This window comes from Providencia sp. 2023EL-00965 (assembly GCF_033550225.1).
Classification (GTDB): Bacteria; Pseudomonadota; Gammaproteobacteria; order Enterobacterales; family Enterobacteriaceae; genus Providencia; species Providencia manganoxydans.
In genome coordinates this window covers 57,672-115,342 of the sequence record NZ_JAWUEH010000008.1, presented here as the reverse complement: position 1 = coordinate 115,342, position 57,671 = coordinate 57,672, and the positions used below count along the sequence as shown (strand labels likewise).

Genomic DNA, 57,671 nt, shown 5'->3' with positions numbered 1-57,671 from the left:
GCATAACCCCCCCAATGACCCCGTTGCGAGTGTAAGGTAATACAATGTTCCAAATCACTTCCCATGTGGTACAACCGATACCATATGCGGACTCTTTCATCATGACAGGGGTTTGTTCAAATACGTCACGCATTACTGAGGCAATATAAGGAATGATCATAATGGCAAGGATGATCCCCGCGGCCAAAATACCAATCCCAAATGCAGGACCTGAGAAAAGCTCGCCGACGATCGGGATGCTCGACATCACGTTGCCAACAGGCTCTTGGAAATATTCAGCAAACAGAGGCGCAAAAACAAATAGCCCCCACATACCATAAACAATACTTGGAATTGCGGCGAGAAGCTCAATAGCAATACCCAACGGGCGCTTTAACCAATTGGGAGCAAGTTCAGTTAAGAACAATGCAATACCAAAACTAACAGGTACAGCAATAATCAGAGCGATCAGCGATGTCACTATCGTGCCATAAATTGGCACAAGGGCACCAAACTGCTCTGCGGGAGCATCCCACTCTTTGGTCCATAAAAACGAAAACCCAAATTTCTGCATACTCGGCCACGAGGCAAAAATAAGGGAAATAATGATGCCACCAAGCATTAACAATGTGATTAGCGCAGCAATCTTAACTAATGCGCCAAATATCACATCGCCTGACTTACTCGGTGCTTTAAATGCCGTTGTTTTTTCGGCCATGCGCTTTTTCTCATCCTACACCTACTTTACTAGTAGGATTTAGTTACTACGTTAGAAGGCGGATGGTGTTCCTCATCATCCGCCTACCATTACCAGCCTTTAGGAGGCTCTCGCCTCTCTTGCCTCACATCTTAGAACAAGGGTTTCCCTTGGCTATCTTTAATTTCTGTTTTCCATGCTGCACGAACTGCGGTAACCACTTCTTGAGGCAGAACCGCGTAATCTAGCGCTTCAGCCTGTTTGCCACCTTTTTCATAACCCCAGTTAAAGAAGTCGAGAACCGCTTTACCTTTCTCGGCATTCGCTTGGTCTTTATGGACTAAGATAAATGTGGTTGAAGTGATTGGCCATGCGTTATCGCCATCACGGTTAGTCAAATCTTGAGCGAATGATTTCGACCAATCCACTTTTTTCGCAGCTGCGCTGAAACTCTCACCTGTTGGTGAAACGACCTTACCATCAGCAGAAACTAACTTAGTATAAGCAAGGTTGTTTTGTTTTGCATAGGCGTATTCAACATAACCAATAGAGCCCGGTAAGCGCTGAACAAAGGCGGCTACGCCATCGTTACCTTTACCGCCGACACTGTTTTTCGGCCAATTAACGGTTGAACCCGCGCCGATATCATTTTTCCAATTTGAGCTGACTTTTGACAGGTAGCTTGTGAAGACAAAAGTGGTACCTGAACCATCAGAACGTCTAACCACAGCAATGTTTTGGTCTGGCAGGTTCGCATCTGGGTTTAATTTAGCGATAGCGGGATCATTCCATTTAGTGATTTTACCCAGATAGATATCACCTAACGTTGCACCATCTAAAGTCAGCTGCCCTGACTGAATACCTTTTACGTTAACCGCCAATACCACACCGCCAATCACGGTTGGGAACTGAAACAAACCATCTTCTTTTAGTTTTTCATCAGTCAATGGCGCATCTGACGCACCGAAATCAACTGTTTTTGCATTAATTTGTTTAACACCACCAGAAGAACCGATCCCCTGATAGTTCACTTTATTACCTGTTTCTTTCTGATAAGAGTCCGCCCACTTAGCATAAACGGGTGCTGGAAAGGTTGCTCCTGCACCGGTTAAGCTTGTGGCAGCAAAAGAAGACATTGCAGTCATTGAAAGGGTTGCTGCCATTACGCTAGCTAAGGTTGTACGCATCATTTTCATAATCCCTCCGGGGATGTATAGAAACAATTAAGTGTAAATTGTTGGTGAAATGTCACGGTAGGAAAAATAGGACAATTTGATGACAGCAACATGTCTAATTTATGACAGTTTTATGACAGTTGATTTTTTTGATATGCCGATTGTCAAAAAATATCAACTTAATTAACAAAATAATCAGCAAAATCAAATAGTAATTATTTTGTCATGAAGTCAGTCTGTATTGAAACAAAAGTGATAAGCTGTCATAAAAAGATCTGAATCAACATTAGATATAAATCAATAAACTCGTAAATACGAGTTTATTGATTGAAAAATAATTAATCACTTTCTTTTAATTTAAATATTGGATGCTCTTTAAGTTGGGCAATTACCTGATCCATGCCTGCTTTACCATCCCCATGAGATTGCGATTCTATTCTTTTAGCAATACCGTCAAACTTCGCTATCGGTGGTGGTGATGGCGGTGTATTTATCGAACCCATTTTTTCATCAGCGGTGACTTGATATTTCTCTGCATTCTTCTTAAACACCGAATGTTCTTTTAATTGCGAAATAACCGCATCCATTCCAATTTTACCTTCCCCATGGGGCTGTGATGCAGTTCCTTTAGCAATACCGTCAAACTTCACCATCGGTAGTGGTGATGGAGGTGTATTTATCGATCCCGTTATTTCATCAGTGGTAACTTGATATTTCTCTGCATTCTTCTTAAACACTGAATGTTCTTTTAATTGCGAAATAACCGCATCCATTCCAACTTTACCTTCCCCATGAGGTTGTGATGTCGTTCCTTTAGCAATACCGTCAAATTTCGCCATTGGTGGTGTAATGAGTGAATTTACGGATGGCATCGGAGGAGGAGGGGGCGGTGTAACTACTCTAGAATCGAGTGATGGGACTAAAGATAATGTGGGAGCTGTTTTCACTGATACTGCTTTTAAATTTATCGGAACTTGCTCACGAAGCTGTGTATCTTTAGGCTTCACTGTTTTTTGTAAGCTAAAATGTTCTAATTTATTAATAAATCTTTTTATTTTCTTTAAAAAACTCGTTTCACCACTCTTTTTTGGATAATTTGTTTTTATCTTTGAATCGTGAAAACGTGTCACAGAATTTCCATTACTCGCTATTCCTTTCATATTGTTCATATCATATACCCCAATAATTTTATTCCCGCCAATTATCAAAGTAAAATAACCACTAAGTCTTTTATATAACGATGCTATTATTTATAAATTATGTAGTTTTGCTTTATAGGATGAATAACTAGGAGAGAACATACCTGAAAAGTAAGAAGCAATAAGATGACAAAAGCCGCTAGAGCGTCATCAACGCACCATATAACTCACTCTTCTTTTTCTTTTAACGGTAGGTGTGCACGAATGGCAAAGCCGCCACGTTCGCTTTTATGAATTTCGATATTACCTTCGTGGGCATCGACAATACGGCGGATAATCGCTAACCCTAGACCCGTACCGGTATTACTACGTGCTTTTTCCCCCTGTACAAAAGGTTGGAATAAGCGTTGAATATCTTCTTCTTTGATCCCTGCACCATCATCTTCCACTTGGAACCAAACCGAATCTTCATTTTTACCACTGCTGACTTTAATCCACCCATTCCCATAACGATACGCGTTGACAATCATATTCGTGATAGCACGCTTAATCGCTAATGGGTTACCATTAACAATCAAATGACCCGGCTCAAATGCCGTTTCAATTTCGCCTGTCACGCTACTTTCTGAGGTAACCGCTTCATTTAAAATTGCGTTCAGGTCACAGAACTCCATATTCATTTCTTGACCTGTTTTTAGGTAATCCATAAATTGGCCTATGATTGCATCACACTCTTCAATATCTTTATTGATTGATTCAGCAAGATAGCCATCTTCAGGACTCATCATTTCCGTTGCTAAACGAATACGAGTGAGAGGCGTACGCAGATCATGGCTGACCCCAGCCATCAATATGGTACGGTCATTTTCAAGCGTTTTGATTTCAGCTGACATATGGTTAAACGAGCGGATCGCCGCTTTCACTTCGGTGGCACCTTTCTCTTTCATCGCCGGTAAAATCACACCTTTCCCTACTTGGCTCGCATGATATTCAAGCTCAAGTAAAGGTTTGTTTTGGTAACGAATATATAGCCAAACACCAGCAAAAATAGATAGAAAGATCGCTAAAGTGTAACGGAACACCAAAGAAAATTGGTTCTGCCCGATTTCAGTCAAAGGGACTCGCACCCAGATATCAGGGGCAAGATAGGAAGTTAGCCATAAGATCGGATATTCACGGCCAAGCTCTAAGCGTACCTGAGCTTCACCGCCAATATAATCAGACATGTTTTCACTGAGAAAATCATACTCTTTAGCCCAATTCAAACCTTCTTCCATTGCTGCTGACTGGGCATAAAAGGTAATACCTAATTCATTATAGATTTTTTTTCGTAAAGCAGGTGATACCCGTACTGTGGTTCCGTCTTGCAACACCATTTTTTCCGTCATTAATGTTCGCACTTCATAAGCCAGTACTTTGTTGAATTGCTGCAAACTTGGCATTACAACAAAATTCAACACCACCATATAACTGGTGACTAAGCTGGCAAAAAGTAACGCAACGAACAAAAATAACGAGCGAGAAAATGTACTACGTCGAGAGAACCTCAGTCGCTTCATGCTTTACTGCCGTCCGGTACAAATACATAGCCCAATCCCCAAACAGTTTGGATATAACGTGGGTGAGCTGGATCTTCTTCAACCATACGACGTAAACGTGAAATTTGGACGTCAATCGAACGTTCCATCGCACTGTATTCACGACCTCTTGCTAAACTCATTAGCTTATCACGAGATAATGGTTCCCTTGGGTGTGAAACCAGTACTTTCAGTACCGCAAATTCACCACTCGTTAAAGGCATATTTTCTTCACCTTGGAACATTTCGCGCGTACCAAGATTGAGTTTAAATTTCCCAAAAGTGATCACTGCATCGTCTTGAGATGGCGCGCCTGGTAACTCATTCGCTTGGCGACGTAATACTGCACGAATACGAGCCAATAATTCACGTGGATTGAAAGGCTTAGGTATATAATCATCTGCACCAATTTCTAGACCAACGATACGATCCACTTCTTCGCCTTTTGCGGTCACCATAATAATTGGAATTGGGTTGTTTTGACTGCGTAAGCGGCGACAAATTGACAGACCATCTTCACCTGGCAACATTAAATCTAGCACGATTAAATGAATAGATTCTCTAGTTAAGATCCTATCCATTTGCTCGGCATTCGCAGCACTGCGAACTTGAAAACCTTGCTCTGTCAGGTAGCGTTCTAGCAAGGCACGCAAACGCATATCATCATCGACGACAAGAACTTTATAACTTTCTTGCATTTTGTAGCCCTCAAGATGTGCAATCTATCGAAATTATTTTTAAAAATTAAGAATATACTATCATATTCCAAGCTGCCTGAGTGTCACCGTCATATAACCAATAACAGCCATCAAACCCGAATTATTTTGTGTATAAGCTAAATATAAAATAGTTAATGTTATAATTTACCATCAACTTGAAATTTAATGAATAATTTTACACGTTATCCGGTTAGTGGTTTATAACTAATATCTAAGACGCAATAGTTCACAATTCCACCAGGAGTACGTACTGTAATTTCATCGTCAACCTGCTTACCAACTAGTGCGCGAGCCACTGGAGAGTCAATAGATATCCAATTTTTTGCTGGATCAAATTCATCAGCACCCACTAACCGGAATATTCTGATATTTTCATTATCATCTTCAAGTTTAACCCATGCCCCAAAAAAAACACGTCCTTCTTGCCTTGGGTCAGGTTCAACTATTCTCAGTTGATCCAGTCTTTTAGACAAAAAACGCACACGACGGTCAATCTCTCGTAAACGTTTTTTGCCATAAATATACTCCGCATTTTCTGAACGATCCCCTTGTGCGGCCGCCTCAGAAACAGATTGAGTCACTCTAGGGCGCTCTTCTCTCCAAAGATATTTAAGCTCTTTGTCCAGCGCATCCCAACCTTCACGTGTAATTAAAAGACTCTTATTCATATTTTTAATCAATTAAAAAAGAAGTTAGATAATTATAAATTATACGCAAGACCTTTCTTTGATTTGAATAAACTTCACCCTAGAAATTCTGCGCCTATGCAAGTATAACAGTGCAATGAATTTTTTAACTGTTCTTTGATGATTAGGTATTAAAAAGCGACATGAATGAAACTCTAAGCCAGATAATCGCAGCAGAGCTGCAAGCACAACCTAAACAGGTATTTTCTGCTATCACCTTATTGGATGAAGGTAATACCGTTCCTTTCATTGCTCGATATCGTAAAGAAGTAACGGGTGGGCTAGATGATACGCAGCTTCGTCAACTTGAAAGCCGTTTAGGGTATTTAAGAGAGCTAAATGATCGTAAGCAAACCATTCTTAAATCAATTGAAGAACAACAAAAACTAACCCCCGAACTTGCTGCCGCTATTAACGAAACACTCAATAAAACTGAACTTGAAGACCTCTATCTCCCCTATAAGCCTAAACGTCGTACCCGTGGGCAAATTGCTATTGAAGCAGGCTTAGAGCCTTTAGCTGATGCTTTATGGAGCGATCCAAGCCAATCGCCTGACGAATTAGCACAAAACTACGTTAATGAACAACAAGGAGTGGCAGATACCAAAGCGGCTCTTGATGGTGCACGTTATATTTTAATGGAACGTTTCGCCGAAGATGCCAGCCTGTTAGCTAAAGTTCGTGACTATTTAATGAAAAATGCCCATATTGTTGCCAAAGTAATTGATGGTAAACAAACTGAAGGTGCAAAGTTTAGTGACTATTTTGAACATCAAGAACCTGTCGCATCTGTACCTTCTCATCGCGCGTTGGCTATGTTTCGTGGGCGCAATGAAGGCATTTTACAACTTTCACTTAATTGTGACCCTCAGTTCGAAGAACCACCAAAAGAAAGTTACTGTGAAGAAATTATTACCCGCCACCTTGATGTTCGATTAAATAATCAACCAGCAGACCAATGGCGCAAAGCTGTCATTAGTTGGACATGGCGTGTGAAAGTTCTGTTGCATCTCGAAACAGAAATTATGAGCGCATTGCGTGAAAAAGCCGAAGAAGAAGCAATCAATGTATTTGCTCGTAACCTCAATGACCTACTGATGGCCGCGCCAGCAGGTATGCGCTCAACGATGGGACTCGATCCCGGCCTACGTACCGGTGTTAAAGTTGCGGTTGTTGATGCAACAGGAAAACTGATTGCGACTGATACTATCTACCCACATACCGGCCAAGCGGCAAAAGCAGCAGCCATTGTTGCAGCATTATGTCAAAAACATCAGGTCGAACTGGTGGCAATTGGTAATGGTACCGCATCAAGAGAAACAGAACGTTTCTTTGCTGAAGTGCAAAAACAATATCCAGAAGTGACAGCACAAAAAGTGATCGTCAGTGAGGCGGGAGCATCCGTGTACTCTGCATCCGAGCTAGCAGCACAAGAATTCCCTGATTTAGATGTTTCCCTACGCGGCGCCGTTTCTATCGCACGTCGCCTGCAAGATCCTCTCGCAGAGTTGGTGAAAATTGACCCGAAATCTATCGGTGTAGGCCAATATCAGCACGATGTTAGCCAAACTCAGTTAGCACGTAAACTTGATGCTGTCGTTGAGGACTGCGTAAACTCAGTGGGTGTTGATTTAAATACCGCTTCAGTTGCGCTACTCACTCGAGTCGCAGGTTTGAGCAAGATGATTGCTCAAAACGTCGTCAGTTGGCGTGATGAAAACGGTCGCTTCAATGATAGAAAGCAATTATTAAAAGTAGCTCGCCTTGGCCCTAAAGCTTTTGAACAGTGTGCGGGTTTCCTGCGCATCACTAATGGAGATAATCCACTTGATGCATCGACGGTTCACCCAGAAGCCTATCCAGTGGTTGAAAAAATCCTTGAGGTTGTTCGCCAGCCACTCAAAGAAATCATGGGTAACTCACAGGCCTTGAATAACTTAAGTCCGCGTGATTTCACCACAGAGCAATTTGGTGTGCCGACAGTTACCGATATCATTAAAGAACTAGAAAAACCGGGTCGTGACCCTCGTCCTGAATTCAAAACTGCCACCTTTGCTGAAGGTGTTGAAACCATGAATGATTTAACACCTGGCATGATCTTAGAAGGCTCAGTCACTAACGTCACCAATTTTGGTGCCTTCGTGGATATCGGTGTTCACCAAGACGGCTTAGTACATATTTCATCGCTTTCTAACAGCTATGTTGAAGACCCACATAAGGTGGTTAAGGCTGGTGATATTGTTAAGGTGAAGGTGATTGATGTTGATATCCCTCGTAAACGTATTGCACTCACGATGCGTCTTGATGAACAGCCGGGAGAGTCGAATAGCTCACCTCGTCGAGCCAATAACCAAGCCGATAAGGGCGCACGTAAAGCACCTACACCACAACGTGACATATCACGAAAAAATAACGCCTCAGCCGGCAACAGTGCAATGAGCGATGCTCTTGCTGCTGCATTTGGCAAAAAGCGTTAATCAACCTCAACCTCTACAATCATTTTAATAGATTGATTGTAGAGGTTTTTTATTATCACCAAACCAATTTCATTCAGTTAATAATTAAAAAAGTGAATACATTGAAACTTCTTTATTCACCTCAATCATTTCCTTGAAACGCCGTTTCTTCCTCGTAAACACAATATATCGTTGATCCACATCAATTCAATTTGACGAAAAAAGAGGCTAAATATAGCTAATCATTGATGATTATAATTCTTATTATTAATTAGATTTATTTCTGTTTAACCACGTTTTTTGCTTGTGTATATCTATATTTCTAATAATAATTATCAATATTATTACCCATAATGAATGGAAGGCTTTATGTCATTACTTCCTCAACACAGTTATAAAATATTGGGATTCTCACCAGAGATAAGCCCCGCTTACCGACAAAAACTATTATCATTAGGCCTCTTGCCCGGCTCTATTTTTAAAGTTGTCCGCTTCGCACCTTTAGGCGATCCAATACAAATCGAAACTCATCGAGTCAGCTTAGTACTGCGCAAAAAAGACTTAGCACTACTCAATATTGATGAAGCCACTTCGGCGTAACAAAACGCAGCAATCTGAACGTTACTATTGGTAAAATTTTATGAAACCACTAACTATCGGCCTAATTGGCAATCCAAATGCCGGTAAGACCACCCTATTCAATCAATTAACTGGTTCTCGCCAACGAGTGGGGAACTGGGCGGGTGTGACCGTTGAAAGAAAGGTTGGCCGTTTTAATACACCAGAGCATAATATTGAATTAGTTGACCTTCCCGGCACCTACTCGCTAACCACGATTTCAGAACAAACATCGCTAGATGAGCAAATTGCCTGCTACTTCATCTTAAGTGGTGAAGCCGATATGTTAATCAACGTAGTGGATGCGTCTAATTTAGAGCGCAACCTTTATTTGACGCTGCAATTGATTGAGCTAGGCGTGCCATGCATCGTTGCACTGAATATGTTAGACATTGCGCAAAGCCAACACATAGATATTGATATTGAACAGCTCCAACAGCAGCTTGGTTGCCCTGTGATCCCATTGGTTTCAACGCGTGCAACAGGGATTGATAAACTCAAACAGGCCATTGATAGCCATCCACAAAACAATATGCAAGCGCTGGTTGAATACCCAACCGCATTGCTACAGGAAGTGGATTCCTTATCAGAACAAATATCAGCGCAGCAGTTTAGCCAGCAACAACGCCGCTGGTTAGCATTACAAATTCTTGAAGGTGATATTTATAGCCGCCAGCGCGCGAATATCTCGAATGAACAACTACATGCAACTCAGCAAAATCTCAAAAATAGCTTAAACGAAGAGCCTGAATTACTGATTGCCGATGCGCGCTACCAATCCATTGCTGCAATCTGTGAAAAAGCGATCAATAACAGCGCCGCAGAACCAAATAAACTTACACAAACTCTTGATGGCGTGATCCTCAATCGCTGGCTGGGTGTACCGATTTTCTTATTTGTAATGTATTTGATGTTTGTATTGGCCATCAATATTGGTGGTGCATTACAACCTTTCTTCGAAGGCGCCTCTGAAGCGATCTTTATTCATGGTATACAGTGGGTTGGAGCTTACTTCAGCTTCCCTGATTGGTTAACCATTTTCCTCGCTCAAGGCGTTGGTGGTGGTATTAACACCGTTCTGCCATTAGTACCACAAATCGGCATGATGTATCTGTTCTTATCTATCTTAGAAGACTCAGGTTATATGGCTCGCGCTGCATTTGTGATGGACAGATTGATGCAAGCTTTAGGCCTACCGGGTAAATCATTCGTCCCACTTATCGTCGGATTCGGTTGCAACGTTCCTTCCATTATGGGGGCTCGTACATTAGATGCGCCACGTGAGCGCTTAATTACAGTATTAATGGCCCCTTTCATGTCTTGTGGCGCACGTTTAGCTATTTTCGCGGTGTTCGCTGCGGCTTTTTTTGGTAAAAACGGTGCCAGTATCGTGTTCTCCCTTTATCTACTCGGTATTGTCGTCGCCATTCTGACGGGTTTGTTACTCAAACATACTTTAATGCGCGGCGAAGCATCTCCTTTCGTGATGGAACTACCGGTTTATCACGTGCCACACGCGAAGACTTTGCTGATACAAACTTGGCAGCGTTTGAAAGGCTTCGTGATCCGAGCCGGTAAAGTCATTGTTGTGGCGAGTATGTTTATTGGTGCGCTCAATAGCTTCTCGTTGTCAGGAGAGCCTGTTGATAATATTAATGACTCGGCTTTAGCTTCTGTAAGTAAAGTGATCACCCCGGTGTTACAGCCGATTGGAGTACACACTGATAACTGGCAAGCGACCGTTGGCTTAATTACCGGTGCAATGGCTAAAGAGGTGGTAGTGGGTACATTGAACACGCTTTATACCGCTGAGAGTATCACCACTGAGCCTTTTGATGCGGCTTCCTTTGACTTACTTGCAGAGCTTGAAGATGCCGTCTCTGAAACATGGGATAGCTTAAAGGAAACCTTTACGTTGAGTGCGCTTTCTAACCCGATCGAAGCGAGCAAAGGGGATGGGGAGATGGCAACAGGCTCTATGGGAACCATGGCGGCTAAATTTGGCTCCGATATCGCAGCCTACAGCTACCTGATCTTTGTGTTGCTGTATGTGCCTTGTGTTTCAGTGATGGGGGCGATTGCACGTGAAACAAATAAGAGTTGGATGACCTTCTCTATTTTATGGGGGCTTAACGTTGCTTATAGCTTGTCAGCCCTGTTTTATCAAACAGCAACATTCAGCCAACACCCACAAAGTAGTGTGATCACTATTATTGCGGTCGTGGTATTTAACCTTGCGTTGTTTACGGTATTACGTCGTATGCGTAGCCGAGTCACACTAAACTTAGCCAACAAAACGGCAAAATCCTGTTGTGACTGTTCAGATAAAGTCTGTCATTAAGAGGTAAACATGGTCAGCTTGTTACAAATCAGAGACTTAGTGGCGCTGTATGGGCAAGCTGACCTTGATCTGCTCAGCGAACAACTTAAAGCCCCCAAACCCTTGATACAAGCAATGGTAGACAAGCTCATCGCCATGGGAAAATTGAAAAAAGTAGATTTAAGTGCCTGTTTAACAGGCACTAGCTGTAAAGGTTGCCCCGAAAGCAATGACTGCTCACACTATGTGCTTACCCTTCCAGACGCGCTAAAAAATCCAACACATACTCACAAAACTCATCAGGGTGAGAAATAAAAGGAGCATGAGCACTATGGCGCATCACTACTGAAGGAGAGTTCGGATACATATCATCCAGTATAGTCGCAACTTTACGTGGCACTAAACCATCTAGATAGCCATAAATACGCAAAAATGGCACGGTAAGATCCTTTAACTCTTCACGTAAATCCACAACGCGCAAAATTTCCAAACCTGCATTGAGGATATCCACTTTGGGTATTGGCTGTTCGAGTACTACCGTTCTAAGCAGTTTGGCATCATTACGTGCACTTTCAGTCCCTAACGTTTGTAGCGCTAAAAAACGCTCCACTGTACGTTGGAAATCCATTGCAAGTTGCTGCTCAAAGCCCAATAACACCTCGGACTTGATCCCCGGCCAAGCATGGTCATGAGCTTGAAAACTTGGTGATGATGCCACCGTGATCAAACCTTTCACCTCAGCAAAATGGTCGAGAGCAATACGGCTTGCCACTAAGCCACCGAGTGACCAACCTAACCAAATGGCATGCTTAGGTGCTTGTTGCCATACCGTGTTAGCCATAGATTGCACATCCATAGCGTCAAAACCTTGGCTACGCCCATAACCGGGTAAGTCAATTAAATGCAAACGAAAATGCGAACCCAATCGAGGAACGACTGAACGCCACACTTCCGCATTCAATCCCCACCCGTGGAGGAGCATAAGATCTTGAGCCCCCTCTCCAATTGTCTCCCAATAAAGCTGTGTCATGGTTACACTCTCTTTTTTCACAGGAATATGCTTATGCTAACAATGCAAGGTGCCTGTTGGCTATGCCTACAAGCCTTAAAATTAACTCACCATGGCATTTGTTCTTTTTGTCTTAGAAAGTTACCTTCGATGCCAATCTGTTGTCTTTGTTGTGGATTACCTACAGAGCATAACCATCTGGCTTGTGGCCGTTGCTTACAGCACCCGCCTTCATGGCAAAGGCTAATTAGCGTTAGTCCTTATCAACCACCTTTACGCAAACTGATCCATCACTATAAATTTAACCCACAACCTCAATTAGCATTTGTGTTAGCAAGGGTATTCGTTTTGCATTGGCTTAAGGGGTATCGACAACATTTTTGGTGCAAACCACAACGGTTAATTACTATCCCATCACACCCCAAACGATTATGGATGAGAGGGTTTGACCATATCGCCTCAATTGGTGAATATTTATCCAATTGGTTAAATATCCCATATTCACGAAATTCATTATTGCGTACTCGTGATACACTGGCACAAATAACATTAAAACGTAATTACCGTCATAGTAATCTTAATGGCGCATTTACCTTAACCGGTTCCGTTGTAGGACAACATATCGCGATTATTGATGACGTGTTGACGACAGGAACCACCATGCAAACAGCGGCACAATTGCTGATTTGTGCGGGAGCACAGACTGTACAGGCTTGGACGATATGCCGAACCTTGTAGTATAGGGGCAAATGGGCGTATTATAACCAACTAATGCGGTCAACTATACCCCAAATAATTCGAGTTGCAGTTAGGCGACAAGTGAAGATAGACGGGGAGCATAGATAAACTATGTGACTCGGCTAGCTGAACGTAGTCAACAACACTGCAACTTGAAGGATTTCTGGTAGATTATTAAATTGAGCAAATTATGATTAATATTACTGAAGCAGCACAGGCTCATTTTGCCAAATTGTTGGAAAACCAAGAGCCAGGCACCCAAATTCGCGTGTTCGTTATTAACCCGGGCACACCTTCAGCTGAGTGCGGCGTATCTTATTGCCCACCAGACGCCGTTGAAGCGACTGACCAAGAGCTAAAATTTGAGCGTCTATCCGCTTACGTAGATGAAATCAGTGCACCATTCCTCGATGACGCTGAAATTGATTTCGTCACCGACCAACTTGGTTCACAACTGACACTCAAAGCACCTAACGCTAAAATGCGTAAAGTGTCTGATGACGCTCCGCTAATCGAGCGTGTTGAATACGTCCTACAATCACAAATTAACCCGCAACTGGCAAGCCATGGTGGTCGCGTATCACTGATGGAAATTACCGATGACGGCTTTGCAATTTTACAATTCGGTGGTGGTTGTAACGGCTGTTCAATGGTTGATGTAACATTAAAAGAAGGGATCGAAAAAGAACTTCTGAAAATGTTTGAAGGCGAGCTAAAAGGTGTGAAAGATCTGACTGAGCACCAACGTGGTGAACACTCGTTCTACTAATTGCTGAAAACTTTTTCGCAATTAAATGTTACAGGACAAAGAAGAGGAACTTCTTTTCTTTGTCCTACTCAATGAAAGCCAACGAAATTGGTTTTCATCATTAACTTTAGGACTGCAACTAAACAGCCCTTGTTTGTTACGGTCTGAGTGCCCTTTATTATCTGACTATTCGGTATATTATGGAACAATTTGAGACACTCACCCCTGCACAGGCATACCAACATTGGGTAGATGGCTCCGCAGTTTTGGTTGATGTTCGCGACCCACAAAGCTTCCGAGCTGGGCACGCGAGTGGTGCTTATCATTTAACCAATGAAACTCTCAGTGAATTTCTAGCACAGACAGACTATGAACAAACCATTATGGTCATGTGTTATCACGGCCATAGTAGCCAAGGGGCTGCACAATATCTTATTAATATCGGCTTCGAGTCAGTTTATAGTATAAACGGCGGCTTCGAGGCTTGGTTAAGGGAATATCCACAAGCCGTTACGGCTCTCTAAGTGAGAAGCACCTTTCATGATCCATGTTGTTTCCTTCGAAAATCCCAGAGTTGCTCAGGCATTTGTCGATTATATGGCAAGCCAACATATCCAATTAAAAATTCATACGATCCCAGAGCAACAGCAAGTTGAAATTTGGCTTGATGATGAAACGCAAACTGAGCGAGTGCATCATGAGCTTAAACTGTTTTTACAGAACCCAACCGATCCACGTTATACCGAAGCGAGTTGGCAAACAGGAACAACACAAACTGGCTTTAAATATCGTAACCACCTCACATTAGACTATTTAAAAGCACAATCAGGGCCATTAACCCTTGCTGTCATGCTAATTTGCGCAGGTATCTACCTGTGGTTATCAATGACTCAACATCTTGATGTATTGCGTTACCTTGCATGGCCTAGAGAAGGACAACAATTTGAACTGTGGCGTTGGTTTAGTCCTGCTTTCGTACAATTCTCTCTTTCTCAACTAGGATTTAACCTCGTATTATGGTGGTATTTAGCTAGCCAAGTTGAACGTAGGCTTGGTACGGGCAAGCTGCTAACACTCTTTCTCGTGTCAGCTTTGTTCTGTAATTGGGGCCAATCTATTTATAGTGAATCTAACTTTGGTGGGCTATCTGGTGTCGTTTACGCCTTGATCAGCTATGTTTGGTTAATAGGCGAACGCCAGCCTGAAAAAGAAGTTAGTGCACCACGTGGTTTAATGATTTTTGTGGTTGTCTGGCTCTTTTTAGGCAACTTAGGTATTTTAGGTACTGATATCGCTAATGCCGCACATATATCAGGGTTAATTATCGGCTTATTAATGGGATTATGGGATAATCGCCATACTTTCAAACATCAGAGCTCCAGATGAAGATAATAGACAGAGGCTAACACCGTGAAACAGACCCAGAGACATGATGCAATCATCGAACTCGTTCGCCTTCAAGGCTATGTAAGCACTGAAGAGCTTGTCGAACATTTCGAGGTTAGCCCTCAGACAATCCGTCGTGACCTCAATGATCTCGCTGAACAAAATAAAATTCAGCGCCACCATGGTGGCGCAGCACTCCCTTCCAGCTCTGTAAACGCCGCTTATAACGACCGTAAGATCATGTGGTCAGATGAAAAAGCGCGTATTGCCCAGCGGGTTGCTAGCCAAATTCCAGATGGCGCGACACTGTTTATCGATATAGGTACGACACCGGAAGCCGTCGCCCATGCATTAGTCAATCATAAAAACCTACGTGTAGTGACTAATAACCTAAACGTTGCAACCCTATTAATGGCCAAAGAAGATTTTCGCCTGATCTTAGCGGGTGGTGAAGTGCGCTCACGCGATGGCGGTATTGTTGGTGAAGCAACCTTAGACTTCATCTCACAATTTAGGCTCGATTACGGTATCTTAGGGATCAGCGGCATTGATATGGATGGGTCATTGCTTGAGTTCGATTATCATGAAGTCCGCACTAAACGTGCCATTATTGAAAACTCACGTTGCGTGATGCTCGTCACTGACCATTCAAAATTTGGTCGTAATGCGATGGTTAACCTTGGCAACATGAATCTTATCGACTACTTATTTACCGATCAACAACCGCCAGATAGCATTCAAAAAGTGATTGAACAACATAATGTCCAATTAGAACTTTGCTAATTTTTTGAGATGGTAGACCCTCTACCATCTCATCATTTCTCCTTCATCTCTATCTGTTGCTCCCCTAAAGACGATCGCTCGTTAATGTTCGAACATGTTCATTTCCTCTAAATAAACTTATAACTATTGTGGTTATTGAAAAAAAATTGTTACCTTTATCACGCAGTTGTTGTTTTTTGTCGCTAAATAGTTGGCATATTAATCGGTTTTGATTACAATGAATGAGCGAAAACGAACATTATAGAAAGTGTTTCGAACATCTCAGGGGGATGCATGGAAACTAAAGACTTGATTGTAATCGGCGGCGGTATAAACGGCGCTGGTATTGCGGCAGATGCCGCTGGCCGTGGACTATCTGTATTGCTGCTTGAGGCTCAAGACTTAGCCAGTGCAACTTCATCTGCGAGTTCAAAGCTGATCCATGGTGGATTACGTTATTTGGAACATTATGAGTTCCGCCTCGTTAGCGAAGCACTAGCTGAACGCGAAGTCCTGTTAAAACTGGCACCGCACATTGCATTTCCAATGCGCTTCCGTTTGCCACATCAACCTCACCTGCGCCCAGCGTGGATGATCCGTATTGGTCTGTTCCTATATGATCATTTGGGCAAACGTACCAGTTTACCTGGAAGTAAGGGATTAAAATTCGGTCAAAATTCTGTATTAAAACCAGAACTTAATAAAGGTTTTGAATATTCCGACTGTTGGGTTGATGATGCTCGTTTGGTGGTATTAAACGCTCAAGAAGTTGTTCGTAAGCATGGTGAAGTTCGCACGCGCACTAAAGTGACTCGTGCATACCGAGAAGATGGCCTATGGGTTGTTGAAGCTGAAGATTTACGTACTGGCGAAAAAGCAACGTGGAAAGCGAAAGGCCTAGTCAACGCGACAGGCCCATGGGTGAAAGAGTTCTTTGACGATGGTTTAAAACTCAAATCACCTTATGGTATTCGTCTGATCAAAGGTAGTCATATTGTCGTACCTCGTGCTCATGATGAACCACAAGCTTATATTTTACAAAACGAAGACAACCGCATTGTTTTCGTTATTCCTTGGATGGATGAGTTTTCTATCATTGGTACCACCGATGTTGAATATAAAGGTGATCCAAAAGATGTTCGTATCGATGATAATGAAGTGAACTATCTGTTGAAAGTCTATAACGACCACTTCAAGAAACAATTAACTAAAGATGACATTGTTTGGGATTACTCAGGGGTTCGCCCACTGTGTGATGATGAATCAGATTCACCTCAAGCAATCACTCGTGATTACACATTAGATATTCACGATGAAAATGGCAAAGCACCATTATTATCTGTATTCGGCGGTAAATTAACCACTTATCGTAAACTTGCAGAAGCCGCTGTCGGAAAACTTGCCCATTATTACCCAAATGCGGGAGCAGCATGGACCAAAAATGGTGTACTACCGGGTGGTGATATCGAAGGGTGTGATCGTGACGGCTACGCGCGCTTACTACGCCAACGCTACAACTGGTTGCCTGAAGGGCTAGCACTGCGCTTTGCAAGAACTTACGGTAGTCAAAGTAAGCTGATCCTTGATGGTGCAAATTCCCTCAGCGATCTTGGCGAAGCATTTGGCCATAACGTCTACGAAGCTGAACTACGCTACCTTGTTGAACATGAGTGGGTAACTGAATTAGATGACGCTATTTGGCGTCGTACCAAATTGGGCATGTGGCTGAATGAAAGTGAACAACAGCGCATCGCACAATGGTTGGCTGAGCGTTTGAAAGCAACTCAGCCGGCAGCAATTTAGCAATAAAAATCTCGTTGGCAATGCACTAAAAACCAGTTAGCGTTTAGCTAGCTGGTTTTTACTTTTTAATAAATATGTTACCTAAATAATTCAATGCTCAGCTAGGCGCAAGCAAGTGACTAGGTGTATAAAAAATTATGTGACTGGTGCGAGTGAGCCAAGTCCATCACTTGCAATTTGTAGTGTGACGGGTATAGTTTGCCTAATTAAATAACTAAGTTAATTTCTCACTGTAAGGTATCCCACGACGATGATTTGAGATCTGCCAGAAAATGCTAACAAATACCTCATTCGGTATTTCTTTTTCTATTTTGGCAGACAATGGTCATCCATCGCTTTTATCCCTAAGAGATAACCCAACGTTGTCTGCCCCTGTTCTCAGGAGGTACACATGACTGTTGCATGTCATTTCTCACAACTTAGTATTGAATTTAATCAAACCACTCTATTTTCTCATTTGAGTGGAACCTTGCTATGCCAAAAAAATGCCCTCATTGGCAATAATGGCAAAGGCAAATCGGTTTTAATGCGTCTACTCGCAGAACAAATAACGCCAACATCAGGTAATCTAAAATGGGTGATGCCCTTTATTCATATAGATCAGTTAACCCGTTTACAAGGTAATTCGATTGCCGATGCATTAGGTATCAGTGAACTCACCAATGCGTTTGCAAGGGTTAATTCAGGCAATCCAACACTGAATGATATAAACCTCCTAGAGGATAAATGGCATTTACCTGCCAAATGGCAAAGCCTATTAGATTCAGCCAAATTACCCGTATCATTAGATACCCCCATTAGTCACCTTAGTGGGGGAGAACGCACACGACTTACCTTATGTCGCGCCTTTTTAAATAAAGATCATTTTTTATTATTAGATGAGCCAGATAACTATCTTGATCATGATGGCCGTCAATGGTTAAGCGATAAACTCGCAGAACATAATGCAGGTTCATTGGTGATCACCCATAACCGTGCTTTGTTAGCGCATATGCATACTATTTTTGAGTTAACCGATAAGGGATTACATGAATATGGTGGTGATTATGCACTATATGAAGAGCAAAAAAACTTTGCGACTGCGGCAATTGAAGCCAAAACTGAGCGATTAAGTCACCAAATTCGCCAAGAAAAACGCCAACAACAAGCCACACTGCAAAAAGCAGAACAACGTCGTAAACAAGGTGAAAAAGTTCGCTATAGCGGCTCGCAATCGTTATTGCTGCTTGATATGAAAACCAATCGAGCACAAAAAAGGCAATCAAACGTCGCAGAACGCCATCAAAGAGTCATGAGCGACTTGCAGCAACAACAACAGCAAGCCCAAGATCAGCTAATCCATACTAAACAACAGAAAATGGTGCTGAACTACCAAGCTGATGGGAAGAAAGTCACGGTTTTTGCGTCACAATTACAACTATCTTACGGCTACCTTGAGCCTTTATCATTTACTGCTTATACCGGAGAACATTGGCATATCAAAGGCCATAACGGCAGTGGAAAATCAACATTGTTGAAAACGCTCGCAGGAAAAATCTCTGAGCGAGCAGGTGAGTATCGCATCAGCCCAATGTTCTGCTATCTCGATCAGCACTTAAATTTATTAGATAAAAGTTTACCCGTCGCTGAAGCATTGCAACGTTACCAACCTGCATTGACCGTTGAACAGTGGCGTACTCAGCTGGGTATGCTAAGAATTCGAGGAGATAAATCCCTACAGCCGCTCCATCAACTTAGTGGTGGGGAGCAGCTAAAAGCAACATTATTGGCGCTGATAAATAGTCCAACTCCGCCCGCCGTATTGTTATTGGATGAACCAGACAACCACCTTGATATTGATTCAAAAACATTACTAGAAGCGCTATTACATGACTACCAAGGCACATTATTCCTCGTTTCGCACGACGAGGTATTTGTTGAACAGTGTGGGATAACTCATACCCTTTGTTTAGGTAATTAAACAGCACCGAGCTTTAACCCACTCAATAACCAACTATGAGTCATAGAAACAAGACAAGAAAGGGAATTGCGAGTCCGAAAAAACCACTTAGCCCTCATTTTGAGGGCTTTGTAGCTTTCGGTTTTGATTCAAGACTAGCGAATAAACGTCTGTTTCACTCTGTCTGAAACCAAGAGATATGGGATCCAAATAAAACAATAAAACACACTGTTTACTACTGTCATCATATAGCCATATTTGACTTCAATACCAAAAAAGTTTGGAAATACAAAACGAGAAGCGATGATCATTAAACTGTATAACAGCATAGATATAATAAATAAGACTTTAGCTTTTTTTTGCCATTTTAGTGCGGCAACAAACGTCCATATTAATAACAAAACCAATATGCCATGGCCTGCTTGTAATGAATAAAACGCTGTAGAAAAGCCACTAACATAAAAATCAGAATTAACATTTGTGACTAAATGCCACACTGTTTTGATTTGATTGATATCGAATAGCACCATCATTAAGGTTTGATACAACATATAAAACAAACCAATCACAGGGAAAATAAGCCATCCACCAATCCCCTGTAGTGGTGCTTTTTGTGGAGCCGTTGTAGCAGTCGGCTGGTTTACATCCATTTTTTAATAACCTTATTGCTTAATATACTCTAAACCATTCAAGATACAGCTAGGCGACAAATAAACGAGTCGCTAGGGGTATAGAAAATACTGCGATTGACGCGAATATCTCAACGAGAAATACCGCAACTTAAGGCATAACGGGTATGCCATTTTCTAGATAAGACTTGAGCACATTGGCTTGATTATGCTCCCTATCCTTTGCGCTATACAATAATGTCAGATTACCTTGCTGTGATTGTTGCACCAAAGTTTCCCACGCTTGCGTATTATTATTTAGCTCTTGATAGTAACTCGCTACAAATTTATCAAATTGATCTGGATGTTGATGGAACCATTTACGCAATTCATTTGATGGTGCAACTGCTTTATTCCACTCGTCATACTGTAAATCGATTTTTTTTATTCCACGCGGCCATAATCGGTCAATCAGTACACGGTATCCATCTTCAGGCGAAACTGGGTCATAGACTCTTTTACAGTAAATCATGCGCCCTCCTTTCAACCGCCGTAATGTTTATATCGTTAATTTACAAATGTATTTTTCACTCTAACAGAGGTTAAAAAATAAGGGATCCAAATCGCACAAACCACTGCACCACGAATAATCTCTTTCACATCTTTGTCATCGACAGGAACTGCAAGCAACTCTTTGACTAGAATAACATCAGCAATGATTAATATCAGTGAAAATACGTAGAAAAATATAATTACTTTCACCGCCAATTTCTTTTTTGTGAAAAACAGATAGCAAAGATATAGCAGTGTTCCATAAAGAATGACATTACCCATGACCTCAAAATACGTTAGTTCTTTAAATAACGGCATAAAATAAGAGGATGTTGGGTCTGTTAACAAATTCCAATATTCAAAGACATCTGCGTAGGCTACCCAGAATGAGAATGGCAAATAAAACAAAGACACAATGAGCCCGAGCATTGGCAATATTAGCCATCCCCCTAACCCTGCTGGTTTTAAAGGTGGTTTAGCATCACGGGCAGTAGGTGATTTATTCGGAATATCTTGAAGAAATGCCTTGTTACTACCCTCACGTACAGAGCAATCTTCTGAATCATTCATCATCACATCCTTGCTTTGTTTTATTCAACAGCGTCAAAATATTATGGTTATTATACTCTAAATAATTCACGGCACAGCTTAAGCGACGGATGAACTAGTCACTAGAAAAATAGAAAACGGTGTGACTAGCACAAGTGAGCGCAGTCATTATACCTTCACGAAAAGCGCTGCAACTTGAAGTATGACAAATATAAACTCTAACTCTTTTCAAGTAAGATGACACGCTTGAAATCCAAATTAATCATGCCAAAATGCGTTGTATCACAATATAAAGGCTCACATCATGCCAACTGCAATCTCACCGCTTATTCTACCTGTAAATTTTCGTGCTGATGATTTTTTTGCATTTCATTTAAGAGATAGACAAAACATTGCAGAAATCGTCGAAAACAATGTACTACGTAAAGGCATACTTTGGGATAACTCGCCGGCGTAGCTGATTATTACAATCGACCAACAAATGGCCACTATCAAACTAGAAGTGGATGACTCAAGTAATATCGCCAATGATCAAAAAATGATAGAGATTGGCAAGCACATGCTTGGCTTACAACAAGCGATTGAACAGTTCGAAACGCAGTATTTATCTCATCCAATCATTGGTCAGTTAATCCAACATCAACAAGGCCTACGTATCTATCAATCTGCTAGTGCATTTGAAGCCTTAGTATGGGCAATTATTGGCCAACAAATCAGTGTCACTGCCGCGATTGCAATACGCCGACGCTTTATTCAAGCAACGGGGAGCATGCACTCATCGGGTATTTGGTGCTTTCCTAACGAGCAACAGGTCGCTGCGACTGACGACGATACCTTGCGGCAAACGGGTTTTTCTGCGGGGAAAATTGTCGCGATCCGCACCCTCTGTGCTGCGATTATCGACAAACAGATCGATTTATCGGTCCAACTAAATCAAAACAATCACCAAGAGCTGGCTAACCAACTCCTCAATCTAAAAGGTATTGGCCCATGGACGGTCAGCTATGCACTTTTGCGCGGTTTCAATTACCTTGATGGCTCGTTACATGGTGATGTCGCGGTGAGGCGTAACTTACAATCCTTATTAAAAATGGCAACACAGCCAACAGCCAAAGAAACTGAAAAATGGTTAACGGAGTTTTCTCCTTGGCGTGCTTTGGTTGCGGCACATTTATGGCGAAGTCAGTCTGCGGCAGGATACTAGAACCCACCACGATGAGTCATGGCGGATCTCGAGACTCTGGATCATTCCAGATACAAATGGGTGATGAATAAAGATAGGTGAGGTGGCTTATTCAACGTAGTCACCCACACTATCTTCAAGCATGACCGGTATACTCTAAATAATTCAAGATGCAGGTAGGCGACAAGTGAAGATAGGCGGGGAGCATAGATAGACTCTATGACTCGACTCGCTGAGTGTAGTCAACAACCCTGCAACTTAAAGTATAACGAGTATATACCCCAACCGAAAAACGGATTGGGGTATGATCATTAACGTAACCAGTTAGTTTTTGCTAACTCAACGACTTCATCACCGCGGCCACTGAGGATGGCTTTTAACATATATAAACTAAAGCCTTTCGCCTCTTGTGCATTGATGGTTGGTGGCATAGAGAGTTCCTGTTTAGCCGTAACGACATCCACGACTACAGGGCCATCATGTGCGAAAGCTTCTTTTAACGCTGCATCAATGTCTTCACTTTTCTCAACACGGATCCCTTTGATACCTGCTGCATTTGCTACCGCAGCGAAGTTAGGGTTATGTAGATCCGTTCCTTCTGTGAGGAAACCACCCACTTTCATTTCCATGGCAACAAAGCCGAGCACACCATTATTCAGAATAACCACTTTTACCGGTAGATTCATTTGTGCCAGTGATAGCATGTCGCCCATCAGCATACTGAAACCACCATCACCACTCATTGTGATCACTTGGCGTTTTTTATCAACAGACTGAATACCCATCGCTTGTGGCATCGCATTGGCCATCGAACCATGGTTGAATGAGCCGATTAAACGGCGCTTACCGTTCATTTTCAGATAACGAGCAGCCCAAACCGTTGGCGTTCCTACATCACAAGTGAAAACCGCATCATCATCAGCTAATTCGCTGATCCGGCTCGCCAAATATTGCGGATGAATAACCCCTTCTTTACCCGGTTTTGCTAAATCATCTAAGCCTTTACGCGCTTCAACATAGTGTTTCAATGCACTATCTAGATGGTGACTATCTTGTTTAACGTCTAAATGAGGCTGTAATGCAGTTAACGTCGTTTTAATATCACCAATCATGCCCATATCGATATGACAATGTGAGCCTAAGCTACCTGCATTGATATCAATTTGAATGATCTTAGCGCCTTGCGGATAGAACGGACGATATGGGAATTGGGTGCCTAATAAAACCACAGTATCCGCATTCATCATGGCATGATAACCAGATGAGAAACCAATTAACCCTGTCATACCTACACTATATGGGTTATCCCATTCAATATGCTCTTTACCACGTAATGCGTGTACAACTGGGGCTTTCAATGTTTCCGCTAGTTTGATCACTTCATCGTGTGCGCCTGCACAGCCAGCACCACAGAACAGCGTGATATTTGTTGATTGATTTAGTGTATCTGCCAATTTTGCAATTTCAGAGTGCTGAGGCATGATCAATGGAGCCTGTGGCTGATACCATGTATCAACCGCATTCTCAGGTGCGTCGCGTAATGCGATATCACCCGGTAATACGATCACAGAAACGCCTCTTTCTAGGATGGCTTTGCGCATTGCAATACCGAGAACTTGTGGCAATTGCTCTGGGTTAGAAATCATTTCACAATAATGACTGCACTCACGGAATAACTCTGTTGGGTGAGTTTCTTGGAAGTAATTGCTACCAATCTCACTTGATGGGATATGTGCAGCAATGGCCAATACTGGCACGCGGTTACGATGGCAATCATATAACCCATTAATAAGGTGCATGTTACCTGGGCCACAGGAACCTGCACAAACCGCGAGTTCACCTGTCATTTGAGCTTCAGCGCCTGCTGCAAACGCGGCAACTTCTTCATGGCGAGTGCCTAACCACTCAATGGTTCCAAGGCGGCGTAAGCTATCACTTAAACCGTTTAGTGAATCACCAGTAACGCCCCAAATACGCTTAACACCTGCGTTATCTAGAACTTTTGCGACATAGGATGCGACAGTCTGTTTTTTCATAGTGGCACTCTTTCAAAGTCAAGATTAGGTTAAAATCATTCACGGAAGCTGATAATACACTCTCCGCAATACTTCATTTTTATTAAACTAATTTATATGCTGCACCTAGTGTAACTAATTAAATTGACTGTTCCTACCAGCTAAAATCAATCGGCAATAAGAACAGAATAATCATCCACTAATATCAAAAGAAGAGTCTAGGTTCAGCATAAATTAAGTTTTAAATTAAACGTAAACATGGAAAAAAAATAATATTTACAATTATTTAATAAATTACAAACTAAGAATGGTAAATAAATATTCTAAATTATCGAATGCAGGCCAAAGCGTAAAATAAACAGAAAAAATATCTGTAGAAAAAATCTAATGAGTCGAAAAGGGTAAGAGATGTAAATATCACTTTTCAGACTAAACATCAAAAATAACAGCACTAATCAGCATAAATAGCCGGAGTTTTACATTTAATCGATATTATTATACAATTGCTCGAATGTTAGGTCATATAAAGGTTCCAATTTTGCTTTTTTTACCCAATTTATTACAACAAAATTGCACTCATTATTCCTCTGTTCTTCACATTTCCCCTCGCAATTATTAGCGATAGTTCTACCCTTATTATTAGTAATAAAGTTCAGCGTGACATATGCCATATTGAGGACTTTTTAAAATAGTGATTGATTTATTGATGTGTTCCGCGAGTTATGACTAGTCTAATAACGTAGCCCCGCACGTTTTTGAAATTCAGATAACAGGATGGTTTCATTATGAAGTTCAGAAAGAAAAAAGAAAAACCACTAAATATTAACGACATCACCATTATTGATGATGGTAAATTAAAAAAAGCAATCACCGCTGCTTCGCTGGGTAATGCGATGGAATGGTTTGATTTTGGTGTATATGGCTTCTTAGCTTACGTACTTGGCCAAGTCTTCTTCCCTGGCGCATCACCGAGCGTCCAGATGATAGCCGCATTAGCCACATTCTCCGTGCCATTTCTCGTCCGCCCATTAGGTGGCGTGGTTTTTGGGATTTTAGGTGATAAATATGGCCGACAAAAAGTCTTGTCCGTCACCATTATTATTATGGCGGTCAGTACCTTCTGTATTGGTTTAATACCATCGTATGCCAGTATTGGTATTTGGGCTCCGATCTTATTGTTGCTAGCTAAATTAGCACAAGGCTTCTCTGTTGGTGGTGAGTACTCAGGCGCTGCTATCTTTGTTGCCGAATACTCTCCTGACCGTAAACGTGGCTTTATGGGCAGCTGGTTAGACTTTGGTTCTATCGCGGGCTTCGTCCTAGGTGCCGGTGTTGTTGTGCTGATCTCAAGTATCGTTGGAGAAGAAAACTTCCATGAGTGGGGTTGGAGAATTCCATTCTTCTTAGCACTGCCACTTGGTATTATCGGCCTATATCTACGTCATGCCCTTGAAGAAACCCCTGCATTCCAACAGCATATCGAGACATTAGAAAAACAAGATAAAGCCAACATTCAAAACCCACCGAAGGTTTCATTCCGTGAAGTGGTCTCCAAATATTGGAAGAGCCTGATGATCTGTGTTGGCTTAGTTATCGCAACGAACGTAACTTACTATATGTTATTGACATATATGCCAAGTTACCTATCGCATAACTTGAATTATTCAGCCGACCACGGTGTGTTAATCATCATTGCTATCATGATAGGTATGCTATTTGTCCAACCAATCATTGGCTTAACCAGTGATAAAATTGGTCGTCGTCCATTCGTCATTGCAGGTAGTGTAGGTTTGCTTATTTTAGCTTACCCAGCCTTTATGCTGATTGACAGCGGCTCTGTTGGTCTGATTTTTGTTGGCTTACTGATTTTAGCTGTTTTACTTAACTGTTTTACTGGGGTAATGGCGTCAATTTTACCCGCGATTTTCCCAACGCATATTCGTTATAGCGCCCTTGCAATTGCCTTTAATATTTCGGTCTTGATTGCGGGTGCCACGCCAACGGTTGCAGCTTGGTTAGTTGAATCAACCAATAATCTGTACATGCCAGCCTTCTATTTGATGGTTATCGCACTGATTGGTTTGTATACTGGGATCAGAATGCCAGAAACTGCCAATAAACCACTTCGAGGGGCCACACCGGCAGCATCTGACCGCGCAGAAGCGAAAGAAATTTTAAACGAGCACTATGACAATATCGAACAAAAAGTTGAAGATATTGAACAACAAATTGCTGAACTTGAGAAAAAACGTCAATCGTTAATCAACCAGCACCCAAAATTGGATTAAGTACCGAGCTAAGAAAGGAGTAGATGATGACGAAAAAACAGGCTTGTCATATAGTCTGGTTTCGTAACGACTTAAGAGTTACCGATAATAAAGCGTTATCATCTGCTTGTGCTGATCCTGAAGCAAACGTGCTCGCCGTGTTTACCGCCACGCCGGAACAATGGCGAGCACATGATCTCTCATCACGACAAATTACTTTTATTCATCAGAACTTACTTGAGTTACGCCATTCACTGGCGCAGTTAGCGATCCCTTTAATTTGCCATACCGTTTCTGATTTCACACAAGCAGCGCAGTGGGTGCTTGATTTTGCCCAGCAACAACAAGCCGACCACGTGTTTTTTAATCGCCAATACGAACTGAATGAACAGCAACGAGACCAATGGCTAATTAATCAATCGACATCTTTTCATGTTCATGCCTTTGATGATGCACTGTTGTTACCCCCTACTTCAGTGACAAACCAAAAAGGTGAGATGTACCAAGTCTATACACCATTTCGTCGCGCTTTTATCACACAGCTCGTCACAACCGATTACCACTCAGCTCCTGCTCCTCAGGCGAGAGGAGAAAAACTGACCGTACCAGCGGTATCGACTCTATTCGATTATGATTTTGTTGATATTGCGCCACATTTTCCCGCAGGTGAACATGCCGCACGGCAGCAGCTAAGGCAATTTTGTCGCCTGAAAGTAAAAAATTACTCACAACATCGCGATATCCCATCCATTGATGGAACCAGCCAATTATCACCCTATTTAGCTATTGGTGTCCTATCACCTAGGCAATGCTTAAATCGTTTATTGGCTGAAAACCCTCATGTTTTTGATTCGCCCGAGAGTGGCGCATTTACATGGCTAAACGAACTGATTTGGCGTGAATTTTATCACCACCTGCTAGTGGCGTTTCCCCGTTTATGCCGTCATCAACCGTTTATTGAATGGACACGGTACATTCAGTGGAATAACTCGAAAGAACAACTTAAAGCATGGCAAGAGGGTCAAACAGGTTACCCGATTGTGGATGCCGCAATGCGCCAACTCAATACCACTGGCTGGATGCATAATCGACTCAGAATGATCACCGCGAGTTTTCTTGTCAAAGACTTATTAATTGATTGGCGGCTTGGCGAACAATACTTTATGCAGCAGTTGATCGACGGCTCATTAGCCGCCAACAATGGTGGCTGGCAATGGTCGGCTTCAACAGGTACCGATGCACAACCTTGGTTTCGCATTTTCAATCCAACGACCCAAGGCAAAAAATTTGATCCACAAGGTGAGTTTATTCGCCAATGGTTACCTGAACTACAGGCAGTACCCGATAAATACATTCACTCCCCCCATGAATGGGCTGAATCAAATCAACTTAAACTGAACTATCCAAAACCGATTGTTGACCATAAACAAGCTCGTTTGAACACGTTAGAAGCATTTGAAGCCAGTAAACGTGACAGCTTGAAAAACCATTAATCATCAAAGTAATAATTTCACTTAATCAGTATACTGTGCACAGCAAACAGAAAATCAAACAGGAGTGATTATGCAGGTTATTTTACAAGTTGATTTCCCCTATCAGGGACCTTGGGGTGATGAAATGGCAAGCGCAATGGAAGAACTCGCAGGATCGATTAATCAAGAGCCTGGCTTTATTTGGAAGATATGGACAGAAAACCCCTCTACACAAAAAGCAGGGGGTATCTATCTATTTGCTTCACCACAACAAGCTCAAGCCTATCTTGAAAAACACAGCGCCCGTTTAAAATCCTTTGGCGTCCCTGAAGTCAGAAGCGAAATTTTTGCTGTGAATAACGCGTTGAGCCAGCTCAACCAAGCGCAATTTATCACTAAGTAATACAATCTAAGGAAAAAACCTTGTGTTTATCGTACACAAAAGTTTTTTCCTTATCGATAGCCGTCACTACTACACAAAATCCCCTTCACGACGTTCAACTAACGTCAGAATACTATATAGCGCAACTGCCACACCATGTTGGTTGAAGACCTGAACATCCCATTCAACCACACCGTTTGGCTTATCTTCTTGCGTTTTTTGCGCCTTTTTAATTTTCTTCTTACAGGTTAAACGTACTTGAATTGTGTCGCCAATTTTCACTGGTTCAATAAAACGTAGATTTTCCATTCCATAGTTAGCGATCACAGGACCAACGGCTGCATCAACAAATAAACCAGCTGCCGCGGATACCACAAAGTAACCATGAGCGACACGTTCACCAAACAGTGACTGCGCAGCGCCTATTTTATCCATATGAGCATAAAAATGATCACCACTTAGGCAAGCAAAATTGACTAAATCGGCTTCCGATACAGTACGTCTGGCAGTTAATAATGTGTCGCCAATGACTAAATCTTCAAAATATTTTCTAAATGGATGTACTGGGTCTGCATACACTTCAGCGCCACGACTCCATTGCTTAGTCACTGCGGTCAACATTGATGGACTCCCTTGAATAGCGGTCCGTTGCATATAGTGTTTAACGGCTCTTAACCCACCTAGCTCTTCACCGCCACCCGCTCTACCGGGACCACCATGCACTAACAAAGGAAGCGGGGAACCATGGCCTGTCGATTCCGTCGCCGCTGCCTCATTAAGGATCAACATTCGCCCATGTGCTCTAGCACTATGACGAATAACCTCTTGAGCGACGGATGCTTCTGCCGTAACCACAGTTCCAGCAAGGCTTCCTTCTCCCATAATCGCGAGCTCAACAGCTTGCTCCGTAGTCTGATAACTCATCAATGTCGCAACAGGGCCAAAAGCCTCCGTTTCATGTACTGCTCGATGCGTATAAGGATCGGCACAATATAGCAAGGTCGGAGGGTAAAATGCCCCTGTATGAATATCGCCACCTATGATGTTGACGCCTTGAGTTGTTCCACCACACAGTATTTCACAGCCATTTTGTTGCAAGAAAAGAACTTTTTCTTGCACATCATCGCGTTGCTCTTGGTTAATCAACGCCCCCATACGAACGCCTTCCACCGCAGGATCACCAACGGTGACACCTGACAAACGATGCAATAGCGCCTGCTTGACAGCTTCCAATTGAGACCCGGGTACAATGATACGACGGATAGCAGTACATTTTTGCCCAGACTTTGATGTCATTTCACGCACTATTTCTTTAATAAATAAAGAAAACTCAGGTTGCTCTGGCTGCACATCCACCCCAAGAATGGCACAATTAAGGGAATCTGCTTCCATCGTGAAAGGAATGGATTTTTCGCGTAACCGTGGATGGGATTTTAATTTTTGCCCAGTTGCCGCCGAACCTGTAAATGTCACAACATCTTCAAAATCAAGATGTTCAAATATCTCACCCACACCGCCGCAAATGAGCTGTATTGCACCTTCGGGCACCAACCCACTTTCAACAATTAAACCTACCATCGCTTGTGTTAATTGAGCTGAGGCCGTTGCAGGTTTGATAATCGCAGGGACGCCGGCTAACCAAGTGGGCGCAAGCTTTTCTAACATCCCCCAACAAGGAAAGTTAAACGCATTAATGTGTAAGGCAACACCACGACGAGAAGTTAAGATATGACGTGCAATAAACTGCCCTTGTTTGGATAAAGGGATCATCTCATCTTCAGGCCAAATGGTATCGTCTGGTAGTTCACGATTTGCTAGCCCTGAAAAAGCAAACAGTGTTGCAATCCCCCCTTCAATATCTACCCAGCTATCCGCCTTTGTTGCGCCTGTTTGTGCCGATATCTCATAAAGATAATCCTTACGCTCTAATAAATATTTAGCGACGGCCTTAAGCATTTGCCCGCGTTGCTGAAATGTCATGGCAGCCAATGCGTCACCACCATGTTTGCGCCCATAAGCGAGACTATCGACTAATGGTAAACCCTCTGTCGACACTTCATATAGAGCTTCACCGGTCAATGCATGATAAATCTTACGGCTTTCACCCTGACCAAATAACCATTGACCCATTATATAACTTGTTAATTGCTGCATTACGCCCCCAAAAGAAAACAATAATCAACATTGATACTAAAATATGTATCATAAAACTAAGCTTATATACCAATACAAATTTAACAAGTCAGAAACAAAATTAATTAAAACAACTCAAAACCCCCTCATAATATCGCCTCAAGGATAATACAGACAATTGAATTTAAAAGAATTCAAAATTATCATTGTGAGCTTCATCGCAAAATACAAACAATCAACATTGATTTATTTGTTAACGATTCCTAGCATTAATGTTAATTAAATATGATTCACTTTTATTTTAATGAATTAAAATTCGAATCATCTAAGGTGGAAAAATGGATAATCAATATCAAGAAAACTTCGAAAATAAACTCGAAGCCGACATCAATATCGAACCAAAAGATTGGATGCCCGATGCCTACAGGCAAAACCTGATCCGTCAGATAGGCCAACATGCTCACTCGGAAGTTATTGGTATGTTACCTGAAGCAAATTGGTTAACTCGTGCTCCAACGCTACGGCGTAAAGCGATTCTATTAGCCAAAATTCAAGATGAAGCAGGGCACGGCCTCTATCTCTACAGTGCGGCTGAAACCCTTGGCTGCTCACGCCAAGACATCTACCAAAAGATGCTTGATGGCAAAATGAAATACTCTTCGATTTTTAACTACCCCACTCTCAATTGGGCAGATGTTGGCGTAATTGGTTGGCTAGTTGATGGTGCTGCCATCGTAAACCAAGTTGCATTATGCCGAGCTTCATACGGCCCTTACGCTCGCGCTATGGTGAAAATTTGCAAAGAAGAGAGTTTTCATCAGCGCCAAGGTTATGAAGCTGTCACCGTGCTTGCCAATGGCACTCCACAACAACAAGCCATGTTACAAGACGCTATTAACCGTTTTTGGTGGCCAGTACTGATGATGTTCGGCCCCAATGACAGTGATTCGCCACACAGTGCGCAAAGCATGGCATGGAAAATTAAACGATTTAGTAACGATGAGCTACGCCAAAAGTTTGTTGATAACACAGTTCCTCAAGTTGAAGCACTCGGAATGACGATCCCTGATCCTGATCTGCAATGGGATGAGTCAATTGGCCACTATCGCTTTGGCGAAATTGACTGGGAAGAGTTTTATCAAGTGATTAAAGGTGAAGGTATCTGTAATTACGAACGTGTTGAAGCCAAACGAAAAGCTTGGGAAGACGGCGCATGGGTTCGTGAAGGCGCGATGGCATACAGTCAAAAGCAACAAGCCATTCAAGCTGCCGCTTAACTTTAAATTGCAGTGTTGTTGGCTACAGTCACAGTGCTTACTAGGCCGCTAGCGACTTATTCAATTATTGCCTAACGACATCTGAAATTACTTAGACTATGGAATTGAAAAAAAAGGAAAAAATAATGAGCAATCAAGACTGGCCATTATATGAAGTTTTTGTTCGTAGCAAGCAGGGACTCGCACACCGCCATGTTGGCAGCCTACATGCTGCCGATGATCAAATGGCATTAGAGAATGCTAGAGATGCCTATACACGTCGTAGCGAAGGCTGCTCAGTATGGGTAGTCAAAGCCACATACTTAATTGCCTCACAACCAGAAGATAAAAGCACATTCTTTGATCCGGCTGATACTAAGGTTTATCGCCATCCCACTTTCTATACCATCTCTGATGGCATCAAAAATATGTGAAGGTGAAAAATGAACCAGCACGAAGCACTCAAACAATATGTCTTACGGCAAGGTGATACACCTTTAGTCTTGGCACAACGCCTCTGTGAATGGTGTGGCCACGCCCCTGAGCTAGAAATCGACCTCGCTATGTCAAACATTGGCTTAGATTTATTGGGACAAGCCAGAAATTTTCTCAGCTATGCGGCAACGCTTGCAGGGGATGAGTCTGATGAGGACAAGATAGCCTTTCTGCGTGATGAACGTGAATTCTGCAACCTATTACTGGTCGAGCAGCCCAATGGAGGTTTTAATGACACACTGGTACGCCAATTTTTTATTGATGCCTATCACGTACCGCTGTATCAAGCACTGACTCACAGCGCAGATCCACAACTTGCCGCTATTGCCGAAAAATCATTGAAAGAAGCCCTCTATCACTTGCGCTTTAGTCGCCATTGGATGATCCGTTTGGGTGATGGCAGCGAAGAAAGTCACCAAAAAATCCAACAATCAGTCAATCAGTTATGGCGCTTTACTGGCGAGCTGTTCCATGCCGATGATATTGAAATTGGACTCGCTGAAATTGGAATTGCCGTCGACCCTCGCAGCATACAGCCACAATGGCTAACCACTATTAATGAAACGTTTGAACAAGCCACCTTAACGTTACCTCAGCAAAATGCCTATCGAACAGGCGGCAAACAAGGCAATCACACTGAGCATCTAGGTATCCTTTTAACCGAGTTGCAATTTGTTCAGCGCGCTTATCCTAATTGTGACTGGTGATGCTATGGAACAGAGACAATCCCTGAATGGCCTACAATCGCCGCAAATTCATCAAATTTGGCAACAATTACAGCAAATACCCGATCCAGAATTGCCAGCACTCTCGATTACCGATCTTGGCATGATCCGCAACGTGCTCGCAACATCCAATGGCTGGAAAGTACTTTTTACACCCACTTATTCAGGTTGTCCTGCAACAGAATTTTTACTCAATGAAATAAAACAGGTTTTACACCATGCTGGTTTTTCAAATATAGAAATCGAAGTCGTACTCACCCCTGCATGGACAACCGATTGGATGAATCAAAACGCCAAGCAGCGCCTACGCGATTTTGGTATTGCCCCACCGGTGGGGAAATCTTGTGAACATCCAGAGCACTCGGGGCCAATCCGTTGCCCACGCTGTGATAGCCAACAAACTGAAAAAATTAGCGAGTTTGGCTCTACAGCCTGTAAAGCCTTATATCGCTGCCGCGAATGCTTTGAACCTTTTGATTACTTTAAATGTATTTAAGGGCACATTATGACTGTATTTCACCGCTTAAGTATTGCCGCTATTGAACGTGACACCCCCGATGCGGTGGCTGTGACATTTAATGTCCCCGATAGCTTGCGCAAACACTATCACTATCGCCCAGGACAGCACCTTACTCTTAAAGCGTTAATTAATGGCGAAGATTTGCGCCGTTGCTACTCCATTTGTAGCTCACCAGATGAAAACACATTAAAAATTGGTGTTAAAGCCATTTATGAAGGACGCTTTTCAAATTTTATTAACCAACAACTGAATGTCGGGGATAGCCTTGATGTGATGATCCCACAAGGAAAGTTTGGCTACCAACCTGAAGCCAATACTCGAGCTCGTTATCTTGCTATTGCTGCGGGGTCTGGGATCACACCACTGCTTTCCATCATTAAATCCACTCTGCAAACCGAGCCATATAGCCATGTGACTTTAATTTATGGCAATAAAAATAGTCGCTCAGTGATGTTTAAAGAAGTCATTGCCGATCTTAAAAATCGCTTTGCTCAACGTTTGCAAGTGCTCTATTTATTCAGCCAAGAGCAACAAGAAAGCCCGCTCCTCAGTGGGCGCATTAACAAATCTCAGCTAATAGCACTTGATCAGCAACTACTCAATTTCAAGCAGTACCACCGCGCCTTTGTATGTGGTCCTGAAGCCATGATGGATGAAGTACAGCTGGCATTGGCGGAATGTGGGATGAACCCAGATCATATCCACAGTGAGCGTTTTAATACTTCATCCCTAAAATTTAAGCCACCAGCGGCTGTCGCTTCTGATAACCGCCAAGTTAGCCTTCAACTGGATGGGCGAACATTGACAATCACCATGGATAGTCAAGATGACAGCATTCTTGATGCTGCATTGCGTCAAGGAGCTGATCTGCCCTATGCATGCAAAGGTGGTGTTTGCGCAACCTGCAAATGCAAATTACGTTCAGGCGAAGTTGAAATGGGGGTGAATTATAGCCTAGAGCCCGATCAGATCGCTGAAGGCTACATATTAAGCTGCCAATCATGGCCGAAAGGCGATGGTGTCGTGCTCGATTTTGATGTGTAGGAGGCAATATGCACACAGATTGGATCCTCACACACACAAACAACCGCGTACTGACATTAACGTTAAACCGCCCAGAAGTGCGTAACGCATTAAGTACGGACTGCCTAAAACAACTCGTCGAGCACCTTGAGCGGGCTGATAACAATCCAGAGATTGGTGCAATCTTGATCACGGGTAACTCACGCTTTTTCGCAGCAGGCGCTGACCTAAAAGAGCTACAGCAACAAACCGTTGCTTCCGCTATCACAGATAAACGCCCTGCTATTTGGCACCGCTTTAATCAGATCACAAAACCGATCATTAGCGCTGTGAATGGCTATGCATTAGGCGCTGGCTGTGAGCTAGTACTCGCCAGCGATATCACTATTGCAGGCGAATCTGCACGTTTTGGGTTACCTGAAATCACATTAGGTTTGATACCGGGAGCGGGTGGCACACAACGTCTAGTGCGTGGAGTTGGGAAATCTCTTGCCATGCAAATGATCCTCACTGGCAACGCAATTGATGCGCAACAAGCCTTACAAGCAGGGCTTGTAAGCCAAGTTTGTGTTGATGGTCTGGTGGTTGAATATGCACAAAAAATTGCGCAACGCATCGCAACACACGCTCCCTTAGCAGTGAAAGCCGCTAAAGCGGCGATTAATGCAGCTCAAGAAATGTCACTTACTGATGGCTTGCAGCTCGAACGCCAATATTTTGTCGGGTTAGCTGGTACCGATGACCGCCAAGAAGGGATCAATGCCTTCTTTGAAAAACGACAGCCCAAATTTACAGGACAATAACATGCAAGACAGCGCCATGATATTAACCACGCAACAAGAAGGCGTATTAACGATCACCTTAAATCGCCCCGACAGGCTCAATAGCTTCAATGATGAGATGCATCATCAATTAAGTGAAGCATTAAAAATAGCTGAACGCGATGAAACCGTTCGCTGTTTAGTGATTACTGGTGCAGGACGTGGTTTCTGTGCAGGGCAAGATCTCAACGACCGTAATGTGACGACCAGTGACCAAGCCCCTGATTTAGGGTACTCGGTTGAAACCTTTTATAACCCGCTCATTCGTCGAATGACTAATTTACCCAAACCGATTATCTGCGCAGTAAATGGTGTCGCTGCGGGTGCGGGTGCTGCCATTGCATTAGCTGGCGATATCGTAATTGCCGCCAAAAGCGCGAATTTTATTCAATCTTTTTGCCGCTTAGGCCTAGTTCCCGATTCAGGTGGCAGCTGGTTTTTACCTCAGTTAGTTGGGCATGCACGAGCCATGGGAATGGCATTACTTGGCGATAAAATCAGCGCAGAACAAGCTCTTCAATGGGGAATGATTTGGCAAGTCACCGAAAATGATCAGCTCACTGCGACCGTTAATGCATTAGCCCAACATCTTGCAATACAACCGACCTATGGGTTGGGTTTAATTAAAAAAGCTATCTATTGCGCCGCAACCAATACGTTAGATGCGCAATTAGATCTTGAACGCGATTTACAACGTTTAGGCGGCCGCAGCGATGATTATCGTGAAGGCGTAAACGCATTTTTAAATAAACGCGAACCTGTATTTAAAGGGCACTAACATGACTTCAATGATCAATACTGTTGCTGTCATTGGCGCTGGAACAATGGGTATCGGCATAGCACAAGTTGCAGCTAACGCAGGACACAATGTCTTACTTTTTGATATCAATGCACAGGCACTTGATGCAGCGAAACAGTCTTTAACTGAACGCTTGAATAAACGCGTTCAGCAAGGGAAAATGCCAGCTCAAGCAGCAACATCCTTGCTTTCGCGACTCACCTTAGTTCATAACATGGCTGAACTGGCACCAGCACAGCTAGTGATTGAAGCCGTCGCTGAAAAATTAACCATTAAACAAGCCATTTTTAATCAACTTGAAGAGATTTGTCATCAAAATACCCTCTTCGCCAGCAATACTTCCTCACTATCGATTACAGCAATTGCGAGCCAACTCAAGCACCCAGAACGATTCGCAGGCCTACATTTTTTCAATCCAGCGCCTGTTATGAAGCTCGTTGAAGTGGTCCGTGGCAGGGAAACTGCTGAATCGGTCGTGAACCAGCTCAAAGCACTCTCTCTTGCATGGAGTAAAGTCCCTGTTGTTTGCCGCTCAACACCTGGGTTTATTGTCAATCGAGTCGCTCGCCCTTTTTATGCAGAAACCCTACGCGCACTCGAAGAACGAATTGCCGCTCCGGCAACACTCGACAGTGTATTGCGTGATGCGGGCGGTTTTGCAATGGGTCCACTACAACTGACTGACCTTATCGGTCATGACGTGAACTATGCTGTCACAGAGTCTATTTTTCAAGCCTTTGGCTATGATCCTCGCTTTCAAACCTCTTTTGAACAACTTGAGTTAGTACAAGCGGGACATTTAGGCCGTAAAACAGGCCGAGGGTTTTATCATTATCATAAAGCCGCGCCGCTTCCTGATGCCAAAATCGCAGAAAAAATGCCTCACAACAACTCACTTTTAATCACCGCTCGAGGCGCTTGGCAAAGTTTACCTACATTTGCGCAATTATTGCGGCAAAACGGGATCTGCCTCGAAGGATCCAAATGTGATGCTCATAAGCATCCAACACTTTTTATTGGCGATGTTATGGTTATGTTAACCAACGGTGAATTAGCATCTTCTCAAGCACAGAAAAACAATCAAAGCGTGGTTCTATTTGATTTATCGGCTGACTATGGCAAAGCACCCGCTATTGCTATCAGTTGCGCAGCACAAAACAGCCAGCAAGAAAATCAAACTGTTATCGCTTTTTTTCAATCATTGAACAAGGATGTGATCGTGCTACCTGACTACCCCAGTTTACTCAACATGCGCACAGTTGCCATGCTATGTAATGAAGCGTTAGACGTAGTAAATAAAGGAATTGCCAGCCCAGAAGACACCGACAACGCCATGTGTTACGGCGTTAACTACCCAAAAGGCCCTCTAACTTGGGGAGCGGAGATTGGCTGGCAAAATATTCTTAATACATTGGAACAGCTCGCAGAATTTTATGGTGATGGTCGCTATCGAGCCAATCCATTACTTAGGCAATTGGCGGCAGGTCATCAAACGCGATTCGCTAAGGAACTTCAATGAATACATCGACAGATATGACATTAGCACAACAATCGGCACAGATTATGTATCGAGATGATGCATGTGCAAAAGCGATGGGAATGTCCATTGAGCAGGTTTCGGAAGGTTTTGCGCAACTGTCCATGTGTATTACATCACAGATGTTAAATGGCCATAAAACCTGCCATGGGGGGCAACTATTTAGCTTAGCAGATACCGCTTTCGCTTATGCATGTAACAGTCATGGTCTTGCTGCTGTTGCATCCAGTTGTTCGATTGATTTTATTCGCCCAAGTTTTGAAGGCGATACACTAACCGCGATTGCGCAAGTGAAATACCAAGGCAAACGTACTGGGCTATATGAGGTTGAAGTCATCAATCAACACGGAAAAACCTTAGCTTGGTTCTCCGGACGTGCTCACCGCCTCGGCCATCACTTAGTAGAGGAAAAGTTATGAGAGATGCTTTTATTTGTGATGGGGTAAGAACTCCAATCGGCCGTTATGGTGGTGCTCTGTCCTCTTTACGCCCTGATGATCTTGCTGTTTTACCGTTAAAAGCACTAATGGAAAGGCAACCACAACTTAATTGGTCACTTACTGATGACATCATATTAGGCTGTGCCAATCAGGCGGGAGAAGACAACCGTAATGTCGCAAGAATGGCAGGTTTATTAGCAGGCCTTCCATTATCCGTCTCTGGTACAACAATTAACCGATTGTGTGGCTCAGGGCTTGATGCGATAGCCTTGGCTGCTAGAAGTATCAAATCAGGCGAAGCAAACTTAATGATTGCAGGGGGAGTTGAATCGATGAGTCGAGCCCCTTTCGTGATGAGCAAGGCAGAATCCGCTTTCTCTCGGCAACCACAGTTGTTTGATACCACGATTGGTTGGCGGTTTATCAATCCATTGATGGAGCAGCAATTTGCGACAGATTCAATGCCTGAAACCGCAGAAAACGTTGCGCAAGAGTACGCTATCAGCCGAGCTGATCAAGATCACTTTGCCTTACGCAGTCAACAACGTACCGAACAAGCACGGCAAAAAGGTATTTTTGCACAAGAGATTGTGCCTATCACCATCACACACCGTAAAGGTGACATTGTCGTCACTGAAGATGAACACCCGCGCCCAGAAACGACTTGGGAACAACTACAAAAACTCAAAACCCCTTTTCGCCACAATGGCTCAGTCACCGCAGGTAATGCATCTGGGGTAAATGATGGCGCAGCAGCACTGATCATCGCTTCGCAAGAAACCGCCAATGCGCAAGGGTTAGTACCTAAAGCACGCATCATCGCCACAGCAACCTGTGGTGTAGAACCACGGCTGATGGGTATTGGGCCACTGCCAGCAGCACAGAAAGTACTAAAGATGGCTGGGCTCACAATTGAACAAATGGATGTGATTGAACTTAATGAAGCTTTCGCCGCACAAGCACTCGCGGTCTTGAGGGGCTTAGGGCTCCCTGATGATGCTGCACAGGTTAATCCAAACGGTGGGGCTATTTCATTGGGCCATCCGCTTGGGATGAGTGGCGCTAGATTAGCCATTACGGCGACTAATGAGCTGCATCGCCGACAAGGTCGTTTTGCCCTGTGCACTATGTGCATTGGGGTCGGTCAAGGGATAGCGATGATTATTGAACGCGTTTAGACAAATAATCACCGTCTGTACCTGATAGTCGATTTATTTATATAAGGCCTGAACCCTACATCGCAAACTTCAGGCTCAGCTGCATTGTGCCATTAAGCGGTGCCCCTATCTGCTTAACGCGGTTTATAGGTAACGCTTAAACAAGCAGTATCCAAATAATTATAAGGATAAGCAATTATGAGCATTCAACAACAACATACCGTCGACTCAATTGAATTCGCCTCGAGAGATGAAATTGAAGCTTTACAGCTATCACGGCTGAAGTGGACACTCACTCACGCTTACGAAAATGTACCGATGTACCGCAAGAAATTTAATGATGCAGGTGTTCACCCTGATGATTTTAAACAACTGAGCGACATCGAAAAATTTCCTTATACCACGAAACAAGATCTCCGTGAAAACTATCCCTTCAATACCTTCGCGGTTCCTATGAATCAAATCATTCGTATCCATGCATCATCGGGTACAACAGGGCGCCCAACGGTGGTGGGTTATACACAACAGGATATTGATAATTGGGCCGACTTGATTGCTCGTAGTCTACGCTCAGCAGGTGCGGGCAAAGGTGACAAAATTCATGTTGCCTATGGTTATGGCTTATTTACCGGCGGTTTAGGGGCTCATTATGGTGCTGAACGCCTTGGTGCTGCCGTGATCCCAATGTCGGGTGGGCAAACAGAGAAACAAGCGCAATTAATCGCTGATTTCAAGCCTGATGTTATCATGGTCACTCCATCATACTGTCTCAGTATTATTGATGAACTTGAAAAAATCATGGGTGGAGATGCAAGTAAGTGCTCACTAAGATTAGGTGTGTTTGGTGCAGAACCTTGGACTGAAGCTTTGAGAACAGAAATTGAAACGCGTCTTGGTATTAAAGCACTTGATATTTATGGGCTGTCAGAAGTGATGGGGCCAGGCGTTGCCATGGAGTGTGCCGATTCAGGTGAAAGCGGGCCAACTATCTGGGAAGATCATTTTTACCCAGAGATCATTTCACCAGACACACTACAACCTTTGGCTGCTGGAGACAATGGTGAGTTAGTGTTCACTACGCTTACAAAAGAGGCTATGCCCGTTATACGTTATCGAACTCGTGATTTAACTCATCTAATGCCAGGCGTTAATCGTCATATGCGTCGCATTGGTAAAATTACAGGACGTTCTGATGACATGATGATTATACGAGGCGTGAATGTTTTTCCATCGCAGATTGAAGAACAAATCATGCAGTTCAAGGAGCTTTCTCCACATTATCAATTGGAAATCAGCCGTAAAGGGAATATGGATAGCTTATCAATTCGTGTTGAATTAAAGCAGCCCGATGCTCTAACTTATGATGAGCGCTGTAACATCTGTCATAACCTTAAGCATCGCATAAAATCAATGGTTGGGGTTAGTACACGTATCAGCATTGTAAACTGTGGCGATATTCCTCGCTCACAAGGTAAAGCTGAGCGCGTTATTGATACAAGAATTGCAATATAAGCTCTATACTCTAAACAATTCAAGATGCATCTAAGCGACCAGTGAATGAGTCACTCGTCGCGAAAAATACTCGGTGACTGACGCAGGTCAGTGTCGTCACCTACCTCAACCTAAAACGCTGCAACTTGCAGTACCTATGAGTCATTAACGTCATTATTGATATACGCATTCTACTTCGGATAAGCCGCCGTAACTTGCAGTCTGTAAATAGTTATTGTCTACTGTTCGCATAGGTTTTTGATACAAAAATTTGCCGGATAATCAAAAAATGGACACTAAACTTAGTCAATTTATACAGCATGCACTGACTAGCCAGCCTATTAGCGGCACATCGCTTATTATCTCTCTTTATGGTGATGCACTGCATCACCGTGGCGGTGAGGTCTGGCTAGGGAGTTTAACTAACTTATTAGAACCCATGGGGTTTACTGATCGTTTTGTACGTACCTCCGTATTTCGTTTACAAAAAGAAGGTTGGTTAGATGCTGAGAAAATTGGTAGGCGCAGTTACTATCGGATCTCCGAACGTGGTCAAAACCAATTTCGCCATGCAGAAAGTAAAATTTATCAAAGTGAACAACCTGATTGGGATGGTAAATGGGATTTACTTTTACTCGAAACTGCGGATAAAGAAGAGAAAGCTAGGTTAAAAAAAGAGTTAAGTTGGTTAGGCTTCGGCCAATTAAATACCTCATTAATGGCAGCTCCTAGCAGTGCTCAAGGTGATATTCCAACTTTGCTCAATGAGCTTAATGCCTCTGAGCAGGTGATTTATTTTCGAGCCGATTATCCTTATAGTCGATCAGAAAAACACCTCAAGCAGCTGGTTGCGGACAGTTGGTCATTGCAGCAAGTTGCAGAGCACTACCACCACTTTATTACCCTATTTCGTCCGTTGGCTTTATTACTCAAAGAATTAACTGACGAACAAATATCACCTGAACACAGTTTTCAGCTACGCTTATTACTGATCCATTTTTATCGCAGGATCGTGTTAAAGGATCCACAACTGCCCGACGAACTACTTCCAGCACAATGGGAGGGGCAAATAGCAAAACACTTATGCACTAATATTTATCAACGAGTTGAGCTTGCAGCAACACGCTATATTAGTGAAAGATGTGAAACGACAGTTGGAGAGCTACCTCAGCCAACTACTTTATATTTCAAGCGTTTTGGGGGCGCGTTAAAAGAAATTGCTGCATAAAGTATAGCCAATGCAAAATTCAACAGGAGAAATTTACGATGTCTTTTTACCAAATAGATGGGCTTACCCCCGTCGTTGGCCCTGACAGTTTTGTTCATCCAACCGCTGTGGTCATAGGCGATGTTATAATTGGCAAAAATGTTTACATTGGTCCGAATGCAAGCCTAAGAGGGGATTTTGGTCGTTTAATCATCAAGGATGGCGCTAACGTTCAAGACAACTGTGTTATGCATGGTTTTCCACAATTCGATACGATCATTGAAGAAGATGGTCATATTGGCCACGGTGCTATCTTACATGGATGCCACATTAAACGTAATGCATTAGTCGGTATGAACAGTGTCATTATGGATGGTGCTGTTATTGGTGAAAACTCGATTGTTGGCGCATGTGCATTTGTCAAAGCAGAAGCTGTATTTGCCGACAATATGCTGATTGTTGGTACCCCAGCAAAAGCACTAAGAGAGCTATCAGAACAAGAAATTGCATGGAAAAGCAGTGGTACTGTTGACTACCAAGACTTAGTGAGTCGGTGTAAACAGACTCTCCGTGAGGTCGAACCTTTGGCTCAGGAAGAACCCAATAGGCCTAAATTAGTCTTCGAAGGTATCATTCCCAAATCAGCACTTTAGCTTTGTATAACTATTCATGTGGTATTCTTCTATTAAGTACTACATGAATAATTTATTAGCTCATAATAACTTCTTAAATTATAACTCCTACCTATATTCCAAACCCTTCGAAGTAGAGTTGAGCAACAAGTGCCCCAAAAAACATACACATATACTGTAAACAATTCGAGTGTCAGGTAGACAAAAAATGAAGATAGACAGGGAGCATAGATAAACTCAATAGTCTGGCTGGCTGAGTGGTAGTCACCTTCTTAGGCTGAAGTATACTAAGCCCCAACAAGGCAATTAATAACATGCTTACTATACGCATTGTCTACCGCCTTATTTAAAGATTAGCCGATGATAATAAAATAATTATAAAGTTTGCTGGCTCCATGCCGATACTGTTAACTCGAAACATAACACAAGTCATATTTGGGTTAGTTGTATTACCCTTTGGAAATAAACCTTATAATTAATAATGTTATTGTTGAGGTTTTAGCTATTACTGCAATAGGCATAGACTTGAATAGGTTAATAATTACTCATAAATACCTTGTCCTATCTACCAAAACAACGGTTATTTTAAGTAAATATTATTATTAACAATCATATTTCTTGTTGATAATCACCAAACTATATAATAGTTTATTTTTTATAAACCATATTTATTAGTTAAAAATTTTAATTTAACAGATATATAAAGTTATAAAATCAAAAGAAAAATTCATCAATCATCATCATTATTTAACTACTCACAAAGAGGTATATTATTTAACGTATTGATTTAAAATAAATAAAAAAACATAATTTCACAAAAAGAAATAATTAGTAACAAGTTTTTAACCCTACTTTTAATGTTAAAGAATACACATAACTCTGTAATAAATAAAATTACAAAATAAAACTCTAATCTCATTTCTTATTACGTCTTTTTTCGCGTAATAGCTAACCATTTCAGAGCATAACCCGATATTTAATTTTTAAATCTAATATGAGTAAATTTAACCCTCTTTTTAAACAGATGATTATACGTATAATAGCGCCCTATCAAAATTGATATAAATCAAATTTATCTGGTAGTTAAACAAGAGTGAAATACAAATACACTTTTACCAAAAGTGTGATTTTGTATTTTTATATTAAATTTAAAATTCAGATAATTAATAAATATTTTTAAACTGGCTGAGTTTAATTTCTGGTGAATAACCAGACGTTAACGGCTTGCTATTACTTATTATTGACATACACACAGCTCTTCTCGGAGAAGAAAATGAATAACAAATTTGCATTATCTGCTGCGACAGCATTAATTCTTGCGGCAACACCTGCCATGGCGGAAGACAGTTCAGCAGGTGGTGTGATCAACTTTAGCGGTGCGATTACAGATACAACTTGTACTATCAATGGTGGCAAAAGCGCTGACTTTACTGTGGCTTTAAATCCTATCAGCGTAGATGAAGCGGGTACCAAACCAGGCATCATCACAAAAAACAAAAAAACCGTTTCTCTTACTTTTTCTAACTGTACTTCAGCAAACAAAGCCGAAGATGCACCGTTAAAAATCTATTTCTCTTCTGCAAATAATATCTCTACAGATGGTAAATATTTGCTGAACACTACTGTAAATGAAAATGATGCAAACGTATCACGTAACGTTGGTTTTGCTATTACAAAAACAACAGATCAAACTCCTCTTGTATTAAACCAACCTTTGGTTACTAATATTAAAGGTAATGAAGCAACGCCTGAAACGTTAGCATTAGATATTTATTACTACAAAACGAATGCACTGCCAGCAAGAGTAGGTAGCTTAAGCTCTAATGTAACTTACACCATTTCTTACCTGTAATATACTCTCAATTATTCGAGGTATAGCATTAATAACAGCATAAAAAAATATGCAATTAATATGAATAAATTAATTCAATAATGCTTCCTTGTAATAATACAGAGCATGTTAATATACCCGAAATAATTAAAGTTACAGCAAGGTGTCAATTAAATAAAACACTAGGTAATGACATAAGTAACTAGTGCTAATGAATATATACTCTAACTAATTCAGGATATAGATAGGCGACAAGCAAAAATAGCCGAGAAGCGCATAGATACTCGGTGAATAGCGCATAGTTCCCCATATGTCTTGAAGTATGATAAGTATAGACACCATGCCTTAATACAAGCACTACCGCTTAAAGTATAAAGGGCATACTTATGGTCAAGTTAATCTATTAACTTGACCATCCCATCCCTCTGAGTTTATAAAAATGCGCTTAATTATTTTATTTTCCTTACTTATCAGTATTAATACAGCATTCGCTAATATTGTTGTTAATGGTACTCGTGTTATTTATCCAGAAAAGAATAACGAAACTATCGTTCAATTAATCAATAACGGTGATGATCCTGCATTGGTTCAATCATGGATTGATGATGGCGATATCAATTCAACTCCTGAGACAGCAAATGTGCCTTTTCTACTTTCCCCGCCCGTTGTTAAAGTCTCAGGGAACGCAGGTCAACAATTACGTATTAAAAAATTACCTGCGTCACTGCCAACAGATCGTGAATCGGTTTTTTACTTGAATGTGCTAGACATTCCACCAACGCCTGATCATCTGCAAGGTAAAAATACCATGCAGTTAGCCATTAAAACACGTATTAAGCTTTTTTATCGTCCAACATCATTACAAGCCGGTGTTGAGCAAGCTATTGAGCAACTCACCGTTAAAGCCGAAAATCAAAGTTTTCGCATTACCAACAACAGTCCTTATTACGTCACTATCGCAAATATTAGTAATAAAAGCGGTAATAAAATGCTTGCCGACTCGCTGATGATTGCACCGTTTTCTAATAGCTTAGCGCCTGCCAAAACCGCCATTACAGCAGGTCAAAGCTACAGCTTATTATATGTTGATGATCTGGGTGCTTATAAAAATAAGTCCGTGATTACTAAATAAAAAAGAGAATCTGTAATAATGAAGTTGTACGGCCATCATTGGAGCCTACTCGCAGTTTGTTTGCTTCTCGGAACATCAAAAAGCTGGGGCGTCAATTTTGATACCTCTTTGCTTGCGGGGGATTCTGCAAAATCGAATCTATCTCGATTTTATGAAGAACAGAGCATGCCTGCTGGTATTCAAGAAATGGATACTTATATCAATGGTGACTGGAAAGGCCGTTATCCTTTTGTTTTTACAGATGAACAGAACACTATCTTAATCAGCAAAACAGAAGCTGCATTATTTGGTATTCAATTACCTGAAACAACTGAAGAGACACAAGATTACACATTAGAACAATTAGTTCAGGGTGGTCGTTATGATGTCGATGTCAGCACACTCAGCATCAAAATGACCATTCCACAAAGCTTTTTACTGCGTACTGAAGTCGGCTATGTCCCACCTGAGTCATGGGAAAGTGGGATCCCAGCCGCTATGCTGTCATATAACACCACCTATTATAAAACTAACAATAAAAATGGCGATAAATCCACCAGCGATGATATCTATGCAGGTCTTGAATCAGGTATCAACCTTAGCTCTTGGCAGTTTCGAGATAGCAGTTCAGTGCGTAAACATGCGGGTAGTAGCCTAAAATGGGAAAATAACACGCGTTATTTACGCAAAGCTTTACCACTCTATAAATCTAATTTTGTGGCCGGCGATTTTTACTCTCAAGGCACTCTCTTCGACTCAGTACGTGTACGTGGCGTATCTCTGGCCTCGGATATCAATATGCGCCCCACATCGCAACAAGGATTTGCCCCGATTGTACGCGGAGTTGCGCAAACGAACGCCCTTGTGAAAGTCATACAAAACGGCAGCGTTGTTTACCAAGAGAACGTTCCTCCGGGACAATTTACGATTGATAATATCCAGCCAACCGGCTCTGCGGGTGATCTGTTAGTTATCGTAAAAGAAGCTGATGGGCAGGAGCAATCCTTTACCGTGCCGTTTTCTGCCGTACCGGGTATGTTAAAAGAAGGCGTAAGCAATTATGCATTACTTGCCGGTAAGGTAAATCAAGAAAATGGCCATTATCAACCAGAGTTTTTTCAAGGGACTGTTGAATATGGTTTTAATAACCTGATAACGGGTTATGCAGGAACTATCGCGAGTGAAGATTATCAAGCCTACTTGCTTGGAACAGGCTGGAACCTGCCGATTGGTGCAGTTTCTGTTGATGTTACCCATGCAAATACTAAGCTACCAAATGAAACTTCCCGTGGGCAAAGTATGCGGATCTCATACAGCAAATTCTTGGATACTACCGCGACTAACTTTACCTTAGCAGCCTATCGCTATTCAACAAAAGGCTATTACAGTTTTAGCGATTCAATCCATGCTCATGAAGGCTATCGCCTCTATCAAGAGACCCTAGATAAACAGACACAAGGCTCTCGTCCTAATCAAGAAACAACCTCTTTTGATATGAACACATGGGACTCAATGCGTGGTGTGCGCCCTAAGAATACATTTACGATTAACTTAAACCAACGCCTTCCTGAAAATTGGGGAACGACCTATATTTCAGGCTCTCAGCGTGATTATTGGTCAACGACACCAACAACTCGCGAATACCAATTAGGCTACTCCAACGCATATGCAAATATCAGTTATTCTATCTCTGCCAGTAGAGTCCGCGACGGTAAAGGCAAAGAAGAGAACCGCTATTATCTCACCTTCAGCCTGCCTATGAACTTATTCGATAATAATGTATGGATAAGCACAGGTTTGACAGCGACTGATTCACATTATCAACAGAGCACCGTTTCCTTAAGTGGTACTGCATTGGAAGCCAACCGCCTAAGTTATTCCCTATCTGGAAGCAATCAACAAGGCGGACAAAATATGGCGAGTGCAAACCTTGCCTATCGTTCAAATATTTCCACGGTAGGCAGCTCTATCAGTGAATCAAATGATTATCGTCAAATAGGTTTGAGCGCTCGCGGTAGTCTAGTCGCTATTCCTTGGGATGTGCTGGCTTCCAATGAAATTGGCAACACCATGACCATAGTACAAGCACCAAAAGCACAAGGGCTCATGGTAAATGGAGACCAAAGTATCATAACTAATAAAGACGGATTAGCACTGGTACCTTACGCGACACCTTATCGTAAAAACTCAATCACCCTTTCGAATACAGAAAATGTTCAAGGTGCTGAAGTGATTGGTAATATTGCGAATAGTGCCCCGATTGAAGGATCCGTGAGTTTAGTTAAATTCAAAACGGATACCCGTAGCTCATGGGTTAGCCGTGCCTTCCAAAAAAATGGCAAAGCACTACCTTTTGGCGCTGAAATTACCGATCTTGATGGCAATGCACTCGGCTACGTAGGCCAAGCCAGTGTCTTATATTTGAAAGCTGAAACTTTCCCAGAAAGTGTCGTTATTCAACTGAATGATGGTGATTGCGTGATCAATCACTTGCCTGAAAATTTAGATGGCGTCGCTGGCATCTGCCAGTAATGGAACTCGTATCATGATCAAATACCTATATTTATTATTATTGATGGCCTTTAGTGGCTATAGCTACGCAATTTGTTATGAACAAGGTGTACGCTACGCACCACCAATCAGTATCGACCTTTCGGATAAGCTGACGCCCGCGACGCCCGAATGGGTCACCACCATTGCAACCCAGTATTCAGGTAACTTTAATTGTTCCACGACGCAAAGCGAATTTGGTTATACTAAAATTCTCAATACAGATGAAAAATACGCCACCATATTAAGCTTTAATAATGGGAAGTATAATGTCAGAGCACAAATCATTAACGATATCCCAAACAGAACGCTGAAAAAAACAGGCCGACATTCAGCATCTGAGCTAAATACCCCCGTCACGATCAAATTCTCTCTCGTGCCAAAAACAGGCACAATGGTTAGCGGTGATACCGTCAATTTACATGATATTTTATTTGTTACCGATTTAAGCGGCATGTCATTGTTTGATATTTTATTGTGGCCAGTTAAACAAATTATTAAGATCTTACAATGGCTATTTAATGGGTTTCATTGGCCATACGACGATCGCGATATGTTTGGTCAACCGATGATTTTAAAGTACGCCCCTAAACTAACCACCTGTGTCTTCAAAAATTCAGGCCTTGTGGTCACTTTACCTACATTGAGCAGTCATCAAGTGCTCAACGACTCCCACGCAGGCTATACACCATTTGCACTCAATATGCGTTGTGAAAACCTTGGTGGAGGCAACAATATTGCAGAGCGGTCGATTGATATCTTTTTATCCAGTAATAATCTACTTAGCTCTGATAACTCGGTGCTGATAGATAAAACAGCTAATGCAGCACAAGGTGTCGGTATACGCTTAGTCAAAACCAACACACCAAATACCCCTATCGTTATCGCACAAAACCCCAATAATCGCGGGAAAGCGACATCACTGTTTTATGTGAATGCAGGTGGGCAGTTAGAACCTAACTTTAGCATTCCAATGGCAGCGTATTATTATGCATGGGATCCAAGACGAGTCACCCAAGGCACCATAAAGACATCAGCGACTCTAAATATTGTTTATCCATAAATAATTAGGGCGCTATTTAGCGCCCTAATTCAGACTGTTGACAAACATATCATGTTTGGCGGCAGTCGTTAGGGGTTCTGAAATAAACGAGGAAAATCAATTCATTGATTTTCGGCTGATAACACGGAGCGGGAAAAACCACGCTTTTATCCCGCTTCGTCAGCAACCTCAGTTAGGGCGCTATTTAGCGCCCTAATTAATATCATTATTTATTCGCTTTACTACCAAATGGCGGCTTAGCGAACCAAACCGTGATGATCAAGGCAATAAATACCCATCCACATAACCAGAAGATTTCATTAGCAGCAATAATCAGTCCTTGGCTAGTGATTTCTTGCGCAATAAAACCGGATGTTTGCTCATTACTTAAACCATGCGCTCCCATTTCTTTATACATCTCAAGGGATTCAGGATTGTAATCGGTAATATAATCCGTTAACTGACTATGATGAACCGCTTCCCTATCACTCCACATGGTCGTTGTAATCGAAGTACCAATTGAGCCTGCAAGGGTACGGAAAAAGTTAGCTAAACTCGATGCCGATGCCAGTTTTTCAGGCGGTAGCCCTGACAATGTTAATGTCGTCAATGGCATAAAGAAACAAGCAACTGCCATCCCTTGCACCAATTGAGGCCATACGACCGCGGTAAAATCCATACTTGGTTCAAAAGTATAAGCTCGCCAGAAGAAACAGATCGCATAGAACACAAAGCTAAAAGTGACTATCCAACGTATATCAAGGAAGTCTGATAGCTTGGCAACCGGCGCTGAAAATAGAACAGGCAGTAACCCTATCGGTGCCAACGCCAAACCGGCCCATGTCGCGGTATAGCCATATACCTCTTGTAATAGTTGGGGTAACAAGACAATTGCACCAAAGTAGGCCATATACGCTAAGCTGACTGAGATAGTCCCGATAGTAAAATTACGTGATTTAAACAGTGCTAACTCGACGATAGGGTTTTTATCGGTCAACTCCCAAATCACTAAGAATACTAGCGCAATCGCTGAAATCACCGCTAAGATGACGATTTCATTAGATGCTAACCAACCTAACTCTTTCCCTTTATCCAGTAATACCTGTAAACAACCAACACCAACGGATAGCAATGCTAGCCCAATGACGTTGAACGGGACTTTCACCACCTTCGATTCCATTCCTTTTAAGATTATGGAGCCAACAATGACCACAAAAATCCCCAAAGGAACGTTCATAAAGAAGATCCAGCCCCAATGGAAGTTATCACTGATATAACCGCCAAAAATAGGACCAAATACAGGAGCCAAAATGATAGTCATCGACCAAAATGCCAACGCCATATTTTGCATTTTAGGTGGATAACAGCGCATGATCAGACTTTGTGATAGCGGGATAACGGGTCCGGCTACTGCACCTTGTAATACACGGTACAAAATCAGCATACCAAGACTATCTGAAAAGCCACACAGCAATGAAAAAATGGTAAATAATGCAGTCGCCCACAAAAATACACGCACTTCACCAAAACGTTTGGCAAGGAACCCTGAAATCGCAATTGATATGGCGTTAGAAACACCAAATGAGGTGATCACCCATGTTCCCTGAGACATCGAAACACCGAGATCACCTGCAATCGTTGGAATTGCAACGTTAGCAATAGTCGAGTCCAGTACCTGCATAAAGGTCGCCAGCGACAATGCTATCGTTGCCCATACCAGTTTTGAGCCCTTTAGTGGTTGAATATCGGCCACATCCACTCCTTTTCGGGCTAATCCGCGTTTTCGTTAATGATAGTGTCGATAACAGCATCGACCTCATTGAGTTTCAGTACCAATACATCACTCTCAAATGCCGGCGTTTCGCGCTGAACCTCAGCTAAGACCGGACCATTTTCATCTTTAATATCAATAGTTGCGTTCATCGATAAACCAATACGCAATGGATATTTAGCCACTTGTTCAGGATCTAACTCTACACGTACAGGCAAACGCTGAACCACTTTGATCCAGTTACCCGTCGCATTTTGTGCCGGTAATAGAGAGAAAGCACTACCTGTTCCCATATCGAGCCCTACCACTTTCCCAGTAAACACAATATCGTCACCATAAAAATCACTGGTTAACGTCACGGGCTGCCCGATACGTACTTTTTCTAACTGGGTTTCTTTGAAGTTAGCATCCACCCAGACAGGTTGTGCGGGCACGATAGCCATTAATGACCCTTGTGGGCCAACTTGTGAACCGACTTGTACGTTACGACGCGAAACATAACCCGTCATTGGGCTTTTCACTTCAGTACGTTGCAAGTTAATCCACGCATTGCGCACACTATCAGCCGCTTGTTGGATAGCGGGCTGCTTTTTCAGCTCTGTATTGCGCAATAATGCGCGATTTGCATTATATTGCTGAATAGAAATATCCAGAGCTGCTTGCGCGAGTTGCACCGCTTCTTGTGAATGCTGCAAATCTTCTTTCGATATTGTTCCGCTACGACCTAAAGCCACGCGACGTTGGTAATCTTTCTGTGCTTGCGCAAGTGATACTCTATTTTTTTGGATCTGAGCTTGATACTCATCACCATTAATATACAGCTCTTTAGTTTTACGCACGGTGGTGGCTAAATCGTGTTTTGCTTGTTCATACGCTAACGTTGCATTGGTTTTATCCAATACCACCAGCACATCACCTGCTTTTACTAAATCGGTATTTTCAAAATTTACTTGCGTCACATTACCGGTTGTTTGCGCAATAATAGGTATTTGTAGCCCCGAAACATACGCATCATCAGTATATTCCTGAAAGCGTAATACCAAAAACCAGTAAGCGCCATAAGCAACAAACAGCAAAACAATAATAATGGAAGCTATTGCCATCCATAGTTTTCTGCGTGTTTCATTTTTTTTCGTTTTTTGATTAGTTTCGATTGAATTTGTCGGTTGATCCATAATAACTCTCTGGGTCTTACTCATTTATTAATCACTGCTCTTATCTTTACGGAGTAATACTAATAAAGCAATAGCGATTTCCATTTAACAAATTAATTTTTTGACATTCTGACTAATTAGAATGTTATATTTTTCATCGATAAATGATAATAATGTTTAATAGCGAACATCTTAAATAGAAAGTCATTAACATAATGAATTACAAAGATTATTTTTGTTGACTTTTTACTCTACAGATTTATTATCTCCACAAACAAGATTATTTTTAATTTATTCGTTTTTTACTCTAAATAATTCGAAGTTCAGCTAGGCAACAAGTGGCTCCATCACTAGCCATATACATAAGTATGTAACTGGCAAGTAAATTCGGTCAACAATGCTGTAACTTGAACTATAACGAGTATAGATTGTTTTCATCAACACCGCCCATTTACTTATTCTTATAATTATATTTGCTGCCTAATGGGATCATTTTTGATTAATCTCAACATTTCCCATTATAAAATTAGTTAGTCATATCGTTATACAGAATAAGAAAAATCAAGTTATTACTATAGAGACCACTATACTTTAAATAATTCGAGTTGTAGGTCGACAGTAAACGGAAATAGGCAAGGAGTATAGATACACTCGGTGACTCGGCTAGCTGAGCGTAGTCAACAACCCTGCATCTTGAAGTATGACGAGTATATAACTTCGATCTTTCAGGAGAAATGATGAAAGCAATTGAGCAGCAATCAGGGCAACAACAGATCATTGAGCAGTTATTTGCAGGGAAATATCGTGACCCCTTTTCATTTCTCGGCATGCACCGCGTGGGAGAAATAACCTATTTTCGCGTATTACTACCGAATGCTCAGCAAGTCACGATTTTAGATAGATTCACTGCCACGCCCGTTATTCAGCTGTCTCAAATTGATCCTCGAGGTTTCTTTTCTGGCCATATTGCCTCTTTAGATAAAAACTTTACCTATATCTTGCAGATTAACTGGGGGGATACTCAGCAAGTTATTGAAGATCCTTACCGCTTTGGAACACTACTTAGTGATGCAGACACTCAGCAAAATTTTTCATTTGAAAAGTTGGGTGCGCACTTACGGCAACTTGATGATATCAGTGGTACCCATTTCTGTGTTTGGGCTCCTAATGCGCAACGAGTTTCAATCGTTGGCGACTTCAATTTTTGGGATGGTCGCCGCTATCCAATGCGTTATCGTCCTGAAAGTGGGATCTGGGAAATTTTTCTACCCGCAATCAGCGCAGGAACACGCTATAAATATGAAATACTTGATGCGAATGGTGAGCTACAATTTAAATCAGACCCTTATGCCTTTCGTAGCCAATTACGTCCTGATACCACATCGATTGTTTCCCCTCTTCCACAAAAACGTTATCCGACCAAAAAACAAGCACAAGCTAATCAACGTAATGCCCCTGTTGCTATTTACGAAGTCCACCTAGGTTCATGGCGACGGACACAAGATGGCACAACGTGGCTAAGTTATCGAGAACTCGCAACAACATTACTCCCTTATGTTAAAGACATGGGGTTTACCCATCTCGAAATATTGCCAATCAGTGAACACCCTTTTGATGGCTCTTGGGGCTATCAACCATTAGGAATTTATTCACCAACCAGCCGCTATGGTTCACCACAAGACCTGATAGATTTTATCGATGAAGCGCATCGACAAGGTATTAATGTGATCCTCGATTGGGTTCCAGGGCACTTTCCTTCTGATGCCAGTGGGTTAGCCAACTTTGATGGTACGGCGCTCTATGAATACGCTGATCCAAAAGAAGGCCGACATCGTGATTGGGACACCTTGATTTATGACTATCGCAGCCCTGAAGTTCGCCGATTCTTAGCCGATAATGCAGTATATTGGGTGGAACGTTTTGGATTTGATGGGTTAAGGGTCGATGCTGTTGCATCCATGATCTACCGTGATTACAGCCGCCCAGATGGAGAATGGATAGCTAATGAGTACGGCGGCAACGTCAACCTTGAAGCAGTTAGCCTACTACAACACACGAACGAATTACTGCATCAAATTCAGCCGGATACCTTAATGGCGGCAGAAGAATCAACCAGTTTCTCTGGCGTCACACTTCCACCTTCCCTTGGTGGATTAGGCTTTAACTACAAATGGAACATGGGTTGGATGCATGACACCCTCGATTATTTACAGTTAGACCCAATTGCTCGTAAATTTCATCATAATAAAATGACCTTCGGTGTGATGTATGCATGGAGTGAAAACTTTATTTTGCCATTATCCCACGATGAAGTCGTCCATGGTAAAGGCTCACTGTTGCGCAAAATGTCTGGCTCCCCTGAACAAAAATTTGCCACACTGCGTGCCTATTACGGATTTATGTGGGCGCATCCAGGTAAAAAACTCCTTTTTATGGGGGGAGAGATGGCGCAGTGGCGTGAATGGGATCATGACGGTCAGCTAGACTGGGAACTGCTCGATATTCCAACTAGCCCCCATGCAGGCGTACAACGTTTTGTCAAAGATCTCAATTTCACCTATCGCCACACACCCGCGCTATACGATCATGATCATCATCCAGAAAGCTTTGAATGGCTGATCGTCGACGATTACGATAACTCTGTATTTGCATTTATCCGTTACGCCGCCAATGGCGATGCATTGTTTATCGTGAGCCATTTCACCCCAGTGACTCGTGAACACTACCGTATTGGCGTCAAAACTGCGGGAGAATACCAAATCGTGCTCAACAGCAACGCACATATCTATGGTGGAAACGATGCGCAAGACACTGCATCCGTGACCAGTCAACCAATCAAAACCCACGGGTGTGACCACTCGATCGAGTTAACGCTGCCACCACTCTCAACGCTGTATTTCAAACTTAAGTCACCACTTAAACATACACGGCTAGCCTCGAAACAGAAGTAAGGAGTCAAAATGAAAATATTACATGTTTCTGCCGAATTCTTTCCTTTAGTCAAAACAGGTGGCTTAGCCGATGTCGTCGCTGCACTACCGGCTGCACAACGACAGCATGGCTCCGATGCAAGAGTTTTACTCCCCGGTTTTCCGGCGATTATCAATCAAGCCACCGATAAACAAAAAGTCACCACGCTAAACACTTATGCAGGTGAAATCACCCTCTATTACAGCCAATATCAAGATACACCAATGTATATCATTGATGCGCCACATTTATACCAACGCGAAGGCAGCCCTTACCACGATGGTTATAATAATGCTTATCACGATAATTATCGTCGATTTGGAGTATTAGGCTTTGTGGCGGCAGAGCTTGCTAGAGGTTGTGACTCACTATGGCAGGCAGAAATCGTCCATGCACATGACTGGCATGCTGCTCTAGCCTGTGCTTATCTTGCTGCTTACGGTTATCCCGCACGCTGCATGTTCACGATCCACAATATCGCCTACCAAGGACTATTTTCGCCACATCATATTCATGAATTATGGTTACCCACTGAGTTTTATAATGTGAATGGTTTAGAATTTTATGGTCAACTTTCCTTTATGAAGGCCGGTTTATTTTATGCCAACCACACCAATGCTGTCAGCCCAACCTACGCAAAAGAAATCTTAGATCCTCATTATGCGAATGGTTTAGATGGCTTATTAAACCAACTCAATCAAGAACAGCGGCTGAGTGGAATTTTGAATGGTATCGATACCGCCGTATGGTCACCTTCTCACGATAAATTGCTTGCACACAAGTACAGTGATCGCAGCCTAAAAAATAAGCCAAAAAACAAACTTGCTATCCAGAAGTTACTTGGCCTAGCCCAACAAACTGAGCAGCCCTTGTTCGCGGTTGTCAGCCGCATGACCCGCCAAAAAGGTTTAGATCTGATCCTAGAGGCTTTGCCTGATCTACTCAGCTCAGGTAGCCAATTTATTTTACTGGGTAGTGGGGATCACGAGCTGGAAGATGCTTATCGTCATATTCAATCACAATACCCCGATCAAATTCGCGTGATTATCGGCTACGACGAACCTATGTCTCATCAAATTATTGCGGGCGCTGATGTATTGATGGTACCAAGCCGTTTTGAACCCTGCGGTTTAACTCAGCTATATGCACTACGCTATGGCACATTACCACTGGTGCGACACACGGGTGGCCTAGCGGATACGGTAACAGATTGCTCGCTGGAAGCGCTTAAACATAAAACTGCGACCGGTTTTGTATTTCACGAAAGTGACTCTACTGATTTGAAAGCCGCGATTGATCGGGCATTTGCATTATGGGGATCCCCAATACAATGGCAACAAGTACAAAAAAATGCCATGGCAAAAGATGTCAGTTGGCATAAATCTGCCGAGGCATATTTAGCCATTTATCGTCGTTTGCTGGATCAGTGATATTTGGAAGAGATAAAGCGGTATCCTCCGCTTTATCTTGCAAATAATAGTGCATTACTCTTACGCCTTTCAGTAAGAGTTTGTTCAATCTCTTTTTGTATTGTTTTTGATACTGATATTTCTTGAGCCAGTTTTGGAAAATAAGTTAACGTGTCAACAATTTGTTGAATACAAATACGTGCTTGCTCCCAATTAGCAAAGCCGGCATCTTCTGCTAACTTTTGTATTGCCTCCCGTGGAGGTTTCTTGCCAAAACCCATAAATATGATGACATACCTATTCAAATCCGGCTTATTCCGCGATTCCTCCATTTCTTTCTTTTTCTCTTCCATGTACTGACAAAACTCACACCTATATTTTCCTGTTCCCACTCTTGCCAGAAGAACATTAATGATATCAATACGTAATCCCAAACCAATAAGTGACGTAAAAGATAAGTCCAGATCATATCTTTTTTGACATAGAGCTGGGGTGACTGGCAACTGCTCAAAAATTTGATACTAACCCCTGCTTACTTCAAAGTGAGTAGAATATTCCAAGTTGCTAAACCGACGCCCTTGAATATATTCACCCCATTCTCAGATTGCATCTGTATGATTTTGTTACCTTAGAATCAACTAAGAGTCGCTCATCCGACCGCAACTAATACACAGCCATTCGAGCAGCCACACGCCACTTTATGGCCTTCGAGTGCGACAGGGATCCCGTTGATTTTCATTAAACTGTCCCCCTCGGCGATAGTGCCCGTTTTTTTGCATGACGGGCAATAAACCAAGTCGCCTACACAGGCGACGCCT

General features: G+C 42.3%; 49 protein-coding genes and 1 pseudogene (2 of these 50 cut by a window edge). 34 read left to right on the top strand and 16 right to left on the bottom strand.

The features are described 5' to 3' along the window. The 6 genes from pstC to greB form a co-directional block, all read right to left on the bottom strand. On the bottom strand, window positions 1-697 hold the 5' portion of the coding sequence (gene pstC / locus SC428_RS11815; RefSeq protein WP_070929472.1) for a phosphate ABC transporter permease PstC. Its footprint begins 260 nt before the window's first position; 697 of the gene's 957 nt are visible here — the first part of the coding sequence; the start codon lies at window positions 695-697; the stop codon falls past the left edge of the window. Window positions 698-828: 131 nt separating this feature from the next. Further along, window positions 829-1,872, bottom strand: a complete 1,044-nt coding sequence (gene pstS / locus SC428_RS11810; protein WP_140179701.1) for a phosphate ABC transporter substrate-binding protein PstS — start codon at window positions 1,870-1,872, stop codon at window positions 829-831. A gap of 317 nt (window positions 1,873-2,189) precedes the next feature. Further along, a complete protein-coding gene (locus tag SC428_RS11805; RefSeq protein ID WP_318707863.1) occupies window positions 2,190-3,020 on the bottom strand; it encodes a hypothetical protein in 831 nt (276 codons plus the stop codon). A 197-nt stretch (window positions 3,021-3,217) separates the two neighbouring features. Beyond that, window positions 3,218-4,549: a two-component system sensor histidine kinase EnvZ gene (gene envZ / locus SC428_RS11800; protein ID WP_081336022.1), complete on the bottom strand. Its 1,332-nt coding sequence runs from the start codon at window positions 4,547-4,549 to the stop codon at window positions 3,218-3,220. After that, window positions 4,546-5,265, bottom strand: coding sequence for a two-component system response regulator OmpR (ompR, locus tag SC428_RS11795; RefSeq protein WP_008914404.1), 720 nt, complete (start codon window positions 5,263-5,265; stop codon window positions 4,546-4,548). Before ompR ends, envZ begins: the two co-directional genes overlap by 4 nt. 203 nt (window positions 5,266-5,468) lie before the next feature. Beyond that, window positions 5,469-5,954: a transcription elongation factor GreB gene (greB, locus tag SC428_RS11790; protein ID WP_140186292.1), complete on the bottom strand. Its 486-nt coding sequence runs from the start codon at window positions 5,952-5,954 to the stop codon at window positions 5,469-5,471. A gap of 161 nt (window positions 5,955-6,115) precedes the next feature. Between greB and SC428_RS11785 the strand changes: the two genes are divergently transcribed. From SC428_RS11785 to SC428_RS11770, 4 genes are all read left to right on the top strand, one after another. Next, window positions 6,116-8,449 carry a Tex family protein gene (locus SC428_RS11785; protein ID WP_272580505.1) on the top strand — a complete coding sequence of 778 codons (2,334 nt, stop codon included), beginning with the start codon at window positions 6,116-6,118 and terminating at the stop codon, window positions 8,447-8,449. 348 nt (window positions 8,450-8,797) lie between these two features. Beyond that, the gene (gene feoA, locus SC428_RS11780) at window positions 8,798-9,028 is read left to right on the top strand and encodes a ferrous iron transporter A (protein WP_070929478.1); all 231 of its coding nucleotides are present in this window, start codon (window positions 8,798-8,800) and stop codon (window positions 9,026-9,028) included. Between the two features lie 40 nt (window positions 9,029-9,068). Beyond that, complete coding sequence (gene feoB, locus SC428_RS11775; RefSeq protein ID WP_070929479.1) at window positions 9,069-11,387, top strand: Fe(2+) transporter permease subunit FeoB; 2,319 nt, start codon at window positions 9,069-9,071, stop codon at window positions 11,385-11,387. Between the two features lie 9 nt (window positions 11,388-11,396). Beyond that, window positions 11,397-11,681 carry a FeoC-like transcriptional regulator gene (locus tag SC428_RS11770; RefSeq protein ID WP_081336023.1) on the top strand — a complete coding sequence of 95 codons (285 nt, stop codon included), beginning with the start codon at window positions 11,397-11,399 and terminating at the stop codon, window positions 11,679-11,681. Here SC428_RS11770 and bioH read toward each other — a convergent pair. After that, window positions 11,617-12,396: a pimeloyl-ACP methyl ester esterase BioH gene (gene bioH / locus SC428_RS11765; protein WP_140186294.1), complete on the bottom strand. Its 780-nt coding sequence runs from the start codon at window positions 12,394-12,396 to the stop codon at window positions 11,617-11,619. The two genes, SC428_RS11770 and bioH, sit on opposite strands and share 65 nt — an antisense overlap. 33 nt (window positions 12,397-12,429) lie before the next feature. On the opposite strand from bioH, the gene SC428_RS11760 reads away from it, so the two are divergent. The 7 genes from SC428_RS11760 to SC428_RS11730 all read left to right on the top strand — a co-directional run bounded on the left by SC428_RS11760 (window position 12,430) and on the right by SC428_RS11730 (window position 19,772). Then, window positions 12,430-13,113: a phosphoribosyltransferase family protein gene (locus SC428_RS11760; RefSeq protein ID WP_318707862.1), complete on the top strand. Its 684-nt coding sequence runs from the start codon at window positions 12,430-12,432 to the stop codon at window positions 13,111-13,113. A gap of 190 nt (window positions 13,114-13,303) precedes the next feature. Beyond that, complete coding sequence (gene nfuA / locus SC428_RS11755) at window positions 13,304-13,882, top strand: Fe-S biogenesis protein NfuA (RefSeq protein WP_070929481.1); 579 nt, start codon at window positions 13,304-13,306, stop codon at window positions 13,880-13,882. Between the two features lie 179 nt (window positions 13,883-14,061). Next, complete coding sequence (gene glpE, locus SC428_RS11750; protein ID WP_070929482.1) at window positions 14,062-14,385, top strand: thiosulfate sulfurtransferase GlpE; 324 nt, start codon at window positions 14,062-14,064, stop codon at window positions 14,383-14,385. 16 nt (window positions 14,386-14,401) lie between these two features. Then, window positions 14,402-15,247 (top strand): rhomboid family intramembrane serine protease GlpG, encoded by an 846-nt coding sequence (gene glpG, locus SC428_RS11745; RefSeq protein WP_070929483.1) that lies wholly within the window; start codon window positions 14,402-14,404, stop codon window positions 15,245-15,247. Window positions 15,248-15,271: 24 nt separating this feature from the next. Next, window positions 15,272-16,030, top strand: coding sequence for a DeoR/GlpR family transcriptional regulator (locus tag SC428_RS11740; RefSeq protein WP_070929484.1), 759 nt, complete (start codon window positions 15,272-15,274; stop codon window positions 16,028-16,030). A gap of 273 nt (window positions 16,031-16,303) precedes the next feature. Next, window positions 16,304-17,812, top strand: coding sequence for a glycerol-3-phosphate dehydrogenase (glpD, locus tag SC428_RS11735; protein ID WP_070929485.1), 1,509 nt, complete (start codon window positions 16,304-16,306; stop codon window positions 17,810-17,812). Window positions 17,813-18,203: 391 nt separating this feature from the next. Beyond that, window positions 18,204-19,772 carry an ATP-binding cassette domain-containing protein gene (locus SC428_RS11730; protein ID WP_318707861.1) on the top strand — a complete coding sequence of 523 codons (1,569 nt, stop codon included), beginning with the start codon at window positions 18,204-18,206 and terminating at the stop codon, window positions 19,770-19,772. A 134-nt stretch (window positions 19,773-19,906) separates the two neighbouring features. Here the strand turns inward: SC428_RS11730 and SC428_RS11725 are convergent, their stop codons facing one another. From SC428_RS11725 to SC428_RS11715, 3 genes are all read right to left on the bottom strand, one after another. Further along, complete coding sequence (locus SC428_RS11725; protein WP_140186298.1) at window positions 19,907-20,401, bottom strand: DUF2569 family protein; 495 nt, start codon at window positions 20,399-20,401, stop codon at window positions 19,907-19,909. 130 nt (window positions 20,402-20,531) lie between these two features. Further along, window positions 20,532-20,891, bottom strand: a complete 360-nt coding sequence (locus SC428_RS11720) for a DUF488 domain-containing protein (protein WP_070929486.1) — start codon at window positions 20,889-20,891, stop codon at window positions 20,532-20,534. A 35-nt stretch (window positions 20,892-20,926) separates the two neighbouring features. Then, on the bottom strand, window positions 20,927-21,481 hold the full coding sequence (locus SC428_RS11715) for a DUF2569 domain-containing protein (protein WP_140186315.1): 555 nt from the start codon (window positions 21,479-21,481) through the stop codon (window positions 20,927-20,929). A 283-nt stretch (window positions 21,482-21,764) separates the two neighbouring features. Between SC428_RS11715 and SC428_RS11705 the strand changes: the two are divergent. Further along, window positions 21,765-22,664, top strand: a pseudogene (locus SC428_RS11705) (DNA-3-methyladenine glycosylase family protein). A gap of 290 nt (window positions 22,665-22,954) precedes the next feature. On the opposite strand, the gene poxB reads toward SC428_RS11705, so the two are convergent. Beyond that, the gene (gene poxB, locus SC428_RS11700) at window positions 22,955-24,679 is read right to left on the bottom strand and encodes a ubiquinone-dependent pyruvate dehydrogenase (protein WP_318707857.1); all 1,725 of its coding nucleotides are present in this window, start codon (window positions 24,677-24,679) and stop codon (window positions 22,955-22,957) included. Between the two features lie 764 nt (window positions 24,680-25,443). Here poxB and proP point away from each other — a divergent pair. The 3 genes from proP (at window position 25,444) to SC428_RS11685 (ending at window position 28,800) form a co-directional block, all read left to right on the top strand. Continuing rightward, window positions 25,444-26,946, top strand: coding sequence for a glycine betaine/L-proline transporter ProP (gene proP, locus SC428_RS11695; protein ID WP_070929488.1), 1,503 nt, complete (start codon window positions 25,444-25,446; stop codon window positions 26,944-26,946). A gap of 26 nt (window positions 26,947-26,972) precedes the next feature. Beyond that, window positions 26,973-28,418, top strand: coding sequence for a deoxyribodipyrimidine photo-lyase (gene phrB, locus SC428_RS11690; protein ID WP_140186317.1), 1,446 nt, complete (start codon window positions 26,973-26,975; stop codon window positions 28,416-28,418). A 70-nt stretch (window positions 28,419-28,488) separates the two neighbouring features. Further along, window positions 28,489-28,800 (top strand): monooxygenase, encoded by a 312-nt coding sequence (locus SC428_RS11685; protein ID WP_283126202.1) that lies wholly within the window; start codon window positions 28,489-28,491, stop codon window positions 28,798-28,800. Between the two features lie 69 nt (window positions 28,801-28,869). Here SC428_RS11685 and paaZ read toward each other — a convergent pair whose 3' ends face one another. Continuing rightward, window positions 28,870-30,933, bottom strand: a complete 2,064-nt coding sequence (paaZ, locus tag SC428_RS11680) for a phenylacetic acid degradation bifunctional protein PaaZ (RefSeq protein ID WP_140179733.1) — start codon at window positions 30,931-30,933, stop codon at window positions 28,870-28,872. Window positions 30,934-31,250: 317 nt separating this feature from the next. Here paaZ and paaA point away from each other — a divergent pair, with 317 nt between their 5' ends. The 17 genes from paaA to SC428_RS11595 all read left to right on the top strand — a co-directional run bounded on the left by paaA (window position 31,251) and on the right by SC428_RS11595 (window position 49,570). Continuing rightward, window positions 31,251-32,189: a 1,2-phenylacetyl-CoA epoxidase subunit PaaA gene (gene paaA, locus SC428_RS11675; RefSeq protein WP_070929491.1), complete on the top strand. Its 939-nt coding sequence runs from the start codon at window positions 31,251-31,253 to the stop codon at window positions 32,187-32,189. A 125-nt stretch (window positions 32,190-32,314) separates the two neighbouring features. Further along, window positions 32,315-32,602, top strand: a complete 288-nt coding sequence (paaB, locus tag SC428_RS11670) for a 1,2-phenylacetyl-CoA epoxidase subunit PaaB (protein ID WP_318707856.1) — start codon at window positions 32,315-32,317, stop codon at window positions 32,600-32,602. A gap of 9 nt (window positions 32,603-32,611) precedes the next feature. Next, window positions 32,612-33,370, top strand: a complete 759-nt coding sequence (gene paaC / locus SC428_RS11665) for a 1,2-phenylacetyl-CoA epoxidase subunit PaaC (protein WP_140186303.1) — start codon at window positions 32,612-32,614, stop codon at window positions 33,368-33,370. 4 nt (window positions 33,371-33,374) lie between these two features. After that, complete coding sequence (paaD, locus tag SC428_RS11660) at window positions 33,375-33,884, top strand: 1,2-phenylacetyl-CoA epoxidase subunit PaaD (RefSeq protein ID WP_140186304.1); 510 nt, start codon at window positions 33,375-33,377, stop codon at window positions 33,882-33,884. Window positions 33,885-33,893: 9 nt separating this feature from the next. Beyond that, window positions 33,894-34,952, top strand: coding sequence for a 1,2-phenylacetyl-CoA epoxidase subunit PaaE (gene paaE, locus SC428_RS11655; RefSeq protein WP_070929495.1), 1,059 nt, complete (start codon window positions 33,894-33,896; stop codon window positions 34,950-34,952). Between the two features lie 8 nt (window positions 34,953-34,960). Continuing rightward, entirely contained in the window at window positions 34,961-35,734 is a 774-nt protein-coding gene (paaF, locus tag SC428_RS11650; RefSeq protein ID WP_318707855.1) for a 2,3-dehydroadipyl-CoA hydratase PaaF, read from the top strand. A 1-nt stretch (window position 35,735) separates the two neighbouring features. Beyond that, on the top strand, window positions 35,736-36,530 hold the full coding sequence (gene paaG / locus SC428_RS11645; protein ID WP_318707888.1) for a 2-(1,2-epoxy-1,2-dihydrophenyl)acetyl-CoA isomerase PaaG: 795 nt from the start codon (window positions 35,736-35,738) through the stop codon (window positions 36,528-36,530). 1 nt (window position 36,531) lies between these two features. Further along, window positions 36,532-38,070, top strand: a complete 1,539-nt coding sequence (locus SC428_RS11640) for a 3-hydroxyacyl-CoA dehydrogenase (RefSeq protein WP_318707854.1) — start codon at window positions 36,532-36,534, stop codon at window positions 38,068-38,070. Next, window positions 38,067-38,507, top strand: a complete 441-nt coding sequence (gene paaI / locus SC428_RS11635) for a hydroxyphenylacetyl-CoA thioesterase PaaI (RefSeq protein ID WP_140186309.1) — start codon at window positions 38,067-38,069, stop codon at window positions 38,505-38,507. The genes SC428_RS11640 and paaI overlap by 4 nt, the downstream gene beginning before the upstream one ends. Next, window positions 38,504-39,706, top strand: coding sequence for a 3-oxoadipyl-CoA thiolase (gene pcaF / locus SC428_RS11630; RefSeq protein WP_070929499.1), 1,203 nt, complete (start codon window positions 38,504-38,506; stop codon window positions 39,704-39,706). Before paaI ends, pcaF begins: the two co-directional genes overlap by 4 nt. A gap of 177 nt (window positions 39,707-39,883) precedes the next feature. Then, window positions 39,884-41,197 carry a phenylacetate--CoA ligase PaaK gene (paaK, locus tag SC428_RS11625; RefSeq protein WP_140186311.1) on the top strand — a complete coding sequence of 438 codons (1,314 nt, stop codon included), beginning with the start codon at window positions 39,884-39,886 and terminating at the stop codon, window positions 41,195-41,197. A 268-nt stretch (window positions 41,198-41,465) separates the two neighbouring features. Further along, complete coding sequence (gene paaX, locus SC428_RS11620; protein ID WP_283126208.1) at window positions 41,466-42,404, top strand: phenylacetic acid degradation operon negative regulatory protein PaaX; 939 nt, start codon at window positions 41,466-41,468, stop codon at window positions 42,402-42,404. A gap of 38 nt (window positions 42,405-42,442) precedes the next feature. After that, entirely contained in the window at window positions 42,443-43,036 is a 594-nt protein-coding gene (gene paaY, locus SC428_RS11615; RefSeq protein WP_070929501.1) for a phenylacetic acid degradation protein PaaY, read from the top strand. A 1,252-nt stretch (window positions 43,037-44,288) separates the two neighbouring features. Next, a complete protein-coding gene (locus tag SC428_RS11610; RefSeq protein ID WP_070929502.1) occupies window positions 44,289-44,867 on the top strand; it encodes a fimbrial protein in 579 nt (192 codons plus the stop codon). Window positions 44,868-45,285: 418 nt separating this feature from the next. Then, window positions 45,286-45,978 (top strand): molecular chaperone, encoded by a 693-nt coding sequence (locus SC428_RS11605; protein WP_070929503.1) that lies wholly within the window; start codon window positions 45,286-45,288, stop codon window positions 45,976-45,978. An 18-nt stretch (window positions 45,979-45,996) separates the two neighbouring features. Beyond that, the gene (locus SC428_RS11600) at window positions 45,997-48,489 is read left to right on the top strand and encodes a fimbria/pilus outer membrane usher protein (RefSeq protein ID WP_140179755.1); all 2,493 of its coding nucleotides are present in this window, start codon (window positions 45,997-45,999) and stop codon (window positions 48,487-48,489) included. Window positions 48,490-48,502: 13 nt separating this feature from the next. Beyond that, on the top strand, window positions 48,503-49,570 hold the full coding sequence (locus tag SC428_RS11595; protein ID WP_318707853.1) for a fimbrial protein: 1,068 nt from the start codon (window positions 48,503-48,505) through the stop codon (window positions 49,568-49,570). Between the two features lie 205 nt (window positions 49,571-49,775). On the opposite strand, the gene SC428_RS11590 is transcribed toward SC428_RS11595, so the two are convergent. Both SC428_RS11590 and emrA read right to left on the bottom strand, forming a co-directional pair. Then, the gene (locus tag SC428_RS11590; RefSeq protein ID WP_140179757.1) at window positions 49,776-51,302 is read right to left on the bottom strand and encodes a DHA2 family efflux MFS transporter permease subunit; all 1,527 of its coding nucleotides are present in this window, start codon (window positions 51,300-51,302) and stop codon (window positions 49,776-49,778) included. Between the two features lie 17 nt (window positions 51,303-51,319). Then, the gene (gene emrA / locus SC428_RS11585) at window positions 51,320-52,495 is read right to left on the bottom strand and encodes a multidrug efflux MFS transporter periplasmic adaptor subunit EmrA (protein WP_140179759.1); all 1,176 of its coding nucleotides are present in this window, start codon (window positions 52,493-52,495) and stop codon (window positions 51,320-51,322) included. Between the two features lie 716 nt (window positions 52,496-53,211). Here emrA and glgB point away from each other — a divergent pair. Continuing rightward, a complete protein-coding gene (gene glgB, locus SC428_RS11580; RefSeq protein ID WP_318707852.1) occupies window positions 53,212-55,425 on the top strand; it encodes a 1,4-alpha-glucan branching protein GlgB in 2,214 nt (737 codons plus the stop codon). Window positions 55,426-55,434: 9 nt separating this feature from the next. Beyond that, complete coding sequence (gene glgA, locus SC428_RS11575) at window positions 55,435-56,874, top strand: glycogen synthase GlgA (protein WP_318707851.1); 1,440 nt, start codon at window positions 55,435-55,437, stop codon at window positions 56,872-56,874. A gap of 32 nt (window positions 56,875-56,906) precedes the next feature. Here glgA and SC428_RS11570 read toward each other — a convergent pair whose 3' ends face one another. Together SC428_RS11570 and SC428_RS11565 are read right to left on the bottom strand one after the other, a co-directional pair. Then, entirely contained in the window at window positions 56,907-57,206 is a 300-nt protein-coding gene (locus SC428_RS11570) for a hypothetical protein (protein ID WP_318707850.1), read from the bottom strand. A gap of 296 nt (window positions 57,207-57,502) precedes the next feature. Beyond that, window positions 57,503-57,671 carry the 3' portion of a PAAR domain-containing protein gene (locus SC428_RS11565; protein ID WP_318707849.1) on the bottom strand. 101 nt of this gene lie beyond the right edge of the window, so only the last 169 of its 270 coding nucleotides appear in the window; its start codon lies beyond the right edge, outside the window; the stop codon is at window positions 57,503-57,505.

Coding starts and splice junctions, on each gene's coding strand:
- SC428_RS11640 (WP_318707854.1), top strand. CDS start 36,532: ATGACTTCAATGATCAATACTGTTGCTGTCATTGGCGCTGGAACAATG.
- glpE (WP_070929482.1), top strand. CDS start 14,062: ATGGAACAATTTGAGACACTCACCCCTGCACAGGCATACCAACATTGG.
- glgB (WP_318707852.1), top strand. CDS start 53,212: ATGAAAGCAATTGAGCAGCAATCAGGGCAACAACAGATCATTGAGCAG.
- proP (WP_070929488.1), top strand. CDS start 25,444: ATGAAGTTCAGAAAGAAAAAAGAAAAACCACTAAATATTAACGACATC.
- SC428_RS11730 (WP_318707861.1), top strand. CDS start 18,204: ATGACTGTTGCATGTCATTTCTCACAACTTAGTATTGAATTTAATCAA.
- SC428_RS11570 (WP_318707850.1), bottom strand. CDS start 57,206: ATGGAAGAGAAAAAGAAAGAAATGGAGGAATCGCGGAATAAGCCGGAT.
- SC428_RS11595 (WP_318707853.1), top strand. CDS start 48,503: ATGATCAAATACCTATATTTATTATTATTGATGGCCTTTAGTGGCTAT.
- paaZ (WP_140179733.1), bottom strand. CDS start 30,933: ATGCAGCAATTAACAAGTTATATAATGGGTCAATGGTTATTTGGTCAG.
- paaE (WP_070929495.1), top strand. CDS start 33,894: ATGACTGTATTTCACCGCTTAAGTATTGCCGCTATTGAACGTGACACC.
- paaK (WP_140186311.1), top strand. CDS start 39,884: ATGAGCATTCAACAACAACATACCGTCGACTCAATTGAATTCGCCTCG.
- feoA (WP_070929478.1), top strand. CDS start 8,798: ATGTCATTACTTCCTCAACACAGTTATAAAATATTGGGATTCTCACCA.
- SC428_RS11725 (WP_140186298.1), bottom strand. CDS start 20,401: ATGGATGTAAACCAGCCGACTGCTACAACGGCTCCACAAAAAGCACCA.
- paaI (WP_140186309.1), top strand. CDS start 38,067: ATGAATACATCGACAGATATGACATTAGCACAACAATCGGCACAGATT.
- poxB (WP_318707857.1), bottom strand. CDS start 24,679: ATGAAAAAACAGACTGTCGCATCCTATGTCGCAAAAGTTCTAGATAAC.
- SC428_RS11760 (WP_318707862.1), top strand. CDS start 12,430: ATGCTAACAATGCAAGGTGCCTGTTGGCTATGCCTACAAGCCTTAAAA.
- SC428_RS11605 (WP_070929503.1), top strand. CDS start 45,286: ATGCGCTTAATTATTTTATTTTCCTTACTTATCAGTATTAATACAGCA.
- nfuA (WP_070929481.1), top strand. CDS start 13,304: ATGATTAATATTACTGAAGCAGCACAGGCTCATTTTGCCAAATTGTTG.
- envZ (WP_081336022.1), bottom strand. CDS start 4,549: ATGAAGCGACTGAGGTTCTCTCGACGTAGTACATTTTCTCGCTCGTTA.
- paaA (WP_070929491.1), top strand. CDS start 31,251: ATGGATAATCAATATCAAGAAAACTTCGAAAATAAACTCGAAGCCGAC.
- glpG (WP_070929483.1), top strand. CDS start 14,402: ATGATCCATGTTGTTTCCTTCGAAAATCCCAGAGTTGCTCAGGCATTT.
- paaD (WP_140186304.1), top strand. CDS start 33,375: ATGGAACAGAGACAATCCCTGAATGGCCTACAATCGCCGCAAATTCAT.
- paaC (WP_140186303.1), top strand. CDS start 32,612: ATGAACCAGCACGAAGCACTCAAACAATATGTCTTACGGCAAGGTGAT.
- phrB (WP_140186317.1), top strand. CDS start 26,973: ATGACGAAAAAACAGGCTTGTCATATAGTCTGGTTTCGTAACGACTTA.
- SC428_RS11805 (WP_318707863.1), bottom strand. CDS start 3,020: ATGAACAATATGAAAGGAATAGCGAGTAATGGAAATTCTGTGACACGT.
- SC428_RS11770 (WP_081336023.1), top strand. CDS start 11,397: ATGGTCAGCTTGTTACAAATCAGAGACTTAGTGGCGCTGTATGGGCAA.
- paaG (WP_318707888.1), top strand. CDS start 35,736: ATGCAAGACAGCGCCATGATATTAACCACGCAACAAGAAGGCGTATTA.
- SC428_RS11720 (WP_070929486.1), bottom strand. CDS start 20,891: ATGATTTACTGTAAAAGAGTCTATGACCCAGTTTCGCCTGAAGATGGA.
- pstS (WP_140179701.1), bottom strand. CDS start 1,872: ATGAAAATGATGCGTACAACCTTAGCTAGCGTAATGGCAGCAACCCTT.
- SC428_RS11785 (WP_272580505.1), top strand. CDS start 6,116: ATGAATGAAACTCTAAGCCAGATAATCGCAGCAGAGCTGCAAGCACAA.
- SC428_RS11715 (WP_140186315.1), bottom strand. CDS start 21,481: ATGAATGATTCAGAAGATTGCTCTGTACGTGAGGGTAGTAACAAGGCA.
- SC428_RS11610 (WP_070929502.1), top strand. CDS start 44,289: ATGAATAACAAATTTGCATTATCTGCTGCGACAGCATTAATTCTTGCG.
- feoB (WP_070929479.1), top strand. CDS start 9,069: ATGAAACCACTAACTATCGGCCTAATTGGCAATCCAAATGCCGGTAAG.
- glgA (WP_318707851.1), top strand. CDS start 55,435: ATGAAAATATTACATGTTTCTGCCGAATTCTTTCCTTTAGTCAAAACA.
- paaB (WP_318707856.1), top strand. CDS start 32,315: ATGAGCAATCAAGACTGGCCATTATATGAAGTTTTTGTTCGTAGCAAG.
- bioH (WP_140186294.1), bottom strand. CDS start 12,396: ATGACACAGCTTTATTGGGAGACAATTGGAGAGGGGGCTCAAGATCTT.
- SC428_RS11685 (WP_283126202.1), top strand. CDS start 28,489: ATGCAGGTTATTTTACAAGTTGATTTCCCCTATCAGGGACCTTGGGGT.
- emrA (WP_140179759.1), bottom strand. CDS start 52,495: ATGGATCAACCGACAAATTCAATCGAAACTAATCAAAAAACGAAAAAA.
- pcaF (WP_070929499.1), top strand. CDS start 38,504: ATGAGAGATGCTTTTATTTGTGATGGGGTAAGAACTCCAATCGGCCGT.
- paaX (WP_283126208.1), top strand. CDS start 41,466: ATGGACACTAAACTTAGTCAATTTATACAGCATGCACTGACTAGCCAG.
- paaF (WP_318707855.1), top strand. CDS start 34,961: ATGCACACAGATTGGATCCTCACACACACAAACAACCGCGTACTGACA.
- greB (WP_140186292.1), bottom strand. CDS start 5,954: ATGAATAAGAGTCTTTTAATTACACGTGAAGGTTGGGATGCGCTGGAC.
- glpD (WP_070929485.1), top strand. CDS start 16,304: ATGGAAACTAAAGACTTGATTGTAATCGGCGGCGGTATAAACGGCGCT.
- ompR (WP_008914404.1), bottom strand. CDS start 5,265: ATGCAAGAAAGTTATAAAGTTCTTGTCGTCGATGATGATATGCGTTTG.
- paaY (WP_070929501.1), top strand. CDS start 42,443: ATGTCTTTTTACCAAATAGATGGGCTTACCCCCGTCGTTGGCCCTGAC.
- SC428_RS11600 (WP_140179755.1), top strand. CDS start 45,997: ATGAAGTTGTACGGCCATCATTGGAGCCTACTCGCAGTTTGTTTGCTT.